Annotated in this window: 51 protein-coding genes (2 of these 51 running past the window's edge); 29 read left to right on the top strand and 22 right to left on the bottom strand. The window is 35.2% G+C overall.

Annotated elements, in window-relative coordinates; all coding sequences use genetic code 11:
* Together N4270_RS10255 and folE are read right to left on the bottom strand one after the other, a co-directional pair.
* Positions 1 to 8 carry the beginning of a hypothetical protein gene (locus N4270_RS10255; RefSeq protein ID WP_260097006.1) on the bottom strand. It extends 277 nt beyond the left edge of the window, so only the first 8 of its 285 coding nucleotides appear in the window; it begins with the start codon at positions 6 to 8; its stop codon lies beyond the left edge, outside the window.
* Positions 9 to 60: 52 nt separating this feature from the next.
* Positions 61 to 657: a GTP cyclohydrolase I FolE gene (gene folE, locus N4270_RS10250; RefSeq protein ID WP_260097005.1), complete on the bottom strand. Its 597-nt coding sequence runs from the start codon at positions 655 to 657 to the stop codon at positions 61 to 63.
* Positions 658 to 869: 212 nt separating this feature from the next.
* Here folE and N4270_RS10245 point away from each other — a divergent pair, with 212 nt between their 5' ends.
* Both N4270_RS10245 and N4270_RS10240 read left to right on the top strand, forming a co-directional pair.
* On the top strand, positions 870 to 3,374 hold the full coding sequence (locus tag N4270_RS10245) for a carbohydrate binding family 9 domain-containing protein (protein WP_260097004.1): 2,505 nt from the start codon (positions 870 to 872) through the stop codon (positions 3,372 to 3,374).
* A 44-nt stretch (positions 3,375 to 3,418) separates the two neighbouring features.
* Positions 3,419 to 4,081 (top strand): ABC transporter ATP-binding protein, encoded by a 663-nt coding sequence (locus tag N4270_RS10240; RefSeq protein ID WP_260097003.1) that lies wholly within the window; start codon positions 3,419 to 3,421, stop codon positions 4,079 to 4,081.
* Between the two features lie 29 nt (positions 4,082 to 4,110).
* Here the strand turns inward: N4270_RS10240 and N4270_RS10235 are convergent, their stop codons facing one another.
* Entirely contained in the window at positions 4,111 to 4,566 is a 456-nt protein-coding gene (locus N4270_RS10235; protein ID WP_260097002.1) for a hypothetical protein, read from the bottom strand.
* A gap of 101 nt (positions 4,567 to 4,667) precedes the next feature.
* On the opposite strand from N4270_RS10235, the gene N4270_RS10230 reads away from it, so the two are divergent.
* Both N4270_RS10230 and N4270_RS10225 read left to right on the top strand, forming a co-directional pair.
* Positions 4,668 to 5,432 carry a TIGR02757 family protein gene (locus N4270_RS10230; RefSeq protein WP_260097001.1) on the top strand — a complete coding sequence of 255 codons (765 nt, stop codon included), beginning with the start codon at positions 4,668 to 4,670 and terminating at the stop codon, positions 5,430 to 5,432.
* Positions 5,433 to 5,491: 59 nt separating this feature from the next.
* Positions 5,492 to 6,727, top strand: coding sequence for a GAF domain-containing sensor histidine kinase (locus N4270_RS10225; protein WP_260097000.1), 1,236 nt, complete (start codon positions 5,492 to 5,494; stop codon positions 6,725 to 6,727).
* A 59-nt stretch (positions 6,728 to 6,786) separates the two neighbouring features.
* On the opposite strand, the gene N4270_RS10220 is transcribed toward N4270_RS10225, so the two are convergent.
* Complete coding sequence (locus N4270_RS10220; protein WP_260096999.1) at positions 6,787 to 8,676, bottom strand: peptidase M61; 1,890 nt, start codon at positions 8,674 to 8,676, stop codon at positions 6,787 to 6,789.
* A 103-nt stretch (positions 8,677 to 8,779) separates the two neighbouring features.
* Between N4270_RS10220 and N4270_RS10215 the strand changes: the two genes are divergently transcribed.
* From N4270_RS10215 to N4270_RS10190, 6 genes are all read left to right on the top strand, one after another.
* Positions 8,780 to 9,787, top strand: a complete 1,008-nt coding sequence (locus tag N4270_RS10215; protein WP_260096998.1) for a glycosyltransferase family 2 protein — start codon at positions 8,780 to 8,782, stop codon at positions 9,785 to 9,787.
* Between the two features lie 87 nt (positions 9,788 to 9,874).
* Positions 9,875 to 11,800, top strand: a complete 1,926-nt coding sequence (locus N4270_RS10210; RefSeq protein ID WP_260096997.1) for a BatA domain-containing protein — start codon at positions 9,875 to 9,877, stop codon at positions 11,798 to 11,800.
* Positions 11,797 to 13,050 carry a dihydroorotase family protein gene (locus N4270_RS10205; RefSeq protein ID WP_260096996.1) on the top strand — a complete coding sequence of 418 codons (1,254 nt, stop codon included), beginning with the start codon at positions 11,797 to 11,799 and terminating at the stop codon, positions 13,048 to 13,050. Before N4270_RS10210 ends, N4270_RS10205 begins: the two co-directional genes overlap by 4 nt.
* 9 nt (positions 13,051 to 13,059) lie before the next feature.
* Positions 13,060 to 13,392 (top strand): hypothetical protein, encoded by a 333-nt coding sequence (locus N4270_RS10200; RefSeq protein ID WP_260096995.1) that lies wholly within the window; start codon positions 13,060 to 13,062, stop codon positions 13,390 to 13,392.
* A 1-nt stretch (position 13,393) separates the two neighbouring features.
* Positions 13,394 to 14,041 (top strand): alpha/beta hydrolase, encoded by a 648-nt coding sequence (locus tag N4270_RS10195; protein ID WP_260096994.1) that lies wholly within the window; start codon positions 13,394 to 13,396, stop codon positions 14,039 to 14,041.
* Between the two features lie 91 nt (positions 14,042 to 14,132).
* Positions 14,133 to 14,666, top strand: a complete 534-nt coding sequence (locus N4270_RS10190; RefSeq protein ID WP_260096993.1) for a GNAT family N-acetyltransferase — start codon at positions 14,133 to 14,135, stop codon at positions 14,664 to 14,666.
* Between the two features lie 125 nt (positions 14,667 to 14,791).
* Here the strand turns inward: N4270_RS10190 and N4270_RS10185 are convergent, their stop codons facing one another.
* A complete protein-coding gene (locus N4270_RS10185; RefSeq protein WP_260096992.1) occupies positions 14,792 to 15,292 on the bottom strand; it encodes a hydrolase in 501 nt (166 codons plus the stop codon).
* Between the two features lies 1 nt (position 15,293).
* Positions 15,294 to 16,055 (bottom strand): MBL fold metallo-hydrolase, encoded by a 762-nt coding sequence (locus N4270_RS10180; RefSeq protein ID WP_260096991.1) that lies wholly within the window; start codon positions 16,053 to 16,055, stop codon positions 15,294 to 15,296.
* Positions 16,056 to 16,150: 95 nt separating this feature from the next.
* On the opposite strand from N4270_RS10180, the gene N4270_RS10175 reads away from it, so the two are divergent.
* The gene (locus tag N4270_RS10175; protein WP_260096990.1) at positions 16,151 to 17,602 is read left to right on the top strand and encodes a TonB-dependent receptor; all 1,452 of its coding nucleotides are present in this window, start codon (positions 16,151 to 16,153) and stop codon (positions 17,600 to 17,602) included.
* Positions 17,603 to 17,749: 147 nt separating this feature from the next.
* Here the strand turns inward: N4270_RS10175 and bcp are convergent, their stop codons facing one another.
* Positions 17,750 to 18,205 (bottom strand): thioredoxin-dependent thiol peroxidase, encoded by a 456-nt coding sequence (gene bcp / locus N4270_RS10170; RefSeq protein WP_260096989.1) that lies wholly within the window; start codon positions 18,203 to 18,205, stop codon positions 17,750 to 17,752.
* A 44-nt stretch (positions 18,206 to 18,249) separates the two neighbouring features.
* Between bcp and nth the strand changes: the two genes are divergently transcribed.
* Positions 18,250 to 18,906, top strand: coding sequence for an endonuclease III (gene nth / locus N4270_RS10165; RefSeq protein ID WP_260096988.1), 657 nt, complete (start codon positions 18,250 to 18,252; stop codon positions 18,904 to 18,906).
* Positions 18,907 to 19,148: 242 nt separating this feature from the next.
* On the opposite strand, the gene N4270_RS10160 is transcribed toward nth, so the two are convergent.
* Positions 19,149 to 19,733, bottom strand: a complete 585-nt coding sequence (locus N4270_RS10160; RefSeq protein ID WP_260096987.1) for an RNA polymerase sigma factor — start codon at positions 19,731 to 19,733, stop codon at positions 19,149 to 19,151.
* Positions 19,734 to 19,964: 231 nt separating this feature from the next.
* Between N4270_RS10160 and uvrA the strand changes: the two genes are divergently transcribed.
* Complete coding sequence (gene uvrA / locus N4270_RS10155) at positions 19,965 to 22,748, top strand: excinuclease ABC subunit UvrA (protein WP_260096986.1); 2,784 nt, start codon at positions 19,965 to 19,967, stop codon at positions 22,746 to 22,748.
* Here uvrA and N4270_RS10150 read toward each other — a convergent pair.
* Positions 22,745 to 23,845, bottom strand: coding sequence for a DUF3667 domain-containing protein (locus tag N4270_RS10150; RefSeq protein ID WP_260096985.1), 1,101 nt, complete (start codon positions 23,843 to 23,845; stop codon positions 22,745 to 22,747). The genes uvrA and N4270_RS10150 overlap by 4 nt on opposite strands.
* Before the next feature lie 221 nt (positions 23,846 to 24,066).
* On the opposite strand from N4270_RS10150, the gene N4270_RS10145 reads away from it, so the two are divergent.
* Complete coding sequence (locus N4270_RS10145; protein WP_260096984.1) at positions 24,067 to 24,750, top strand: hypothetical protein; 684 nt, start codon at positions 24,067 to 24,069, stop codon at positions 24,748 to 24,750.
* A gap of 81 nt (positions 24,751 to 24,831) precedes the next feature.
* On the opposite strand, the gene N4270_RS10140 is transcribed toward N4270_RS10145, so the two are convergent.
* Positions 24,832 to 25,425: an aspartyl/asparaginyl beta-hydroxylase domain-containing protein gene (locus N4270_RS10140; protein WP_260096983.1), complete on the bottom strand. Its 594-nt coding sequence runs from the start codon at positions 25,423 to 25,425 to the stop codon at positions 24,832 to 24,834.
* A 169-nt stretch (positions 25,426 to 25,594) separates the two neighbouring features.
* On the opposite strand from N4270_RS10140, the gene N4270_RS10135 reads away from it, so the two are divergent.
* A complete protein-coding gene (locus N4270_RS10135; RefSeq protein WP_260096982.1) occupies positions 25,595 to 26,758 on the top strand; it encodes a hypothetical protein in 1,164 nt (387 codons plus the stop codon).
* Between the two features lie 95 nt (positions 26,759 to 26,853).
* Here the strand turns inward: N4270_RS10135 and N4270_RS10130 are convergent, their stop codons facing one another.
* The 4 genes from N4270_RS10130 to N4270_RS10115 form a co-directional block, all read right to left on the bottom strand.
* On the bottom strand, positions 26,854 to 28,314 hold the full coding sequence (locus N4270_RS10130) for a polysaccharide biosynthesis C-terminal domain-containing protein (protein ID WP_260096981.1): 1,461 nt from the start codon (positions 28,312 to 28,314) through the stop codon (positions 26,854 to 26,856).
* A complete protein-coding gene (locus N4270_RS10125) occupies positions 28,314 to 29,594 on the bottom strand; it encodes a glycosyltransferase family 4 protein (RefSeq protein WP_260096980.1) in 1,281 nt (426 codons plus the stop codon). Before N4270_RS10125 ends, N4270_RS10130 begins: the two co-directional genes overlap by 1 nt.
* A 76-nt stretch (positions 29,595 to 29,670) precedes the next feature.
* The gene (locus N4270_RS10120) at positions 29,671 to 32,100 is read right to left on the bottom strand and encodes a YfhO family protein (RefSeq protein ID WP_260096979.1); all 2,430 of its coding nucleotides are present in this window, start codon (positions 32,098 to 32,100) and stop codon (positions 29,671 to 29,673) included.
* A gap of 30 nt (positions 32,101 to 32,130) precedes the next feature.
* Positions 32,131 to 32,412: a DUF4834 family protein gene (locus tag N4270_RS10115; protein ID WP_260097109.1), complete on the bottom strand. Its 282-nt coding sequence runs from the start codon at positions 32,410 to 32,412 to the stop codon at positions 32,131 to 32,133.
* A 133-nt stretch (positions 32,413 to 32,545) separates the two neighbouring features.
* Here N4270_RS10115 and N4270_RS10110 point away from each other — a divergent pair, with 133 nt between their 5' ends.
* Both N4270_RS10110 and N4270_RS10105 read left to right on the top strand, forming a co-directional pair.
* A complete protein-coding gene (locus N4270_RS10110; protein WP_260096978.1) occupies positions 32,546 to 33,523 on the top strand; it encodes a transporter in 978 nt (325 codons plus the stop codon).
* A gap of 12 nt (positions 33,524 to 33,535) precedes the next feature.
* Entirely contained in the window at positions 33,536 to 34,657 is a 1,122-nt protein-coding gene (locus tag N4270_RS10105) for a GTP cyclohydrolase (RefSeq protein ID WP_260096977.1), read from the top strand.
* Positions 34,658 to 34,714: 57 nt separating this feature from the next.
* Here N4270_RS10105 and N4270_RS10100 read toward each other — a convergent pair whose 3' ends face one another.
* The 3 genes from N4270_RS10100 to N4270_RS10090 all read right to left on the bottom strand — a co-directional run bounded on the left by N4270_RS10100 (position 34,715) and on the right by N4270_RS10090 (position 39,338).
* Positions 34,715 to 35,974, bottom strand: coding sequence for an aminotransferase class I/II-fold pyridoxal phosphate-dependent enzyme (locus tag N4270_RS10100; RefSeq protein WP_260096976.1), 1,260 nt, complete (start codon positions 35,972 to 35,974; stop codon positions 34,715 to 34,717).
* Positions 35,975 to 36,165: 191 nt separating this feature from the next.
* On the bottom strand, positions 36,166 to 37,203 hold the full coding sequence (locus tag N4270_RS10095; RefSeq protein WP_260096975.1) for a PLP-dependent cysteine synthase family protein: 1,038 nt from the start codon (positions 37,201 to 37,203) through the stop codon (positions 36,166 to 36,168).
* A 74-nt stretch (positions 37,204 to 37,277) separates the two neighbouring features.
* Positions 37,278 to 39,338 (bottom strand): S9 family peptidase, encoded by a 2,061-nt coding sequence (locus N4270_RS10090; protein ID WP_260096974.1) that lies wholly within the window; start codon positions 39,336 to 39,338, stop codon positions 37,278 to 37,280.
* Between the two features lie 63 nt (positions 39,339 to 39,401).
* Here N4270_RS10090 and N4270_RS10085 point away from each other — a divergent pair, with 63 nt between their 5' ends.
* Positions 39,402 to 39,725, top strand: a complete 324-nt coding sequence (locus N4270_RS10085; RefSeq protein WP_260096973.1) for a YbaB/EbfC family nucleoid-associated protein — start codon at positions 39,402 to 39,404, stop codon at positions 39,723 to 39,725.
* A gap of 11 nt (positions 39,726 to 39,736) precedes the next feature.
* On the opposite strand, the gene N4270_RS10080 is transcribed toward N4270_RS10085, so the two are convergent.
* Together N4270_RS10080 and N4270_RS10075 are read right to left on the bottom strand one after the other, a co-directional pair.
* Positions 39,737 to 40,756: a low specificity L-threonine aldolase gene (locus N4270_RS10080; protein WP_260096972.1), complete on the bottom strand. Its 1,020-nt coding sequence runs from the start codon at positions 40,754 to 40,756 to the stop codon at positions 39,737 to 39,739.
* 1 nt (position 40,757) lies between these two features.
* A complete protein-coding gene (locus N4270_RS10075; RefSeq protein WP_260096971.1) occupies positions 40,758 to 43,166 on the bottom strand; it encodes a zinc-dependent metalloprotease in 2,409 nt (802 codons plus the stop codon).
* Positions 43,167 to 43,286: 120 nt separating this feature from the next.
* Here N4270_RS10075 and N4270_RS10070 point away from each other — a divergent pair, with 120 nt between their 5' ends.
* The 6 genes from N4270_RS10070 to N4270_RS10045 all read left to right on the top strand — a co-directional run bounded on the left by N4270_RS10070 (position 43,287) and on the right by N4270_RS10045 (position 49,211).
* A complete protein-coding gene (locus N4270_RS10070; RefSeq protein WP_260096970.1) occupies positions 43,287 to 43,808 on the top strand; it encodes a hypothetical protein in 522 nt (173 codons plus the stop codon).
* Positions 43,809 to 44,461: 653 nt separating this feature from the next.
* A complete protein-coding gene (locus N4270_RS10065) occupies positions 44,462 to 44,680 on the top strand; it encodes a hypothetical protein (protein WP_260096969.1) in 219 nt (72 codons plus the stop codon).
* Between the two features lie 74 nt (positions 44,681 to 44,754).
* Positions 44,755 to 45,865, top strand: a protein-coding gene (gene prfB, locus N4270_RS10060; RefSeq protein ID WP_260096968.1) for a peptide chain release factor 2 whose coding sequence is annotated in 2 segments (ribosomal slippage) — positions 44,755 to 44,817 and positions 44,819 to 45,865 — 1,110 coding nt in all. Because the reading frame shifts where the segments join, the coding sequence is not laid out codon by codon here.
* Between the two features lie 10 nt (positions 45,866 to 45,875).
* Positions 45,876 to 46,217 carry an arsenate reductase (glutaredoxin) gene (arsC, locus tag N4270_RS10055; protein ID WP_260096967.1) on the top strand — a complete coding sequence of 114 codons (342 nt, stop codon included), beginning with the start codon at positions 45,876 to 45,878 and terminating at the stop codon, positions 46,215 to 46,217.
* A gap of 1 nt (position 46,218) precedes the next feature.
* The gene (locus N4270_RS10050) at positions 46,219 to 46,662 is read left to right on the top strand and encodes a hypothetical protein (protein WP_260096966.1); all 444 of its coding nucleotides are present in this window, start codon (positions 46,219 to 46,221) and stop codon (positions 46,660 to 46,662) included.
* A 122-nt stretch (positions 46,663 to 46,784) separates the two neighbouring features.
* A complete protein-coding gene (locus N4270_RS10045; RefSeq protein ID WP_260096965.1) occupies positions 46,785 to 49,211 on the top strand; it encodes a TonB-dependent receptor in 2,427 nt (808 codons plus the stop codon).
* A 139-nt stretch (positions 49,212 to 49,350) separates the two neighbouring features.
* Here the strand turns inward: N4270_RS10045 and N4270_RS10040 are convergent, their stop codons facing one another.
* Positions 49,351 to 49,533 (bottom strand): hypothetical protein, encoded by a 183-nt coding sequence (locus N4270_RS10040; protein ID WP_260096964.1) that lies wholly within the window; start codon positions 49,531 to 49,533, stop codon positions 49,351 to 49,353.
* 174 nt (positions 49,534 to 49,707) lie between these two features.
* Positions 49,708 to 51,039 carry a metallophosphoesterase gene (locus tag N4270_RS10035; RefSeq protein ID WP_260096963.1) on the bottom strand — a complete coding sequence of 444 codons (1,332 nt, stop codon included), beginning with the start codon at positions 51,037 to 51,039 and terminating at the stop codon, positions 49,708 to 49,710.
* A gap of 204 nt (positions 51,040 to 51,243) precedes the next feature.
* Between N4270_RS10035 and fumC the strand changes: the two genes are divergently transcribed.
* The 5 genes from fumC to N4270_RS10010 all read left to right on the top strand — a co-directional run bounded on the left by fumC (position 51,244) and on the right by N4270_RS10010 (position 57,456).
* Positions 51,244 to 52,641: a class II fumarate hydratase gene (fumC, locus tag N4270_RS10030; protein ID WP_260096962.1), complete on the top strand. Its 1,398-nt coding sequence runs from the start codon at positions 51,244 to 51,246 to the stop codon at positions 52,639 to 52,641.
* A gap of 80 nt (positions 52,642 to 52,721) precedes the next feature.
* Positions 52,722 to 54,137: a T9SS type A sorting domain-containing protein gene (locus N4270_RS10025; RefSeq protein WP_260096961.1), complete on the top strand. Its 1,416-nt coding sequence runs from the start codon at positions 52,722 to 52,724 to the stop codon at positions 54,135 to 54,137.
* 127 nt (positions 54,138 to 54,264) lie between these two features.
* Positions 54,265 to 55,620: a T9SS type A sorting domain-containing protein gene (locus N4270_RS10020; RefSeq protein WP_260096960.1), complete on the top strand. Its 1,356-nt coding sequence runs from the start codon at positions 54,265 to 54,267 to the stop codon at positions 55,618 to 55,620.
* Between the two features lie 53 nt (positions 55,621 to 55,673).
* The gene (gene hutI, locus N4270_RS10015) at positions 55,674 to 56,909 is read left to right on the top strand and encodes an imidazolonepropionase (RefSeq protein WP_260096959.1); all 1,236 of its coding nucleotides are present in this window, start codon (positions 55,674 to 55,676) and stop codon (positions 56,907 to 56,909) included.
* A complete protein-coding gene (locus N4270_RS10010; RefSeq protein WP_260096958.1) occupies positions 56,893 to 57,456 on the top strand; it encodes a hypothetical protein in 564 nt (187 codons plus the stop codon). Before hutI ends, N4270_RS10010 begins: the two co-directional genes overlap by 17 nt.
* Positions 57,457 to 57,522: 66 nt before the next feature.
* On the opposite strand, the gene N4270_RS10005 is transcribed toward N4270_RS10010, so the two are convergent.
* Positions 57,523 to 57,671, bottom strand: partial view of a chromosome partitioning protein ParA gene (locus N4270_RS10005; protein ID WP_260096957.1) — the 3' end only. The gene runs 733 nt beyond the window's last position; only the last 149 of its 882 coding nucleotides appear in the window; its start codon lies beyond the right edge, outside the window; its stop codon occupies positions 57,523 to 57,525.

Below are 57,671 nucleotides of genomic sequence, written 5' to 3'. Positions count from 1 at the left end.
AATGTCATAGTATGTATTTAATTTACTTATTATAAAGCAAATAGCATTCCAAAACCTAAGCTATGACAATTTTTCACTGATAAGTTTCAAAAATTCAGTACGGGTCTCAATATTTTTAAACGCGCCTCTAAATCCTGATGTGGTTGTCGTCGAGTTTTGCTTCTGTACACCACGCATCATCATACACATATGAGAGGCTTCAATCACCACGGCGACACCTTCGGGTTTAAGTGTATCATTAATACAATTCAAAATCTGTTCTGTTAAACGCTCTTGCACTTGCAAGCGTCTCGAAAAAATATCTACAATTCTAGGTATTTTACTTAGACCAACAATATGACCATTAGGAATATAGGCAATATGAGCTTTGCCAAAAAAAGGTAAAATATGATGCTCACACAACGAATACAGTTCAATATCCTTGACAATTACCATTTCATTATAAGATTCTTTAAACATGGCACTTTTTAAAACATCGGCAGCATCTTGCGAATAGCCTTGCGTTAAAAACTGCATGGCTTTAGAAGCGCGTTCAGGCGTTTTTAATAAGCCATCACGATTGGTATCTTCACCTAAATCTTCAATAATTTTCTTGTAACGCTGTTTTACGTCATCGGTTACCTTTATATTATATTCCTCAAATTTTTGGTAAGGCATTCTATATAAGTATTAAATTTTAATAAATGTAAGTAAAAAAATTCAGACAAAACCCCCTAGTATGAACAGCAATTAGTTATCATAAACAACACTTTTAACGTTTACTTGGGAAAATTCAGGGCTACGGACATTAGATTTGTAATATAACTGTAACTAACTAAAATTTTTAGTGTCTTTACAATGACTAGACACTAATCATCAATCATTATCAAATGACTTTTCGCTTAATTCTAATAACCCTATTATTACTTTTTAGTTTTTTTGCCAATGCCCAGGAAAAAAAACAACTACAAATTGAACGCACAAACACACCTCCAAAAATTGATGGAATATTAGACGATGCGGTTTGGCAAACAGCTAAGGAAGCCAAAGGTTTTACGCAATTTAGACCCGATGCAGGCGTCAAAGATTCTACAGAAAACCGAACGATCGTTAAAATGACTTATGACGATAAGGCTATCTATGTCGCAGCCTACTTATATGACGATCCCTCAAAAATTATGCGTCAGTTAACCAGTCGCGATAATTTTGGTCAAGCCGATTTTTTCGGACTCATTTTAAACCCTAATAACGACGCTCAAAATGATACCGAATTTTTCGTATTTAGTTCTGGAACCCAAGCTGATGCTGTTGCAACACCAAGTAATGGTGAAGATTTTGGCTGGAATGCCGTTTGGGATAGTGCTGTGAAAATTAATGATGATGGTTGGACTGTAGAAATGGAAATCCCCTATCGAGCACTCCGTTTTTCTAATCAAGAAGTGCAAACTTGGGGCGTTCAGTTTCATAGACAATTTAGACGCTATCGCTCACAATACACCTGGAATGCTATTGATATCACAAAAGGAAACATCGGTTTGTATCATGGTGAAATTACCGGACTTAAAAACATCGAACCTCCTACGCGATTAGCTTTTTATCCGTTTTCTACCGGAATCGTTAATAGTTTTGATGGCGACACAGAAACCGATTTAAAGTTTGGTTTAGATGTTAAATATGGTATCACAGAAAATTTCACATTAGACATGACTTTAGTCCCAGATTTTAGTCAGGCTGGCTTTGATAACCTTTCGCTAAATCTCGGTCCGTTTGAACAAACCTTTTCTGAACAACGCCAGTTTTTTACTGAAGGTGTCGATTTATTTAACAAAGGAAACCTCTTTTTCTCAAGACGTGTTGGAAGTCGTCCTACGGGTCAAATAACGGTTAATGACAATGAAGTGATTACAGATAGACCAAATACGGTAAAGGTTCTCAATGCTGCAAAAGTTTCCGGAAGAACAAAAAAAGGCTTAGGTATTGGCTTCTTTAATGCCATTACTGAAAAAACATACGCCACCACAAGAGATACAATCACTGGCGAATACAGAGATCAACTTGTTGAGCCGCTATCCAACTATAATATTTTAGTATTAGATCAGCAGTTCAATCAAAATTCTTCGGTTAGCTTAGTTAATACCAACGTTACTAGAAACGGTCATTTTAGAGACGGAAACGTAACCGCATTACTAGCCGACATTACTAATAAAAGAAATACTTATAATCTTTTAGGTGAAGTAAAAATGAGTAATATTAATGATATAGATGACAATTCGACTGGGTTTAGCACCTTTTTTATGGCCAGAAAAATACATGGTAATTACCGCTATAGTTTTGATCATAGTTATGCTGATACTAAATACGACATCAATGATTTAGGGCTTATTTTTAGAAATAACTACAATAATTTTGGGGTTGATTTTGGTCATAGAATATTTGAGCCGACTAAAAATTTTATCAGTAGAAACTGGAACACTTATATTAATTACACAAGACTGGCAGATCCCAGCGTGTTTACCGGTTTTGGTTTTGGAGGAAATATTAATTTTCAGCTTAAAGATAAACTGCATGGTTTTGGTGGAAACATAAATATGCTCGCTGGCAAACAGTATGATTATTTTGAAGCCAGAGTAAATAATCGGTTTTTTATATATGAAAACAGGGTTAACGGAAACGTTTACTTTTCATCAAATTACAACAAAGTGTTTGCTTATGATATAAATACTGGAGGTGTTTTGTTTTTTGAAAACGGAAGAGACACCAAAGAATTCTGGATTGGCTTAAGTCCGAGAGCCCGAATAAGCGATAAATTTTCACTCATCTATTCTTTTGATATCAACAGAGTTTTTAAAGACAGAGGGTATGCAAATAACTCTAATAGTTTGGATGATGAGATTGTTTTTGGGCAACGCGACCAAAGTACCATCGTAAATAGATTAACAGGAACCTATAGTTTTAATCCTTTTCATTCCCTCGGATTAACCTTTAGGAATTATTGGTCGGTAGTCGATTATGAAGACGACGTTTACTTTTTACAAGAAAACGGACGCTTATTCAACACCAATACTACTTACGCCGACTTAGGCTTAGAGACGTCTGATGTAAATTTTAGCACCTGGAATTTAGATCTCAATTACACCTGGCAATTTGCGCCTGGAAGCTTCTTAACAGCTTTGTATAGAAATCAATTGTTTAACAGTGACCGTGAGGCGTCTAAAACCTACAGCGAAAGTGTCAACACGCTTTTTGAACAACCGATACTCCACTCCTTTTCATTGAGAGTCCAGTATTTTATTGATTATAATAATATCAAAAGAATCTTCAAAAAGAAAAACAACGAAAGCAATCAGCTAAGCAGTGTATCTAAAAAAATAAATTCTCAGTTTTATAAATCTTAGATAATTCATATTAAAGTAGTATTTTCGAATCTCATTTTAATGTGATGGTTAAAGCAAAAAACATACATAAATATTATGGTGATTTACACGTTTTAAAAGGTGTAGATTTAGACATAAAAAAAGGAGAAATCGTTTCTATTGTTGGTGCTTCAGGAGCAGGAAAAACAACCTTACTTCAAATTCTTGGAACCTTAGATCAAATAGACCGCAAGACGGCAAGTGAACTTACTATAAATGGAATATCCATAGCACAATTGGGCGATAAGGCTTTAGCAAAATTTAGAAATGAGCATATCGGATTTATTTTTCAGTTTCATCAATTGCTTCCAGAGTTTACAGCTTTAGAAAATGTATGTATTCCTGCTTTTATCTTCGGAAAAACAAAGGCAGAAGCCGAAAAACGTGCCAAAGAATTATTAGACTTTCTAGGGTTATCGCATCGTCACCATCACAAACCTAATGAGCTTTCAGGAGGTGAACAACAACGTGTTGCAGTAGCCAGAGCACTGATTAATAATCCGAGTTTAATTTTTGCCGATGAACCTTCTGGAAATTTAGATAGTGAATCTGCCGAAAATCTACACCAACTCTTTTTTAAACTACGTGATGAATTTGGTCAAACCTTTATCATAGTAACTCACAATGAAGAATTAGCCGATATGGCCGACCGCAAATTAACGATGGTTGATGGGAAAATTCTTGGGTAATTTTATTCGATTGTCAGTTCAGTAATAAGCTATTCAATAACAATCAAACTTCGGTATTCAATTTCGGTACGCTCATTAAAGGTAAAGTCAAAATAATTAGCGTCACCTTTAGCGCCTTTCACTTCTAGTTTAGCGCGTCCGGTTTCCAGACCGTTTTTATCAAAGACCTTAACAAACATAATATCATCATAATCCTTGTCAAAAATGATATATAAAGTGAGCATATTATCATTTCCGCCCTGAGGATTATCTGCAATGGTAAACTTTCCCGTTTTCACCCCTTTTTTCTGAAGTTCTGGAGACAGCTTGAGTTTGGCTTCTAAGGTTTTATCTATACCTTCGGAAACACCTTCAACAAATTCGGTTGCCGATTTACCTACTACTTCTCCGCCAGCATTGATGGTTTCCTGCGTTTTTGTCTTGACACGCTCACAAGATACAAGTGTAAATAATGCCAAAACGACGATATAGATTGATGTTTTCATGGTATGATAATTTAAAGACAAAAATAACAGATTTTTTGTTAGAATGAAACCTTGTAACAACGCGATAAGAAGTGTAAATTTACAAGAGTAAAACAACCCTCTTGAACCACAAAGAACTTAAAAAATTTCTAGACACAAAAGTCGAGCAATACAATCATCCAAGATTTATTGAAAGTGACCCTATACAGGTGCCTCATGAATTCACAAAAAAAGAAGACATCGAAATCGCTGGTTTTTTAACCGCCACAATTGCTTGGGGAAATCGCAAAAGCATTATCAAAAATGCTTATAAAATGATGAATTTACTTCAGCAATCACCGCACGATTTCATCATAAACCATCAAGAATCTGACTTGAAAGATTTAACTTCATTTGTCCATAGAACCTTTAATGGTGATGATTTTATTCAGTTTGTAAAAAGCTTAAAACACATTTACACGACACATAACGGTTTAGAGGCTCTGTTTTCAAAATACACAGCGAATAAGAACCTTCAACAATCTATTCATCAGTTTAAGCAACATTTTTTTGAAATCGAACATCTAGAACGTACAAAGAAACATGTTAGTGATCCCTTAAAAAATTCAGCAGCTAAGCGTATCAATATGTATTTACGTTGGATGGTTAGACAGGATCAAAATGGTGTTGACTTTGGGATTTGGAACAGTATCTCTCCTGCTTTATTATCCTGCCCTTTAGATGTACACTCTGGAAATGTCGCCCGAAAATTAAAGCTTCTAAAGCGCAAACAAAACGACGGAAAAGCCTTACTAGAGCTCGACACTGCCTTACGTAAATTAGATTCGCAGGATCCTGTAAAATATGATTTTGCACTCTTTGGGCTCGGTGTTTTTGAAGGCTTTTAAAGAATCGGAAACCGTTAATTAAATTTTTTCGTATCTATTTTACCCCAAATCATTGAATTATGCAAAGCCCAAAATTCCCAAAAAACGAGTTGCAGCGTTTAAATGCTGTCAAATCCTATGCGATATTAGACAGTCTTCCAGAAAAGGATTACGATAAAATCACCAAACTCATAGCAACTATTTGTGAAGTTCCTATTGCACTAATAACTGTTTTAGATCAGGATCGTAATTATTTCAAATCACATTATGGTATCCCGTTTAATGAATCACCCAGAGATATTTCGTTCTGTGGTCATGCCATTTTGGAAGACGACCTTTTAATTGTGCCAGATGCACGACAAGACAGCCGTTTTAAAGGCAATCCGTTAATTACTAGTCTGCAAGCTATTTTCTACGCAGGAGTGCCTTTAATTAATCCCGAAGGATACTCCTTAGGAACCATTTGTGTTTTTGATCACAAGCCAAGACAACTTAATAATACACAGATAGAGGCTTTAAAAACCTTAGGAGAGCAGGTTGTGAATCTATTCGAATTACGTAAGAAAAATGCGGTTTTAGAAAAGGCAACTTTAGAATTAGAAAAACGAAACCAACAGTTAAAAACATTTGCAAGTCATGTATCACATGATTTAAAATCACCTCTAGCAAATATTATTTCACTAACCAATTTATTACGTGATGATAATACAGAACAGCTTTCGGAAGATTCAAATGAATATTTAAATTATATCGAAGAATCTACAACAGTCTTAAAAGATTATATCGACGGAATTTTATTGTACTACAAATCTGATGAATTATTAAAATCGAATTATGAAGATGTTAGTCTGGACGAGCTTTCCGAAGATTTAAAACAAATCCTTATCGGTAAAAACGACCGCTTTATATTCCCAGAAAACACCGTCATAAAAAGCATAAACAAATCGGCTTTATCACAAATATTAATTAATTTAATTGATAATGCCCTGAAATACAACGACAAACCTGAGCGCTTAGTGACCTTAACTTACGATTCTGATTTGTTTAATCATATATTTAGTGTGAGTGATAATGGCATTGGTATTCCGCAGGACAAACAGCAGTACATTTTTGAAATCTTTAAAACAATAAAGAATGACTACGGAAAGTCAAGTACAGGTATTGGATTAAGTACCGTTAAAAATCTTGTAGAAAAACTAGGAGGCGAAATTTCGGTGTCCTCAAAAACAGGACAAGGAAGTACCTTTCATTTTACTTTAGCTAAAACGAGTGAGTTTTATAAATCGGAGTCTATGACAACTTGTGAATTGGTATAAAAAAACCTGTCATAAATTAATTATAACAGGTTTTATAAATTTTATTAATTGGTTATTGCTTAGCCTTTCAACCAAGCTTTTCTTGTCCCTATTTGTTTTGCTGTCGCATTTTCATGCTCCATTAAGGTATTAGCAGTTGTAAATGTTGGTGTTAAAGTAGTTTCAATAATTACTTCTTTTCCGTCGCGTTCCAGAACCACATTAATAGCCTCTCCTTCTTTCCACTGGTACATTTTGCCTAACATCGCTTGCGCATTTTGCATGGTTAATGCTTCGCCATTTACAGTTTTAATCACATCATTTGGCAAAACACCTTGCTCTACCCAAAAGCTATTACCGTTAACACCTTCAGAAAAGAAAATCTGACCTTTTTCTTGATTTGCTCCAAAAATAAAACCAGAACCATTCTGAATATAACTTGTTGGCACTCTTTTATCTCCAATAGTTAAGCCTACTTTTTCAAAAAACTTGTTGTAGTCAATTGGTGTACCACCAACAACATGAGTATTTAAAAACTCGCCTACTGAAGGATACGTCATTGCAGTAATTTCAGCAATAAGGTTATCATCAACAAAAGGTTTTTCTTTACCATATTTAGCCGATAATTCTTTCATAAGTGACAACATACTTCTGTTACCATCGCTTTCTTCTCGCATTAAAATATCAATACACATTCCGATTAATGCACCTTTCATATACACATTATAATAGTTTGATGCATACGGCTCTTCTAAAACATTCTCACTCATAACCGTAAAACTCATTGCGTCATCCATATTTTTTGACACTTGAATTTGCTGATTGATCGTATTATAATAAGTATCTGCATCAACCAAACCTTTATAAACTTGAAAATGCTGTGCGAAATATTCGGTCACACCTTCGTACATCCATAAATGCTTAGAAAATGTTGGATCGTTATAATCAAAGTAGTGTACATCTTCTGAATGTACCGATAATGGCGTTACAATATGAAAAAACTCATGAGCAACAACATCAATTACTGAAGCTGCTAATTGTTCTTTAGAAGACTGTTCTCTTAATACAACGACAGTAGATGTATGGTGTTCTAAAGCGCCAAACCCTTTTGGAGAACCTTCGCTTCCGTCAGATAAATACAAGTAAATATCATAACGTGGCGTAGAATCAATATCGCCTAAGTAGGCTTTTTGAGCTTCCATCATTTTAAAAACGGTCTCTTTCATACTTGCTGCAGAATGCACTTTATTTGGCGAATAAACACTCAAAACTATTTTAATATCGCCAACCATAAATTCTTCGACATCCAGCTTTCCATACATCATCGGATTATCTGTGATATCAAAATAACGTGGTGCAAAATAAGAGCTTGTAATTTGTGTGCCATCTGCACTTGATTTGGTATTCGTATTCTGTAATGCAGACGTGCGTTCAAAATTTGCTGGAGCTGTCACATCTAAAGTATACTGCGCATCTTTTAACGAATCAAAATAACCAATAAAACCATGTAAGTTTAATACATAGTTATCAGGTTCTATATTAGTTCCAGATGGAGAAAAAGGTACTTCTCCTCCAATGCCACCAGAAGCTTCTTGGTCAAAAGTATCATTAACTAAATATTCAATTTTATCTAATTCTTTAGCATTGGCAATCGTCCAGGTATTGACATCGGCTTTTACAACTGGCATTTCATTACCACTATAGTCAAAAGCTTTAAAATCATCAATATATTTTCCAAAATCACTAACCGAATAAGTCCCTTGCACAACTTTTGGCAATCTGTAAGTTACAGTCTCTTGTGTAAAACGTCCAGGATTTATAGTTACCGGAGCTTTGTCATCGGTCACTGCCGACAAATTGATAGACGTTGAAATTGGATTAGCAGTCGCTAAATCGTTTACTGTGGGTTTAGAAGAACCACAAGCCACAAGCAAAGCACTTAGGGCAAAAGTTGATAGAATTCTTTTCATTTTATGATGTTAATTATTTTCAGATTTTTTCATCTGACGCACAAAACTACAATCTGTTACCAGTAATTTAGCTAAGGTTTTGTTAAAATGGTACTTTTGTAACATGCAAAACCCTTTGATAAGTATCCTAATTCCTTTTAAAAATACGGAGCAATTTCTTCCCGAATGCTTAGATTCTATTCGAGACCAAAGTTATGAGCACTGGGAGTTAATTATTGTAAATGATCATTCTACAGACTCCAGTTTTAATATTGTTAGTGCTTACGCGGAAAAAGATAAACGCATCAAACTTTTTACAAATCTAGGACAAGGCATCATCAATGCTTTGCAATTGGCGTTTATTGAAAGTAAAGGCGACTATATCACTAGAATGGATAGTGATGATATTATGCATCCAGAAAAGCTACATACCATGCTTTACGATTTAATATCCCACGGAAAAAAGCATATCGCACTGGGCTTAGTAAGCTATTTTAGCAAAGATGGAATTGGTGATGGTTTTGCAAAGTACGAGTCCTGGCTAAACGGCTTAACACAACAAGGCCAAAACTATACTGAAATTTATAAAGAATGTGTTATTCCGTCGCCTTGCTGGATGATACATCGTGACGATTTTATTACTTGTGAGGCATTTACGCCCAACCGCTATCCCGAAGATTATGATTTAGCCTTTCGGTTTTATCAAAATAAGATGACATGTATTCCAAGTCATACTATATTACATTACTGGAGAGATTACAGCTCCCGAACCTCAAGAACTCATGAACATTATGCCGAAAATCATTTTTTGGAACTTAAGCTCAACTATTTCTTAAAGCTCAACTATAATGCCTCAAGACCTTTAACGGTTTGGGGTGCCGGACAAAAAGGAAAGAAAGTCGCACGTCTTTTAAAGGCCAAACAGGTGTCTTTTTATTGGATTTGTGATAACCCTAAAAAAATAGGAAAGCATATCTATGATGAACTTCTTTTAAGTTTCGAATATCTTAAAGTTTTAGAGAATCCGCAAAGTATTGTAACGGTTGCTAATCCAGATGCACAAGTAGAAATTAAAGCCTATTTTAAAACACAAGATATGAAAGCCATGACCGATTATTTTTTCTTTTGCTAAAACGTTAAAATTCTCAAAAGCAAAAGCAACAAATCCCATATCATTTTCTATATTTGATTTTTAACAAAAACAATCCCAAAAACAGGAATGCAGTTTAAACACCCAGAACTTCTATACGCTTTACTTCTGCTCGCTATTCCTATTATTGTTCACTTATTTCAACTTCGGAAATTTAAAAGTGTGCCTTTTACCAATGTGCAATTTTTAAAAGAATTGACCATTCAAACACGTAAGAGTTCGCAGCTCAAAAAATGGCTAACCTTAATCACTCGACTACTGCTTTTAGCTTGTGTGATTTTTGCATTTGCACAACCTTATTTATCAAATTCTGATAGTTTTAATACCAAGAGTGAAACGGTTATTTATTTAGACAATTCGTTTAGTATGCAAGCGCCTAGTAACAACGGAAGTCTACTCAATACAGCCATTCAAGATATAATCGAACATATTGATGAAAATGAATCGGTTTCAATTTTTACAAATGATGCTACGTTTAATAACACGTCGATAAAGGCTATTAAAAATGATTTAATTCAGATAAAACATTCGCCTAATCAACTCGCTTACGATGCTGCAGTACTAAAAGGAAAACAGCTATTTTCTGATGATGCTAGTTCTATTAAAAATTTAGTACTGGTCTCAGATTTTCAACAAAAAAACGATGCTCTAACCGCTACAACAGACAGCCTTATCTCCTTAAAACTGGTGCAGTTAAAACCGTCCAATCAAAGCAATGTTGCTGTTGATAGTGTTTATGTTTCTAAAACTACAGTAGAAAACATCGAACTGACTGTAACCCTGAAAAATCAAGGAGAACCCATTGAAACCTTACCTGTTTCATTATATAATGACAATAAGTTAATGGCGAAGACTGCGGTTACTATTACAGATGACGCTACTACAAATTTTACCATTCCTGCCAATGCTGTTTTTAACGGAAAACTTCTCGTAGAAGACAGCAATCTTCAATATGACAATACCTTGTATTTTAATATTGACCGACGAGAGAAAATAAATGTATTAGCGATTAATGAAACTGATGATAGCTTCCTTAAAAAAATATATACTAGTGATGAATTTGAATATACATCTGTAGATTTTAATGCTTTGAATTATAACAGTATAGACCAGCAAAATTTAATTGTTTTAAATGAACTGAATACGGTTCCAAACTCGCTAATTACTGCTTTAAAATCATTTACTGACAACGGCGGAAACCTATTAATTATTCCTTCAAGTAATATTAGAATAGATACTTACAATCAGTTGTTTGCAACCTATAATTTATCTAATTTCAGTTCATTAAATCCTGTAGAAAAGAAAATTACAACAATTAATTTTTCCCATCCATTATTAACCAATGTTTTTGATAAGCGTGTTACTAATTTTCAGTATCCAAAAGTAAATTCATTCTATAGTAACAGTTATAATTTAGTCGCCTCGATTTTAAGTTTTGAAGATGGAAGTTCATTCCTTTCCCAATCTGGAAATGCCTACCGTTTTTCCGCAGCATTATACACCGAAAACTCTAATTTTAAAAACTCGCCTCTTATTGTTCCGATTCTGTATAATATTGGAAAACAAAGTTTAAAAACGGGTGATTTGTTTTATACCATAGGAAAAGAAAACACCATCGATATTGCAACGCAACTACAACAAGATGACATTCTTACTTTGGTGAATGGCGAAAATTCGGTTATTCCATTACAACAAACCTATGATAATAAGGTAGAACTCATTACGAATATCTATCCTGATGCCGCTGGAATCATTGCGGTTCAAAATAAAGATGCCTTTTTGAAAAATCTGAGTTTTAATTTTGACAGAAATGAAAGCCTTCTTAAGTATTTTGATATACAAAGCATTAGCAATACAAGTATTAATAATTCGCTTTCATCTGCAATAAGTGACATCAAAAGTGCAACAAATGTTAACGAACTATGGAAATGGTTTGTTATTTTTGCAGTGATTTTCTTAATCATTGAAATGCTCATCTTAAAATTTCTGAAATGAACGTACTTGTAAAATCTGCCACAATAGTTGACCCTAAAAGCGATTTTCACAATCAAACCGTAGATATTTTAATTGAAAAAGGAACCATCTCTCAGATTTCAAAACGCATTCAAAATCCGAAAAACTATAAAGAAATCAGACAAGACAACCTCCATGTATCGCAAGGCTGGTTTGATTCTAGTGTGAGTTTTGGTGAACCTGGATTTGAAGAACGTGAGACTATTGAAAACGGACTCACTACAGCGTCAAAATCTGGTTTCACTTCAGTTGCAGTTAATGCAAACACCAATCCTGTTATTGATTCGTATGCCGATATTTCATTATTAAAATCGAAAGCAGAAAAGCATGCTGTAAGCCTCTCTCCTATTGGTGCTTTAACTAAAAATAGTAAGGGTCAAGAATTGGCCGAATTATACGACATGACTTCTGCTGGAGCTGTTGCTTTTTACGATTATCAGCATCCTATAGCAAACCCTAACTTGATGAAGCTCGCCTTACAGTATGCTAGTAATTTTGATGGTTTGGTATGCTCGTTTCCGCAGGAATCAAAAATTAGCGGATTAGGTGTGATGAACGAACATGTCATGAGTACCTCATTAGGTTTAAAAGGCAATCCTGCTTTAGCCGAAGAACTACAAATCGCCAGAGATCTGTTTATTTTAGAATATACTGAAGGTAAACTTCATATTCCAACCATTTCAACCGCCAAATCTGTGGAATTAATTAAAGCGGCAAAACAGAAAAATTTAGATGTTACCTGTAGTGTAGCTATTCACAATTTGATATTTACCGATCAACATGTGAACACCTTTGATACAAATTTCAAGGTCTTACCACCACTACGAACACAAAATGATATTGAAGCTTTAATTAACGGCTTAAAAGACGGAACCATTGATATGGTAACGAGTGATCACAATCCGATTGATATCGAAGGAAAAAAAATAGAGTTTGATCATGCCAAGTATGGTACTATCGGGTTAGAAAGTGCATTTGGCGCATTGAATTCAATATTTACCATAAAGAAAACCATAGAATTACTAACCAAAGGTAAAGCGCGTTTCGGATTTAAAAACTCGCCTATTGCAGTAGGAAATTCTGCTGATTTATCACTTTTCAATCCAAATACAGCCTATACATTTTCCAAAGAAAACATCCTTTCTACTTCTAAAAACTCAATGTTTGAAGGTCGGGAACTTAAAGGACAGGTTTATGGAATTATAGCCAATAACCAATTGATTTTAAACTAAAATATTCGCATGCAAAATACACCAGACTCTAATAATGACAGTCTAGCAATTGTCGCCTATATCACACTAATTGGTACTGTTATCGCCTTTTTCTTAAATCGCGATGTTCGAAATCCTTTGGTATCCTTTCATGTTAGGCAAGCCCTGGGCTTATGGTTGTTGCAAATGCTCTTAGGTTATTTTGTAGGTGCCTTTGATAGCTGGATGATTTCAACTTCATTTTGGGTATTCTTTATTGCGCTTTTCCTCTACGGAATTTTTGGTGCTGTCGGAAAAAAAATGAATGAAGTCCCAATTCTTGGTCCGTTTTTTCAAAAATTATTTTCTTCAATAGGTAACTAATATGAATTTAGATTTACATCATATCACCAGACCGTCGTCTTTAAAAGAAAACGCGCCATTACTCATTATGTGCCACGGTTATGGTAGCGACGAAAACGATTTGTTTTCTTTTGCTCAAGAATTACCTGAAGAATTATTTATCATTTCCGTTAGAGCGCCTCACCCGATGCAACCTTACGGAAATGCATGGTATGCCATAAATTTTGATGCCAATCAAAATAAATGGAATGATGTCGATCAAGCGATTGAATCTCGAGATGCTATTGCGCGTTTTATCGATCAGGCTTGTGCCGAATATTCTGTTGACCAATCCAATGTAAATCTTTTAGGCTTTAGTCAAGGGACTATTTTAAGCTATGCAGTGGCACTGACTTATCCTGAAAAAGTAAAGAATATTATTGCCTTAAGTGGTTATGTAAGTGAAGATATGCTTCCTAAAAACTTACAAGACAAAGACTATTCCCATTTAGATTTTTATTGCTCTCATGGAAGCGTCGATCAGGTGATTCCAGTCGATTGGGCCAGAAAAGCACCTCAGTTTTTAAATGCGCTTCATATTAAAAATACCTATTCTGAATTTCCTGTCGGCCATGGTGTTGCACCACAAAATTTTTATGAATTTAGAAGCTGGCTTGAAAAACGGATTTAAAACTATAAAGACTGTAAGTATATCAGCACATTACAAAATAATTGCTTTTATCTTTATTACTTCTGAATAATAACGATTAGATATCAAACTCATGAGCTACCTTCTCACAGGCGAAGAAACCAAACGTTTACACTTTAGAATCGTCTCCAAAGATGATTTTGAATCATGGATGCCATTGTTTAAAGAAGAAAATGTCGCTAAGTTTCTTGGAATGCCAGAAGGCCTAACTCAGGTAGAGCAATGCGAGTTTTGGTTTGATAAAGTATTTCATCGCTACGAGAATAAACTAGGTGGAATGAATGCGCTTATCGATAAACACTCTGGGGCGTTTATTGGTCAGTGCGGACTCCTCATTCAAACCGTTGAGGATGAAGAACGCTTAGAAATTGGATATTCTATCCTTCCTGAATACTGGGGAAAAGGCTACGCACAAGAAGCAGCCATACACTGTAAAGAATTTTGCTTTAAGCATAAACTCTATGACAATCTAATATCTATGATGCACGTCGATAATATTGGTTCTGAAATTGTCGCTATAAAAAACGGAATGACTTTCGAAAAGCAGGTTGACGAATTTAAAGTCTTTAGTATTACGCGATCTACTTGGTTAAAATCAAAATTATGAATCGAGCCTATGCGCTTATGTTCTTTGGTCTGCTGGCTATCATTCGGTGAATTGGATAAATCTTTTTGGATATATAGGTTCAAGTATTGGAACCTTGATAGCTATAACTTTGCTCATCAAAAAGATTAAGGCTGATACAATAAAGAACTCAACTCTTTAAAAGTGACATTTCCGTTATTCATATCATAATTCAGAAGCATTTCTCCCCAATAAGTGCCATCAGTAAAACTGATAATAATCCACTTATGATTTAACATTCTAATCTGATCGATTCGCATTTTGTTTCCAGACATAGACGCAAATGGTACTAAAGGATGGTCTTCAGTTTCATATTCATTAAGACTCATTAATCCGTCTTTGATTAAGGGTACAAATTCTGAAATTCTGAAACCTTTTTTTTCCCAATGGGTCATCGCATCATCATTCGTATCAAAACGAAAGGTATAAATATCTGAAGCTTTATCATCAGCGATCATCCGTATTGAATCTTTAAGTTGCGTATTTTCTTCCATAGAATTGGTCAACTTCTGATCATAGTCTTCTATGATGTTTTTTGAGTTTACAAATTGGAAAATCACTAATAACAGTGTAAAAATAAACAGGTACATAAAAATTCTTTGCTTCATCTTAGAGTTGTATTTGTAAGTTATCGTAAGCTAAATAAACGTTTTCTGGTAATTTTTGTTGCACGTCATCATGAAAACCTAAGTAATGACTTATATGTGTTAAATATGCCGTTTCAGGCTTTACTTCAGAAATAAAATGCAAAGCTTCATCAAGATTAAAATGCGAAATATGTTCTTTTTCCCGTAAAGCATTCACGACTAAAACCTTAACACCATTCAATTTTTTAATTTCATCTTCGGCAATAGTTTTCATATCTGTTAAATAGGCAAAATCGCCAAAACGGAATCCGAAAACCTGCAATTTATGATGGTAGCCATTTATAGGTATGACTTTTAAATTTCCGAGAAAAAAAGGTTCATTCTTAATTTCATGCTGAATCACCGATGGAACCCCAGGATACTTCTCTTCAGTAGTGAAAATATAATTAAAGCGCTTTGATAATTCGCCCAACACACGCTTATGCGCATAAAACGGAATATCACCCTGTCTAAAGTAAAAGGGTCTGATGTCATCCAATCCTGCAGTGTGATCGGCATGCTCATGCGTAAAAACAACGCCATCAAGTTTACGGCAATTGGCACGTAACATTTGCTGTCTAAAATCTGGTCCGCAATCAATCACATAAACATAATCGTCCCATTCAATCAACACCGAAACTCGTAAACGCTTGTCTTTAGGATTGTTACTTAAACACACAGGATGGTCACTTCCAATAACAGGAATGCCTTGAGATGTACCAGTGCCTAAAAAAGTAACTTTCAAAAGTATATTTAGTTTAACGCAAAAATAGAACTTATTTTTTTAGTTTGACCTGCTATTTTAATACCTTTGTATAGTTGACAAACCCAAAATATAAAATGGAAATAACCTTAAAAGGAGATAAAGAGTTTGATGAGATTCCGTCGTTAAGAACGAAATGTTTACGCATCAACTTAAATGAAAACATCTACGGAACATTTGCTGAAATTGGTGCCGGACAAGAAACTGTAAGACAGTTCTTTAGAGCTGGTGGTGCTTCAGGAACCATAGCAAAAGCAATGTCTGCTTATGATAAAGCCTTTAGTGATGCTATTTATGGCATTGAAGACGATAAACGTTACGTCACTGAAGCCCGACTTAGAAAAATGTTAGATCATGAGGTCAATCTGGTTGAAGAGCGAATTTTAAGGGAATCACATCCTAATAAAATGTTCTTTGCGTATGCAAATACCGTTGCAACTATTGACTTTGCAAAAAAATATAAAGGTCATGGTTGGGTCGGAATTAAATATCAAGTCGATCCAACACAAGGTTATAACGAAATTGTACTACACTTACGTTTTAAAGAAAATGACGCAAGATTACAGCAAGAAACACTAGGTATTCTTGGTACAAACTTGATTTATGGTGCCTTCTATAAATATAACGAGCCTAAAAAATTACTGCGCTACTTATATGATCATTTGGATAAAGACCAAGTAGAAATTGATACTATAAATTTTGCCGGACCAGTATTTGAAGATGTAGATAACCGATTAATGAGTCTGCAACTGGTTAAAAATGGAATGACCGATGCGGTCATGTTTGCTCCCGACGGAAACAACGTATTACCAGCTAGAGTTTTATACAAAAAGAATATTCTAGCATTGCGTGGTAGTTTTAGACCTGTGACTAAAGTGAATATGGACATGTATAAGAAATCTTATGAAATGTTCATCAAAGAAAATAAAGTTGATACCGATAAAACTCAAGTTATTTTTGAAATTACACTTTCAAATCTAAGAGCCGAAGGTGAAATTGACGAGCAGGATTTTATGGATCGTGCCCGACTTTTATGTTCGCTTGGGCAAACCGTATTAATCTCAAACTTCCAAGAATATTACAAACTTGTAGAATACTTCTCTCAGTATACAAAAGCCCGTATGGGATTAGCTATGGGAGTTAACAATCTGGTAGATATTTTTGATGAGAAATATTACCGTCACTTAAGTGGTGGGATTTTGGAAGCCTTCGGAAAACTCTTCTTTAAAGATTTAAGAGTCTACTTATACCCAATGCAGAATGAGGATGGAACCATAACCGATAGTGAAAACTTGAAAGTACATCCAAGAATGAAAGAATTATATAAATTCTTTAAGTACAACGGAAAAGTAGTTGATATTACAGATTTTAATGAAACTACACTTTCTGTGTTTTCGAGAACTGTACTAAGAATGATTGCTAATAACGAAGATGGATGGGAAGCCATGTTGCCGGAAGGGGTTTCAAACCTTATTAAAGAGAAAAGCCTTTTTGGCTGTGAAACCGAACAAGTTCATTTAGGAGAATAAAACCTAAAATCACATACAAAAAAGCCGCATCAATTGATGCGGCTTTTTGTTTTATTATTACTGTCTGGTTATTCTTGACTTGGTTTTGAATCTCTCATCTTTTTAATAATGAAATGTTGAAAAATTCCATAAAACGCAAAAGAAGCTTTATTCAGACAAGATTTGTTCGGTATGTATTTTTGCTTTTACTTTATCAATAACACGTTCTACGACACCTTCTTCGTTAACAATAAACGTTATACGATGAATGCCATCAAACTCCCGTCCCATAAATTTCTTTGGTCCCCAAACTCCAAACGCATTAATCACGTCCTTCTCTGTATCTGCGAGTAAAGGATACGGAAACTTAAATTTGGTTTTAAAATTAGATTGACGTTTTTCAGAATCGGCACTAACACCTAATATTTCATAACCTGCTTTTTGTAACGCCTCATAATTTTCTCCTAAATTACAGGCTTCTACCGTACATGTTGGTGTATTCGCTTTCGGATAAAAGAAAACAACTAATTTTTTTCCTTTATAATCTGAAAGTGATACCGGATTACCATCTTGATCATTAACTGTAAAATTTGGTACTTTATCTCCTGCTTGTAATGTATTCATATTGCTTATTTTTGCTTTTAAATGAGTTCATCAAATATACGACAATGACTAAACAAGAGAAAGTAGATTTTGTTATAAGTACGTTAAACGAATTGTATCCTACTATTCCAATTCCCTTAGAACATAAAGATCCCTATACTTTATTAATTGCTGTACTGATGTCTGCACAAAGTACAGATGTTCGTGTTAATCAAATCACACCACTTTTATTTGAAAAAGCTGACAATCCCTATGATATGATTAAGCTTTCAGTAGAAGAGATTCGCGAGATTATCAAACCTGTGGGTTTATCACCAATGAAAAGCAAAGGGATTCATGGATTATCACAAATTTTAATTGATAAACACAACGGAGAAGTCCCAAAAACTTATGAAGCATTAGAAGCGCTTCCTGCTGTTGGACATAAAACGGCTGCTGTGGTCTTGTCGCAAGCATTTGGAATTCCTGCATTTCCTGTTGATACTCACATTCATCGTTTAATGTACCGATGGAATCTCACCAATGGCAAAAATGTGGTTCAAACTGAAAAGGATGCGAAGCGTTTATTTCCGAAGGAACTCTGGAACGACTTACATTTACAAATTATTTGGTACGGACGTGAATACTCACCTGCCAGAGGTTGGGATTTAGAAAAAGACATTATAACCAAAACAATTGGCAGAGCCTCTGTTTTAAAAGATTACTATTCAAAAAAGAAGTAAAAAAAAGTCCCGAAGACTAACGATTCGGGACTTTTTCAAATTTAGTTTTGAAGTGCTTCAAACTTCAAATTATTACAATGTATAACACTTAAAGCCTTGGAATAATTCAAAAGAAAGTCAATAGTTTCTTCTTTTGGATTTAGGTTGTTTTGTTTTTGGGGACATTCTGAGTAAAGTTTTGCCATTTTACGTTTTTTAGTTTGTTATAATTCAATAAACGCAACAAAACCTAACTTATTGTATTAATTCGTTAAAATGATATTATTTTTATCAATTACTTTTCTCAGATTAATGAGAGCGTAACGCATTCGTCCTAATGCAGTATTAATACTTACACCTGTACGCTCCGATATTTCCTTAAAACTCATATCCTTATACATACGCATCACCAGTACTTCTTTTTGGTCTTCTGGTAATTCTTCAATGAGACGTCTTAAATCACATTCGACCTGATCTTTAATTAATCGTTTTTCGGCATTTAAAGCCGTATCCCCTAATACTGAAAAAATACTAAATTCACCAGAATTGTCAAATTTTGGCATTCTGTTATTCTTTCTAAAATGATCGATAACCAAATTATGAGAGATACGCATCACCCAAGGTAAAAACTTACCTTCTTCGTTATATTTACCAAGTTTTAGGTTCTTAATAACTTTAATAAAAGCATCTTGAAAAATGTCTTCTGTGATATCTCTATCGAAAACTTTAGAATAAATAAAACTGTAAATCTTTTGCTTGTGTCGGTGGATAAGGACGGATAGAGCGCTTTCGTCTCCATTCATGTAGTTCTTAACTAAAACAGCGTCCGTGATAAGTTCGTGTCTCATAATTATTACTTTAATGGCAAAGAATTTAATCTTAGCTTGGGGTTAAACTTTTAAAGTAATATTATGATATAGGCAACTCGGTTTTAACTGTTTATGTTCTCAAATATAACAACAATCATTCCGAAATTCCAAAAAAAAGTAACAAACTTTAACATTTTAATGAACAATAATCCATTTTTTAAGCTTCAATAAAAGACCTATCTTTGCACATTCTTATTCTCTAAAACACCCATGAGCAGTAACATCCTAGACCTTAATCCTAAAGAAAACATCATCATTAAAGGTGCTAAATTGCACAACTTAAAAAATATTGATGTTGTCATTCCTCGAAATAAGCTTGTCGTTATTACAGGCTTATCAGGTTCTGGCAAGTCTAGTTTAGCTTTTGACACCTTGTATGCAGAAGGTCAACGTCGCTACGTAGAGAGCTTATCGAGTTATGCACGACAATTTTTAGGACGACTCAACAAGCCTAAGGTTGATATCATCAAAGGTATTGCTCCTGCTATTGCTATCGAACAAAAAGTAAATAGCACCAATCCGCGTTCGACCGTAGGAACTACTACTGAAATTTATGATTATTTAAAACTTTTATTCGCACGAATAGGAAAAACCTATTCACCTGTCTCTGGAAATTTAGTCAAAAAACACCGTACTAAAGATGTCTTAGATTTAGTGAAATCGTTTGAAGAGCGTGAAAAACTACTCCTCCTCGCTCCTATTATTTTGGAAGAAGGACGTACTATGGAAGACAAGCTAAAAGTCTTAAAGCAGCAAGGTTACGCAAGGGTTCAGCACCAAGAAGAGGTTTTACGAATTGATGATGCGATGGAAAAAAACAGCAAAAACAATTTATTTTTAGTTGTCGACAGAATTGTTGTCAAACACGAAGAAGATTTCTATAACCGACTTGCAGATGCGATAGAAACAGCATTTTTTGAAGGCAAAGGCACTTGCTTTATTGAAGCACTCTCTAATCAGAAACGTACCGAATTTAATAACCGCTTCGAATTAGACGGCATGACGTTTTTAGAACCAAATCCGCATTTATTCAGCTTTAACAATCCGTATGGCGCTTGCCCAAAATGTGAAGGCTACGGAGATGTTATTGGTATTGACGATGATTTAGTGATCCCAAATACAGCGTTATCGGTTTATGATAATGCTATTTTTCCTTGGCGTGGCGAAAGTATGAGTTGGTATCGTGACCAACTGGTCAATCATTCGCATAAGTTTGATTTTCCAATTCATAAACCTTATTTTGAGTTAACAGCAGCTCAAAAACAATTAATCTGGGATGGCAATCAATACTTTGAAGGCTTAAATTCGTTCTTTGCTGAATTAGAATCGAAAGCTTATAAAATTCAGAATCGGGTGATGCTATCACGTTATCGCGGAAAAACAAAATGCAGCGTTTGTAAAGGCAAACGGCTTCGAGAAGAAGCCAATTACGTAAAAATAGCTGGCGTTACCATTACAGATTTAGTAGAGATGCCGCTAGATGAATTATCTCGATTTTTCAAACAGTTAGAATTAGACGATTATGACACAACCATTGCCAAGCGTCTGCTTAAGGAGATTAATAACCGTTTGTCTTTTTTAAGCAATGTAGGTTTAGACTACCTCACTTTAAATCGGAAATCTAATACCCTTTCCGGAGGTGAAAGTCAGCGTATTAATCTCGCCACTTCCTTAGGAAGTAGCTTAGTAGGTTCGATGTATATTCTTGACGAACCCAGTATTGGCCTGCACCCTAAAGACACTGAAAAACTCATTAAAGTATTGCAAGCCTTACGTGATTTAGGTAATACAGTGATTGTTGTTGAGCATGATGAAGACATTATGAAAGCTGCCGACGAAATCATAGATATTGGTCCAGAAGCTGGTACCTTTGGTGGTGAAGTGGTGGCTACAGGAACCTTTGAAACCATCTTAAAATCTAATTCATTAACAGCTCAATACCTTAATGAAACGCTCGAAATAGAGCTGCCTAAACAACGAAGAACATCAAAATACCAAATTGAAGTCATTGGAGCCCGAGCTCATAACCTTCAAAATATTGATGTGGTTTTTCCTCTGGAGATGCTAACTGTGGTAACTGGTGTTTCAGGTAGCGGAAAAAGTACCTTGGTTAAAAAGATTCTCTTTCCTGCAGTACAAAAGCAACTAACTGGTTTTGGAGATAAGCCAGGTCAATTCACAGAACTTAAAGGGAATTATAAAAACATCAAACATATTGAGTTTGTAGATCAAAATCCGATTGGGCGTTCCTCTCGTTCTAATCCTGTGACCTATATTAAAGCTTATGATGATATTAGAGCTCTGTTTGCCAATCAGAAATTAAGCAAAATCAGAAATTACCAAGCCAAGCATTTTAGTTTCAATGTTGATGGCGGACGCTGTGAAACGTGTAAAGGTGATGGTGAAGTAACTATCGAAATGCAGTTTATGGCCGATGTGCATTTAACCTGTGAAACCTGTAATGGAAAACGCTTTAAAAAGGATGTTCTAGAAGTCACTTTTGAAGGTAAAAACATTGATGATATTTTAACGATGACTATCGATGATGCTATTGTATTTTTTGAGCAACACAAAGTCACCAAGATTAAAAATAAATTACAACCACTTCAAGACGTAGGATTGGGTTATGTCGCTTTAGGACAAAGTTCTTCTACCCTTTCAGGAGGTGAAGCGCAACGTATTAAGTTAGCATCTTTCCTCGGAAAAGGGAGCAAAAGTGATAACGCGCTCTTTATTTTTGATGAACCAACCACAGGTTTGCATTTCCACGATATTAAGAAATTACTGAAATCGTTTCAGGCCTTAATTGCAAAAGGACATTCTATTATCGTTATTGAACATAATCTCGATTTAATAAAATGTGCCGATTATGTTATCGATTTAGGTCCGGAAGGCGGAAATCGTGGCGGACAATTGATTGCACAAGGTACACCTGAAGAGTTGGTAAAAAATAAAGCCTCAATTACAGGACAATATCTTAAGGAAAAACTCTAATAAAACATAAACGCAAAGAGTATCAAAATGATGGTTGCTGTTGGTATCACCACCATTAAAAACGAAAATGAAGCTACACAAGCTTTAAAGAAACTCCAGAACCAGTTTTGTCGGTAAAAACGTATTAGTGCTATTAGTAGATAAAAGAATGTCGACATTGCAATTAACCAATCGATCCAATCTGGAATATCCCAAAATAAATTGATTCCGAAGATAAAACTAAAGACAGTAAACAAAAACGAAAAGTAATAAAAGCTAAACACCAAGTGGTGAGCATAACGTCCGCGATTATAATAAAGTATTTTTAATATCAAGGCAAATAATGGCAACAAAAAGAATAAGGCAATTGGTATCGTGTCGTAAAAAGCTTGTAAAATATTGCCACCATCTCTAGATTTATAAAATTTAAGAGCTTGTGCGTAAAACTTTTTAGTAATCCATCCGTCATCGTCTTCCATTCCCATGGCTTTATAAATTTCAGCATCATCGGCTCCTGCATCAAGTAGCGAATCAATTTTTTTCTCGTTGTAACCAAAATTTAAATCTGCGTCCTTCATATTAACATTATTAACCAAGGAATCTATCTGCTTTTCAGAAAATCCTGTGATGAATTTGTTTTTTTCCAGCGCATTTCGCAATTCTGCCTTTGAGATAGAATCTGCTTTAACCTGTTTTAAAGAATCTACAACTCGTATAGAATCTGTTTCTTTTTTACTAACCGAATCTAAGACCGTTACCTTTTTATCGTTTAAGGTTTTACGTAGTTCTCTATTGAGACTTTCGGTTTGCTGTCTTGCCGTAAATGAAAAAATAAAAAAGAAAATAAAGGCGACAAATAAATACATCTGTCCTGGATGTAAATACAATAAGCGCTTACCTTCAACAAATTTTTTAGGTAAAAATCCAGGCTTAAACATTAAGGGTACAAACCCTTTGAGGAAACGAGCATCAAATGAAAAATAATTGCTAATGGTGTTATAGAATAAGACGCCTAAGGTTAAATCTTCATCTGATTTTTGTCCGCAATTTGGACAAAATTTATACTGCTCTTTTGATTCAGATTCGCAGTTAAGACACTTAAACTTTTGATCTTCCATAAACGGATGGGTTGGTCATATAAAAGTAGTAAAAATATTGATTTAACCTTATAAAAAATTAATTCGAAAACTCGTAGACCTCAAACAATTAAATTGTAACATTCTAATAATCAAGTTTTTGAAAGTTTGGCACGCAAGTTGGTTTATTCTAAACAAATAGCGTAAGCCGATAAGTTTCTAAACGAGTTAGAGACAAAGGCAAATCTAAAAACCTATAAATTATGAAAAAGCAAGTACTTTTTTTAGCAATGATGTTACTAGGATTTACATCAGCTACAGCGACAACAGCAGGAGATGCTGTTTCTAATGGGGAAGATTTCAACAATGCACGCTATCGTTTTGCAGAACCAATTGTGTTCATTGAGCGTGGTGTAGAATTTTTAATCTTTCCAGACGGAAGTTTCGACTTCAATACTGAAATTGATCAAACGGTTTCTGAAACCTATTACAGAAATTCAAGAACACGCCGAAGCTCAGTTAACACCACTTATGGTGCTCCTGGAACAGTTAGTAGAGTTCATTATTCTGCACCTAGACCTCGAGGTGTGATCATCACGCATGATAGCGATGGTAAAGTTAGAAGAATTGGTAATGTTTTTATCAATTATGATAGACAAGGCCGAATCAAACGTGCTGGCTCTGTTTACATGAGTTACCAGCGAGGAAACGGTTTACTTCGTCAAGTTGGCGGACTCAAAGTAAACTACAACCGTTGGGGAGAAATTGTCCACATTAGCGGCATTGTAAATCATAGTAATGCTGAATTAAACTGTGGTGTTGGCTCCGGATATGGAGGAACCCAATATCAGGATTATGATGGCGATTTTGATGACGATTATTATTACTACCGAAAAAACGGAAAAATCAAAAAACACAAAAAACAAAGTATAGGTAAAATCAAATAAACTTAATTTTTTTAGTTGGTTGTTCACTATGAAGTGAACAAATATAAAATCCCGAAGCGCTCCCCCAAGCCTCCGGGATTTTTAATGACTATTTTGTATGAGTGTTCTCAGGTTTTTATTAGGAATCATGTCTATGGTAAGATTGACTCGTTCTGTGTCTCCATGATTCACAACACTATGCGTATCGGTAAGTTTCAAATACCAACACTCGCCTAATTGCATATTTACAGGCTTAGAATTTAAATAAAATGTAGTATGATCATTATCAATAATAGGAATGGTTAATCTAATTACAGATTTTTCAACTTCTAAACCTAGAGTCGGATCTTGATGAGCTTTGACTTCAGAATGTGGTGCCAATCGCAATAATCGCACTAAAGTCACTGTTGTGATTTCTTTAAAAGAATCAATGATACTTTTTAAATACGGAGAAGATTCTAATTCTTTAGAATCTAACCAATCTGTCCAAGAACCATCAGCATAATCTGTTACTGGAGGCGGAAAAGGCAATGTCGTATCAATTAAATGGGCTGGAGCTCGTAATTGTATGACATTGTAATATTCAAAATTTTTAGGCTGTAATGCGCAATATTCCTTGTACATCCTTTCTGCATCAAAACTAATTGGAAGTTTCACACGATCCTTTGTGGTTTTGGTTTTTTGTAATACATCCATATTGTAAGCAACTAAATTTATGTATCAGCAAAATAGCTATCGCTTTCCATATAGAGATAGGTAGATTTACCTGATTTATTTATTACTGAATATCAATCAGTTAACATGGACTCTTTTTTTTTGGCACGCTAATTGTTTTATAGTTAGCGTAATCAAAAAACTTACAATTATGAACAGATTATTTTCAATTTTCACAGCGTTGCTCCTCATTGGAACAACAGCTCAAGCGACAACCACCAACACAGTAGAAACAAACACATCAAACAACTATGTTAGAGGTTATGGTAATTCTTTCATATTTGTAGAAGGTGGCATTGAGTTTTCAGTGTTTCCAGATGGTCAATTTGATTTTTTTATGCAAAATTATGGTCCAGATGTTAATGTAGCAATTAATACACCTGGCGTATCTATAAGTTTTAATTCAGGATACGATTACAATCCATATGTGCAGTATGATGATTTTGGAGCCATCATTCAAATCGAAAACACTCCTATATATTATGATTACTATGGTCGTGTGACCCAAATTGGTAATATTAATATTAATTATAATTCTTTCGGGCGCATTACACGTTTAGGTGGATTATATGTTTACTATAACAGTCATAGAAGATTCTCTCACTATACAGGTTATATCAATATTTATAATAGAGCTTATGTATATAGACCATGGCACACATACTATGTAGTTCCTCCTGTAAATTATTGTGTTGTTTATACAAGACCTTACAGACAATTCTACACACCTGTTAGGCATACTTATTACAGACCTTACAGAAACAATGTTAGACAAGCTGTTAGAGTGAACAGTCGACGAGGAACCGTAGCAACTACTGGTCGTAGAGGAAGCTCGATTAATGAGCGTTACAGACAAGATGCAACGTCAGCGCGTTCTACTGGTAGAAATGTATCGACTACAACAAGAGACTCACGAACTAGAGCAACAAGTACCAGAACAAATACATCAAATAGCAGAGTTACAGGTCGTTCAAATTCTAACGCTTCTACATCTCGAAATACCAGAGCTACAAACCGCTCAACGCAGAATGTACAGGTTAGACCAAGAGCAAATAGCACAAGAAATGTGACCAAAACACCTAGAACTGTGTCTAATAATAAAACGACGACACGATCTGTTAGAAAAAATACAAGTATAAAAAAACCAAAAGCATCTAATACTCGTATATCTAATAGCAAACAAAGTAGTCGATCTTCTAGAAACGCAACACAATCTAGAAGCCGAACACAATCTCAAGCTAAAAAAGCCAGCTCGAGAAGTACTACTAAAAGTAGAAGCACAAAAACAACAAAAAGTACAAGATCTAGATCTTAAAACTATAATAATTTTGGTTGGTTAGTAGAATGTCCCGTAAGCCGTATGCCTCAAAGCACCTTATGGGACTTTCTCATTTTATAGCCCTGTGAAAACTAACTTTTTATCTTCAAATACTTTTTAATCATTTCTGAAATATCTTCGGAAATATGAAGCTTGTAAATCATAACTCCGTAAACAATAGCAATGGCCATTGATTTCAGTATAATATTCACATAAGGATTAAAAGGAAACTCCCAAAAATAAAAGCCAATTACCAGAACGATTAACAGGACTGAAACCTTAAAAGTTTCCGAAGTAAAGGGTTGCATTTTAAATTTCAGTTTTACAAAATAAACCTTAATCGTATTATAAACCACAATAGCAATAAACGTGGCCATAGCAGAACCATTTATGCCGTACATTGGAATCAATATCATATTAAGAATAATAGCCAAAACTGCTAAAACGACACCAAATACCAGTACCATTCTATAATAATCGCTATTAAATAAAATCGCATTATTATTTCCTAAAAGATTATCGTAGAGTTTTGCGATACTTATTAAAAACACAACTATCAGTCCGCCACTAAATTCCTGTGGAATAATGTCATACAGCGCATTGATGTTTGAAACAATTAATAAGAAAATAAATCCGCTAATTACAAATAGCGTTAATGAACTTCGCTGGTATAAATCTTTGAGTTCTGCTTTGTTATTATCATTTAAAAATTTGGCGGTTAAAGGCAATAAAATTTGATGCATTGCGCGTTGCGGAACCGCAATTACGGTGGCAATAAATACGGCGACACTGTAATATGCTACTTTTTCAATATCTAAATAATTATTGAGCATAAACTTATCTAAATCCAAAATGATAGTTGCCACAGAGCCTGCAAGAATTATCAATGCTGAATATTTCAAAATAGAACCCAGCTTATCTATTTTATTAAATCTAAACACAGGCAGTCGTTTTCCAAAAGCATACAACATCATAATAAATGCTCTTAGCACATAAACACCAACAATAGATTTTAAAAACTGATCAATAGTAATCACTTCAAAAAACACCAGAAACAGTAATATCATGGCGCCAACACGATGAAATACCTCTTTCATAAAGTTGCCAAAAACAGTCTGCATTTGCACTTTGACCCAAGCATAAAAGACTTCAAAATAAGCCATAGAAAATGCTGTAAAAAAGATATACCACAAATAACCTCTAACAATCGTATTTTTTTGTGACAAGATATCAGCAATAAAATCGTGGGCAATATAACCAACAATAGCCACCGGAAATGCCAGCAAAAGCGGCAAAAACAACATAAGTGTTAAAAAACTATTAAGCGAATTCTTGGTTTTAAACGTCGAATAAAATTTCACAATAGTATTATGAACACCAAAAGCCATTAAGGGCATCATGATATTGGCAGCCGATAATATATAAGCTACCAGCCCGTAGTATTCATCAGTAATAAAATTAGTGTATAAAAACAGCGCATTAATGGCTCCAATACCGAAACCTAAATACGTGGTGATGGTGTTTCTTAAGGATTGATGAATAACAATTCCCATTAGATAATTTCAGACAAACGTTTGGTTAGTGATCTTCTACTATACTGCTCTAATCCGATAGCATTTACTGATAACGAATTAGTTTTGTACGCTTCAAAATACGACAAAATTTGCGATTTGATACGCGTCTTATCGTTATAGTAAAAATAGTGACCTGCATTGGTTGTTTTTAAAATCGATTCGACATCAGAATCTTCGGGACCAACAGCAAGTATTGGTGTTCCGGAAGCCATATATTCAAATAGTTTTCCCGGAATAATAACTTTGGTGTCTTCAGAATCAATTTCAACCATCAAAAGCACTCGTGATGCCATTTGTGCTTGTATCGCTTCATCGTGAGACACATAACCTATATTATTAGTGTAAATCTCTAAACCATACGAATTCATTGTTTGTAAAACATCTTCACTAACGACACCTATAAGTTGTAACTGAAAAGCATTTCTAAACGCCTCATTGTCACGAATCAGTTCTTGTAATGCTTCCCATAATTGCTTCGGATTTCTCTCAGACAACAACGAACCAATATGCGCTAAAGTGAATTTAGCATCTTTTTCAGGCCGTTGTATATAATGACTGTCATAACCATTGGTGACAACGGTAATGGGCTGTTCAGTTTTAGACCGAAACTCACGTTTTGTATGTGCACTTGTAACAATAATTTCATCGGCAGTGCGTAAAACTTTCGCTTCTAAATCTTTATGCTTTGCTGCCGAAGCTGTTGTTAATTTTAATGCTTTGTGATAACCTATAGTTGTCCAGGGATCTCTAAAATCGGCAAGCCACTTCACACCCATCTGTGCCTTGAGTTGCAAACCTATTAAATGCAAACTATGTGGTGGTCCAGTCGTAATGATGGTCTCTATTTGATGTGTTTTGATATAATTAGAAAGAAAGCTAACTGAAGGTTTTACCCAGTTTTTTCGCGCATCGGGAATAAAGAAATTTCCACGTATATACAGCATTAGTTTTTGGATAAAAGATTGCTTTTTTTGCTTCGGAATGATGCCAGAACTAATTTGCTTCGAGCTTTTTTTAGACACTAAATTGGCAAAGCGATAGGGTTCGTTAATTGGTTGTTTTATCACCTTGACATCTGCTGGAATCGTTTGTAGTAAACTGTCATCAATAATTGGGTAACTCGGATTTTCAGGGCAATAAACAATAGGTTCAATACCAAATTCGGGTAAATATTTTACAAACTTTAACCATCGTTGAACCCCTGGACCTCCAGCTGGTGGCCAATAGTATGTGATGATAAGCACCTTTGATTTACCCATGATTGTCTGTCTTAGAAAACTAAGATTCTCTTAGTATTTTATAACCTCTGAATTTTTATCTGCACAAGAAAGACCTTTACTTTTCTTCGGACTTAAAGCCAAACCATAAACCGCCAATCAATAATAATCCGAAGAGTATTGAACTTCCCAGTGCAATAGTACTTCCAGTTTTCACTACTTCTGGATCAAATGTAAATTCAATCTCGTGTTCTCCAGCAGGAATTTGGAGTCCGCGAAGCACATAATCGACACGATGAATTGGTGCATCTTTTCCATCGATAGTCGCTGTCCAGCCGTTACCGTAATACATTTCAGAAAATACAGCAAAACCATCATTTGAGTTAACCGATTTATATTTTAAACGATTTGGTTTGTATTCGGTTAGTGTAATTCGTGCCGTAGAATCTACCACAAAACCTTGCGTTTTCAGTTCTGAAACCGTAGTTACTGCTTTAATAGCTGTTTGCAAACTATCTAAGGCTTTAATTTCATCATTAGCCGACGCTTTTTTCTCTAATTCACTAACAAACCAAGCATTACCATTGGCGTCTTCATTAACATAAGGAAATACTTGACCTTGTTCTTCGGCAATAATATACTTGGTGTTAAGCATATTAAGAACGTTCATATTATTTCTAGAAATATGAAAATCGTATAACTCATCAAAACGCTTCAATTTTGCAGCATGATATCCGCTTAGCGAATTATGAAAATAAGCCGCTCTTGCTGGTGCTCTACTTCCTTCTGTAGAAATATCAAACACTCTAAAATGCGTTTCATCTTGCATAATTTCTTTATCTGCAGGATTTGCCTGATAAGGTTTTTCAACTCTAATACCTGCGATAAAATTATCGGTATTTACATAACGACGATCAACACCTACTAAATCAAATAGGATTAAAACAGCGAATATCCCAATAACTAAGGTTTCAGAAAGCTTCTTTTTCAAAAACATAAAAATAGTTCCTGCAGCTAATACAACCAGAATGAGTGTTCGTAGCGTGTCTTGGGTGAAAAAGGCTTGTCGGTCATCACGTAAAGCATCAATATACCCTTGGCCATATTCGCCATAAGCTTGTCTGTAATACCCATCATTAGCGCCTACAAATTCAAATATCGAAGCTCCAAAAAGTAGAAACAGTAAAGCCAAGCCACCTGCAATTGCTGTTGAAATCTTAAGGGCTTTCAGTTTACGTTCATCATGATCAAAATCGTTGAATAGTTTGGATAAACCAAAAATCGCGAGGATAGGGATGCATAATTCTAAAATAACTTGTATCGAACTTACGGCTCTGAATTTATTGTATAAGGGAACGTAATCGATAAAGAAATCGGTTAGAAATCCGAGATGCTTTCCGTACGATAATAACAACGACAAAATTGTTCCGCCTACGAGCCACCATTTGAGTCGGCCTCTCACCAAAAAGAGCGCGAAAATAAATAAGAAAATCACGACGGCTCCAACATAGGCAGGAGCTTCAACGATGGTTTGTTCTCCCCAATATGTTGGTGTATTTTGGGCTTCTTGCAACGCTTGAGTTGGTGTCGCGCCAATTTTTCTAAAAAACTCATAAATATTAGAGTCTTTCCCAACATCTTCACCACTACCGCCACCCATAAATCTTGGGATGTAAAGGTTAAAGGTTTCTGTAAATCCGTAACTGTATTCAGTAATGTATTCTTTGCTTAATCCTGAGGTAATTTCTTTCGGTGAACCGTCAGGGTTTATGGTTAATTCACTTGGGCCACGTGTACTTTCGCTAACATATTCTTGAGTTGCTAAAATATTCGTAGCGTTAAGACCAATGGCTAGTACTAAAGCGACGACCATAATCCCTACAGACTTAAAAAAATGAGGCAACATTTTCTTTTTATAAGCATCTATGAGATAAGCAACACCTAGTACCACCACTAATAGCATCAAATAATAAGTCATTTGAAAGTGGTTAGCGCCAATCTCTAAAGCCAAGGCTATAGCTGTGAGTAAAAAGCCAAGTATGTACTTTTTTCTAAAGGTGAGTACAATACCACTTAACACCAAAGGCATATAAGCAATAGCATGTGCTTTACTGTTGTGGCCAACACCTAGAATTATAATGAGATAAGTAGAAAAACCAAATGCTAATGCACCAAGAGCAGCGAGTTTATAGTCTATTTTTAAGACTAATAGCAATACATAAAACCCTAGAAAATAGATAAATAGATAATCTGCAGGTCGTGGTAAAAACCGCAGCGCAGTATCGAGTTTTTTTACATAATTATGCGGATAACGAGCACCTAACTGATAGGTAGGCATCCCACCAAAAGCACTATTGGTCCAATACGTTTCTTCACCCGTTTCTGCTTTGAAATCTTTTTGTTGTTTTGACATGCCAATATAGTGCATGATATCACTTTGAAAGATTTGCTTTCCTTGTAAAACAGGACTAAAATAAGCTAACGAAATTACCACAAAGCCAACTAAAACGAGAAGATGTGGTAAGAATTTTTTAAATGAAAACGGCATAAATTATAAGACTTTCAATAGACTCGAAAATTAGTCAATTTCTTCGTAATCTATGTACTCTCCTACTTTTTTATTTGAAGCCGAATTATTTTCAGGCATTTTATCGATGACCGTTTCACCTTCTTTTTGTTGTGTTTGTCTTTGATTTTGTTGCTGTTGAAATTGACCTTCAAACTTTTGTTGCACCTTTTTAGACATATACCTTACAAGATAAGGCGCAAAAAAGCGTGACAGAATTTTGATTCCGTAGTATACCAAAAGAATAATAAGAATGGTTCTAAAGAAACCATATACAGATGCTTCCTGTAACATTGCGTGAATTTTTTTCAAAAATACAATTATATGTATTTAAAAAACGGCTTTCGTTACTTAAAAAAATCTTAATACTAATATCTCGATAAATAAATCGTATAAAATATCTATATTTGGCTTAAATCGTTAACCTATGACTCCGATCAAAACACTATTGTTTTTCACCTTATTATTACTATCCCAAATCACTTTTGCTCAATACACCGAAGTGATCAACTCCAACAGACCAGGTGTTTCTAAAAGTGCTTTTTCTGTAGGTACCAACGTTGCACAGATAGAAGTTGGTCCTTATATTATAAAAGAAGAACACACGCCTCTCATGTATGAAGTCTCTGGCTTTGGTGCCGATTTTACGGTTCGTTACGGACTATTATTTGAGCAATTAGAAATTAACTTAGAAGGTGTTTACCAAAATGACACTTTTACAGACTATCGTTCTGCTATTGCTTTAGAAGACAAACGTTCTAACTTTAAAAACTTCACATTAGGTGCTAAATATTTGGTGTATGATCCTTATAAAAATTCTGAAGAAGACGACAAACCCAATTTATATAGTTATCATGCCAATCGTTCGTTTAAATGGAAATCATTAATTCCTGCCGTTGCAGTGTATGCTGGTGCTAATTTTGATTCTAAAAACAATCCGTTTACGCCACCTGGCATCGAAGGTTTTAGCCCTAAAATTATGGTCGCAACGCAAAACAACTTTTCTGGCGGCTGGGTCTTGGTGCTAAACTTAATCAAGGACCGAATTGGGACCGATTATTCAGATTTTCAATACATCATTACCTTAACCCACTCGTTCAATCCGCAATGGGTCGTTTTTGGAGAAACCCAAGGGATTCAAAGTGATTTCTATGCTGATAACCTCTTTCGGTTTGGAGGCGGATATTTATGGAGTAAAGATTTTCAGTTAGATGCTGCAGTCACATTTAATGCAAAAGATACACCTTCGGTTTTTGGAGTTAACTTCGGAATGTCTTACCGTTTCGATTTCCATGTCGATAAAGAAACAGATAACGGAAACTCTCGAGATGATGCCGACAAACGAAAGCCTAAAAAAGACAAAAAGAAGCGAACTGATGATTTTGATGATGACGGAAGTCTTTAAGCCGTATACTGTATGATTGTTGTTAAAGAAATACATTCTAAGAAAGATTTAAAAGCGTTTGTTAAGTTTCCTTTTAAACTTTATAAAGATTCAAAATACTGGGTTCCTCCTATTATTAAACAAGAACTAGAAACTTTTAATAAGGATAAAAATCCTATTTTTAAAGATGCCGAAGCTCGTTTTTTCTTAGCTTATAAAAATAATAATATTGTAGGTCGTATCGCTGCTATTATTAATTGGCTAGAAGTGAACGATCAGAATCAAAAGAAAATGCGTTTTGGATGGTTTGACTTCATTGATGACCAAGAGGTTTCAAAAGCGCTGTTAGCAGAAGTTGAACGTATAGGAAAAGAGCACAATCTGGAATACACTGAAGGCCCTGTAGGCTTTTCAAATTTAGATAAGGTTGGTGTTATGACTGAAGGTTTTGATAGCATCGCACCAATGATTACCTGGTACAATCATCCCTATTACATCAAGCACTATGAATCTTCGGGCTATGCTGTTGAAAAACATTACTCAGAAAGCAAGTTTCCTTTTGAAAACGTAAAACCCGAATTCTTTAAAAAGGCACAAGAACTGATTAAGCGTCGTTATAATTTAACAGCACTTAAATTCACTAAAACCTCTGAAGTAATGCCTTATGCTGATAAGATGTTTGATTTGTTTAACGAAAGTTATGCTTCACTCTCATCATTTGTAGCCATTACAGATATTCAGAAAGAATATTTTAAGAAAAAATTTATCAGTTTTGTCAATCCCGAATATATCAAATTTGTAGTTGATAAAGATGATGAATTAGTTGGGTTTGCCATTGTGATGCCCGCATTTGCTAAAGCCCTTCAAAAAGCTAATGGTAAACTATTTCCCTTCGGAATAAGCCATATCTTAAAAGCCAGAAAACACAGTAAAGATGTTATTTTCTATTTAATTGGTATTCACCCTAAGTACCAGAACAAAGGAGTTCATGCCGTAATTTTTAATGAATATTACGAAACATTTACTGAAAAAGGCATCCAAACCTGTTTTAGAACACCAGAATTAGAAGATAATGAAGCCATTCATAAAATATGGAAGCATTTTGATCCAGAAGTTTATAAGCGTCGTAAGACCTTTAGAAAATCTTTGATATAAAAAAATCCGGTTCAAATGATGAATCGGATTTTTTTTATTGAATTATGTATGTTATACTTACTCTCCCATGGCAGCCATAACTGCGGCAGATAAGCGTTTATAAGTTCCGTTGACTAAGCGTTCTCTAATGGCGTCAAAGGCATCAAGTGTATCAGATACATCTTGTAGCGTATGCGTCGCCGTTGGAATCATTCTTAAAAGAATTAAACCTTTTGGTATGACTGGATACACAACGATAGAACAGAAAATTCCGTAGTTTTCTCGCAAATCACGAACAAGCGCCATCGCTTCAGGAATACTTCCTTTTAAATACACTGGAGTAACACAGCTTTGCGTTGTTCCAATATCGAAACCACGTTCTTTTAATCCAGATTGTAAAGCGTTAACAATCGTCCAGAGATTTTCTTTTAATTCTGGCATTGTTCTCAGCATATCTAAACGCTTCAAAGCCCCTACAACAAGTTGCATTTGTAACGATTTAGCAAACATTTGAGAACGTAAGTTATATTTTAAGTAATCGATAATCTCTTGATCTGCAGCAATAAATGCGCCTGTACTCGCCAATGATTTAGCAAACGTTGCAAAATACACATCAATTTCATCTTGTACACCTTGCTCCTCACCAGCGCCTGCGCCTGTTTTTCCTAAGGTTCCAAAACCGTGAGCATCATCAACAAATAATCTGAAGTTAAATTTCTTTTTAAGCGCAACAATTTCTTTTAAACGTCCTTGTTCACCACGCATTCCGAAGACACCTTCAGAAATCACAAGAATTCCTCCACCTGTCTGTTCGGCCATTTTAGTAGCACGCTCTAAGTTTTTTTCTAAACTTTCAACATCGTTATGCTTATAGGTAAAGCGTTTCCCCATATGAAGACGAACACCGTCAATAATACAAGCGTGTGCATCAACATCATACACGATGATATCATCTTTAGATACCAAAGCATCTACAGTAGACACCATACCTTGATATCCAAAATTTAATAAGTAAGCAGCTTCTTTGCTTACAAATTCGGCAAGTTCTTTTTGTAATTGTTCGTGAAGTTCGGTATGACCTGACATCATACGTGCTCCCATTGGGTACGCAGAACCGTATTGTGCAGCAGCTTCTGCATCTACTTTACGTACTTCAGGGTGATTAGCTAATCCAAGGTAATCATTAATACTCCAAGTAATCACTTCTTTCCCTTGAAATTTCATTCTATTAGAAATCTCTCCTTCCAGCTTAGGAAACACAAAATATCCTTCAGCTTGAGAAGCCCATTTTCCTAATGGTCCTTTGTCTTTATAGATCTTCTCAAATAAATCCTTCATTAAAGCGAGTTTTTAGTCTTATTAGTTAGTTGTATATATCTATAAAAAATCAAGACATACACGACACAAAATTAGTTAATATTATTATGATGGCATAATATTTTTATAAACCAATGTTCATATCCCTTTTAAACATAAAAAACCTACCACGAAAACACGTGATAGGAATCTTATAAACTAATGTTATATGGTTACTTTATATATTGAATTTTTTCAGCAATGGCAGTCTTACTATCAAAGAACCCTTGATCTTCCATCCATTTATCGCTGTATACTTTACTCATGTATCGCGACCCATGATCTGGAAAAATAACAACAACCTTATCGCCTCTTTTAAATTCTCCGCTTTCATTAAGTTGTTTTAAGGCTTGCATCGCTGCTCCACTTGTATAACCAACAAACAAACCTTCGGTTCTAGAAATCTCACGAGCTGTATGCGCACTTTCTTCGTCGGTTACTTTTACAAATTTGTCTATCAAATCAAAATCTGTAGCTGTTGGAATCAAGTTTTTTCCTAAGCCTTCAATTCGGTAAGGATAAATCTCTTTCTCATCAAATTCACGTGTTTCGTGATATTTTTTTAATACCGATCCAAAAGCATCAACACCAATGACTTTAACTTCAGGGTTTTGCTCTTTTAAGTATTTAGAAATTCCAGAAATGGTGCCTCCTGTACCACTACAAGCAATTAAGTGTGTAATTTGACCTTCTGTTTGTTCCCAGATTTCAGGACCTGTACTGTGATAATGAGCATCTAAATTAAGCTCATTAAAATACTGGTTAATATAAATAGAACCTTTAATCTCGTCATGTAAACGCTTAGCGACTTGGTAATATGATCGTGGATCATCTGCGCTCACGTTTGCCGGACACACATATACTTGTGCTCCCATCGACTTAAGCATGTCTATTTTATCTGCAGATGATTTTGAACTTACAGCCAAAATACACTCATAGCCTTTGATAATACTCACCATAGCAATACTAAATCCTGTATTACCAGAAGTCGTTTCTATAATTGTATCTCCGGGAGTTAAGATGCCTCTTCTTTCGGCTTCTTCAATAATATGAAGTGCAATTCTGTCTTTTGACGAATGACCTGGATTAAATGCTTCAACTTTAGCAAAAAAGTCTCCATCAAAATCTTGAGTCATTTTGTTTAATTTGATAAGTGGCGTTTTACCTATTAATTGTAAAACATTATCAAATACTTGTATGTCTTTTTTCATAAATGCTATTTATCAGTTTCCTACTTTTAAAATCTGAAACGTAAAACCTTGCAAAATTAAGGCTTTTTTTTTAATTAGCTAATAATTCCTTCTAAGTCTAGTAAAAATGCAAATTCCTGCGCATCTTCTTTTAGCGCTTCAAATCGCCCGGAAGCTCCGCCATGACCGGCTTCCATGTTAGTCACCAAGTACAACTTGTTAGTATCTTGTTTAAAAGTTCTTAACTTAGATGCCCATTTTGCGGGTTCCCAATACTGAACTTGTGAATCATGTAAACCTGCAGTTATCAGTAAGTTTGGATATGATTGCTTCTTGATATTATCGTAGGGCGAATAGCTTTTAATATAGTCGTAGAAGGTTTTATCGTTAGGATTTCCCCATTCATCATATTCTCCTGTTGTTAACGGAATAGAGTCATCTAACATTGTTGTAACCACATCAACAAAAGGAACTGCTGCAATAACACCATGGTACAATTGAGGTGCTTCATTAATAATCACGCCCATAAGCAAGCCTCCTGCACTTCCGCCCATCGCATATAAATGTTTAGGACTGGTATATTTATGAGCAATAAGATGTTTAGAACAGTCTATAAAATCTGTAAATGTATTTTTCTTTTTCAGAAGCTTTCCGTCTTCATACCAGTGCCTGCCTAGATATTCGCCACCTCTTACATGTGCGATGACATATATAAATCCGCGATCCAAAAGACTCAATCGTATGGTTGAAAAATAAGGGTCAATAGTAGAACCATAACTTCCATAGGCATACTGAAGTAAGGGCGTATTTTCATCAAGCTTAGTGTCTTTTCGTCTCACTAAGGACATGGGGATTTTCGTGCCATCTTGAGCTGTTGCCCATATACGTTCGGATGTGTAATTATTTTTATCAAAATTAGGATCGAGTACTTCCTGTTCTTTTTTGATAACTTTTGTCTTGGTTTTCATATTGAAATCAATAACAGAAGCCGGATGCGTTAGCGAGTTATAACTGTAGCGTAAAATTTCGGTATCAAAATCAACATTAGTTCCTGTATTTACGGTGTAGGTTTCGTTATCGAATGGTAAATAATAATCGGCTGAACCATCCCATCGTTTGATTCTAATTTGGTTTAATCCGTTAGAACGTTCACTAATGACCAGATAATCTTTAAAAATATCTATGTCTTCAAGCAGCACATCATCCCGATGACCGATAACCTCAACCCAATGTTCAATTTCGGTATTGTTTTCGGGTGTTTTCATCAACTTGAAATTGATAGCATCGTTATAATTAGTGAGCATATAAAATGCCTCTTCAAAATGAGAAATACTATATTCTAATCCGCGAATACGTCGTTGAAATAATTTAAAATTAGCGTCAGGTGTATCTGCATCTAGAACATGAAATTCGTTGGTTAATGTGCTGTAACAAGCAATTATAATATACTTTCGAGATTTAGATTTATATACTGCCACGCCAAATGTATCATCGTCTTCTGTATAAATCAGCGTGTCTTGTTCTTCGGAATCACCAATCTTATGCTTGTAAATTTCGTTAGACCGCAACGTTTGTTCGTCCTTTTTGGTATAGAATAATGTAGAATTATCATTCGCCCAAGTAGAAGATCCCGTGGTGTTTTTGATGGCATCAGAAAACACTTGACCTGTAATTAAACTTTTAATTTGCAGTGTGTATTGGCGTCTCCCAACAGTATCAATTCCAAAAGCAATCATCGAATTATCTGGACTGACGCTTAAACCCACTAATCTAAAATAGCTATGCGTTTCAGCCATTTGATTGCAGTCAAAAAGCAATTCCTCTTTAGCTTCTAAACTTTCCTTTTTACGTGTATAAATGGGGTAATCTTTTCCTTTTTCATAGCGTACAATGTACCAATAGCCATTGTATTTGTAAGGCACAGATGCATCATCTTCCTTAATTCTCGCTTTCATTTCTTCAAAAAGAGAAGTTTCAAACTCTTTGGTATGCGCAGTTTCTCTCTGATAGAAGTCGTTTTCGGCATTGAGATAATCCAGAACATTTTGGTCTTCTCGTTGATTTAACCAAAAATAATTATCAATCCTTTTATCGTTGTGAATTTCTAATTCCTTAGGGATTTGTCTTGCGACAGGAGCTTCAATAGTCGTCTTCATTTTTCTTTTTAAAAGTCTGGCAATTTAGTAATTTTGCAACTTATAATATTAATACTTAACAATATGTTTGGAGATATGATGGGAATGATGGGCAAGCTAAAAGAAACCCAGAAAAAAGTTGAAGAAACTAAAGAGCGCTTACACAGTGTTTTAATTGATGAAACCAGTAGTGATGACAAGCTAAAAGTTACAATCACTGCCAACCGTACAATTAAATCTATCGCTATTGATGACGAGTTACTCCAAGACAAAGAGATGCTTGAAGATTATTTAATCTTGACACTCAATAAAGCCATCGAACGCGCCACAACGGTTCATGAAACTGAAGTTGCTGCAGTTGCAAAAGCCGGAATGCCAAATATTCCTGGTATGGATTTGTTTAAGTAAAATCTAGAGGCTTAGAAATCGTTTAAGACTTCTAAAAGTTTGTTGTGCATGTCATTTGTATAATCTAAATGCGTGACCATACGTAGCTTATTACTCCCCATACCAATGATATAAATGTTTTTATCTGATAGCTGTTTTAAAAACTCGGCTTCATCAACGTGAGATTCCAGCTCGAAAATCACAATATTAGTTTCAATTGGCTCTACCTTTTTAATGATTGATAAGCTTTCTAAAACCTTTCCAATGTCTTTAGCCTTATTATGATCTTCGGTTAATCGCTCTAAATGGTGATCTAAGGCATATAATCCTGCTGCTGCCAAATAACCCGCTTGTCGCATACCTCCTCCTAATATTTTTCGTACGCGAATCGCACCTTTCATAAGGTCTTTGTCACCTATCAACACCGAACCAATTGGACATCCTAGCCCTTTACTAAAACACACTGATATGGTATCAAATAATTGTCCGTAATCCTTTGCCGTTTCTTTCGTATTAGCCAAAGCATTCCATAATCGCGCGCCATCCAGATGATAGCCTAAATCATGGGTGTCACAAACGTTTCTAATAGATTTCAACGCTTCAAAATCCCAACAAGCACCACCACCTTTATTGGTCGTGTTTTCTATGGCGACTAAGCGAGTTAGCGGACTGTGATAAAAGTCTGGAGGATTTATAGATTCGGTAACCTGAGCTGCTGTAAACATCCCACGATGACCATCTATTAATTTACAAGAAATACCGCTATTAAAAGAGGCGCCTCCACCTTCATAATTATAAATATGGGCAAATTTATCGCATATGACCTGCTCACCCGGATTTGTATGCAACTTCAGCGCTGCTTGATTTGCCATACTTCCGGAAGGAAAAAACAAGGCTTGATCCTTACCAAACATATCGGCTAAACGGCTTTCTAAAGCATTAACCGAAGGATCTTCCTTATAGACATCATCGCCAACTTGGGCAGACATCATCATATCTAACATGGCTTTAGTTGGTTTAGTAACCGTATCGCTTCTTAAATCTATTATCATTTTAATATTGTGTATAATTACAGTAATCGCTTCCTATTGGAGAACCATCTGGTATTTTTGGAGCGTTTTCTAATTTAAATTGTTCAGGATGTTCTCTAAATTGTTGAATCATTTGGCTATATGCAGCCGCATATGGGGACGGATTTTTTTTATCGGAAAGGTAATCTCTAATGAGCGAATTGATGGCTACATTAACCTTAGCCTTAACTTGAAAAAAAGATTGATCATTTACAGCTAAGTTCATTAAATGTAGTAAAACACGTTCATTAATTAATTGCTGAATTTCATCCTTATAAGTATCTTTATATTGCTTTCCGAAGGACCTATCTAAAAGTTCCTTTAACAACTCATCAAAACTTAATTGATTAGAATCTAAACTTTTCTGCTGAATCATTCGGTTAGCGCGTTGCGGATGTAATAATAATTTTAAAGTCATATCACTCGCTGTTGACGCTGCACTCAGAGGATCAAAGGCAACACCTGTTTTACTTGAAAACGATTCTCTACCTCTCCAGTATCCATAAGCTCTTGGTGGAAAAAGGGCTAACTTGTCTTTAGGAATCGCTAAAGTTTCTGCTGAAATAGTATTTAAAATCATTGTTAACGCTTTGCGTTGCGTATGGCCATCAATTGTCTTTACAATGTCCTGACCATCACCTTTTACAGCATAATTATAATCTAAACCACCAACTAACTTTGTCGCTGCTTCGGTTTGATAGCGATGAAAAAAATATAGCGGAACAAATACATCTTCCAATACAGAATACGGTTCATCTTTACGAATATTATCTTTGGAAAAATTAGAAATCGCTTTATCTCTAATAGCCAAAACATTTTCTAATTCTTCGGAAGCCGACTGACCGTTATCCCAAAGATGTGCCAATGCATGTGCACCTCCCTGAGCTCTTGCATCACTGTCACTTATAAATCTGTGTCCAGCAAAGGTAGCAGCTTTTAAAATAGCATTTAAGGCGTCTTTTTCGTTGGTGTTATCCTCAAATTCTGAATAACTATAAGCGACAGTCACTTTATCCCAGTCACCAATACCTACGGCATAAGCATCACTAAAGTCAATGTCTCCATTGGTCATTTTAATAGATGGGTGTGGGTAATCCATGACCGAAGCTCTGTGATTTGTACTGGCCGCAAAATTATGTGCAAATCCTATCGTATGTCCGACTTCATGGGCACTTAATTGACGAATTCTAGCTAAGGCCATTTCTAACATTTGTTGATGATTATCGTCACGTTCTGCAAAAGGTTGATTCATCAACGCTTGTGCAATCATGAAATCCTGACGGATTCTTAAACTTCCCAGACTCACATGTCCTTTAATGATTTCGCCAGTTCTAGGATCGACGACACTGCCGCCATAACTCCAGCCTCGTGTGGATCGATGTACCCACTGAATCACATTATACCTGCAATCCATAGGATCGGCATCATCGGGTAACATTTTAACCTGAAACGCATCTTTAAAGCCAATAGCTTCATAAGCTTGATTCCACCAGCGTGCACCTTCTAAAAGCGCAGAACGCACAGGTTCTGGTGTACCTGGATCTAAATAATAGACTATAGGCGCTTTTGCTTCGCTAAGTGCTGCAGTTGGATCTTTCTTTTCTAAACGATGACGAATAATATACCGCTTACGTATTGGCTCTTGAATTGGTGTTGCATAATCTAAATAGGACATAGAAATTGCTCCACTTCGCACATCAAACTCTCGTTTTTTATAGCCATCGTCAGGTAATTCAATAAAACTATGATGCTGTATCACACTCACCAAAGATGATGTTGGTGTTACGCTTCTAATCTGTCTTCCTTTTGCCTGTCCTTTAAAAGTAAGTAAGGCTTCAAATTCTACATTTTTTGGAAATGCTTTAGTTCGGTTTAAAGACAAAGCACTTTTGCTAGCATCAATTTTATAAGTTCCTTCAGATTTTAATCGGTTGGCTACACCGTGAGCATCTAACATTAAAAAAGGTGTCAGATCAATGATATAAGATTCGTCTTTTTTTTCTACAATTTTAAATCCGAACAACACAGATTTAGCAAAAGCCTGTTCGATGCTTTTCTTCTCTAATTCGTTATCAGTAATTGCCCTATAATCTAGATTAGGCTGCACTAATAAAAGTTTGTTGCCTGCTTTTTCAAAAGCGACCAGTCGTTCTTGTCCTAATTGACCTCTATCCAAACCAATATCGTTAGAACCCACTCCAGTAGCAAGAGAATTTACATATAGAAACGCTTTATTTAAATCCTTGACCTCTAAGTATATTTTATCGGAAGCTTCTTCATAATGGAAATCAAAAAAACCATTATAACTCTTCAATACTTTTTTACTTAAACCTTGAGAGAATGAAACGGTTACATATAAAAATACAACCGTTTGAAGGATATTTTTTTTCATAGTTATCGAATAAGCTATAAAGCTACATAATTTAGGTGAAATCCTAATTGTGACCTCATAAAAATATATGGGTCTAAATCAATATAAACCCAATGCAATTCTATTGCAGCCTCGCATACAATGATTTCTAAGCACTTCTTAAACGCTTTAAAGCACAGAGCCTACATCGCTTATCAACATTTAAAATCTGGAGACTTTAATAGTATCATAAAAGGGTTCGTTGCTCATATTTATTCTAATGAGACTTCTTACGGACTAGAGTTGTTTCCTGACACTTTAACAGCAAATCAACTAGCAGAAAACAGCCTGAGGATAAGACATTTTAATCTCGAGGATATTAATGCACTCAAAGAAAACATGAGACATATTAGACTTGTTGAAGAAGATATACCAACCTGTTATATTGCTGAAACTAAAAATCACGTTCCGGTTTTTAGACAATGGGTTTTTAAATCTACTGAAAATGAACGTATTCAAAACTATTTCGGACCAATATTTCCAAAGTTAGATAATAATGAAGCATTATTAGAAGGTGGATTTACGCATCCAAATCACAGAGGTCAAAGCATCATGGCTAAGTCGATACTAAATATTATGAATTTGACGCTTATAAAAACACCAAACGTTTTATCACTTTTGTAGATATTAAAAATATAGCGAGTTTAAAAGGACTTAATAAGGCGGGATTTCGGCCTTATGCTATACGAAATGAAAAGTGGTTCCTCTTTAATAGAAAAGTGACATTTACACCTATTTCTTCGGAAGTAAAACAAGACTATTTTAAGCTCATTTCTGTGGCCTAATAAGCAACTTATTATATTTTCTCTATATTGCTTTAAGACAATTTATTTTTTTAAGTTATTCTAAAAGCCTTAAAACATAGAATATATATTGCTTACAAGCATATAATTGCAGGTGATTATACCCGAATCACCTCTGGTATAAATACACGGTTTTTATCAAATACAACGTCTTTTGGCTTAGACTATTATACAGCCTTTTCGCCTAATAACAACCTCGCTGCAAACGACTTAGATATTAGACATTTTGAGGCAACAGATTTAAATAGTCTTCAGGAGAAAACAAGGCATTTAAGACTTGTAGAAGAATACATCCCTACATGCTACATAGCTGTAACTAAAACAAAAAAACAAGTATTCAGACAATGGGTTTTTAAACACGATCAAAATCATCGTATAAAGGCTTACTTCGGCATACTGTTTCCGAAACTAGAACCTCATGAAGCTCTATTAGAAGGCGGTTTTACACATCCTGATTACAGAGGTCAAAGCATCATGGCAAAATCAATTCTAAACATTATCAATTTAGAAGAAAATAAAACTATTAAGCGTTACATCACCTTTGTTGATGAAATGAATAGCGCCAGTATTAAAGGTTTGTATAAAGCTGGTTTTAGACCCTATATATTAAGACATGAATCTTGGTTCTTTTTCAAAAGACAAGTCACCTATACACCTATTCATACAGACATTACTAAACTCGTAATGATTTAAACTTAGTCAAACAAGCCCAGTTTTTGTTTTGTCTAACGACAATTATATCTTAATTTCGCTGAAAATATTCACATATGATTACATCAGATCAAATTAAAGATCTTAATACACGCCTTGATAAACTAAGGCACTATCTTTGACATAGATGCCAAACTAATCGAAATTTCTAACGAAGAAGAACAAACATTCGACCCAGATTTTTGGAACGATTCCAAACAAGCCGAAATTGTCATGAAATCCCTTCGCGAGAAAAAAAGCTGGATTCAAGATTACAATACAGCCAAAACCTTAATTGAAGACCTTGAGGTGATTTACGAATTTTTCAAGGAAGACGAAGCTACTGCAGATAATGTTAAAGATCGATATGATAAAGCCTTACATCGTATAGAAAAACTAGAATTTAAGAACATGTTATCTGAAGAAGGTGACGCATTAAGTGCTGTATTGCAAATTACTGCTGGTGCTGGAGGTACAGAATCTTGTGACTGGGCAAGCATGTTAATGCGCATGTATTTGATGTATGCTGAAAAAAATGGTTTTAAGGTCAAAGAGCTCAACTTTCAGGAAGGCGATGTGGCAGGGATTAAAACAGTTACCTTAGAAATTGAAGGTGATTATGCCTTTGGCTGGCTTAAAGGTGAAAATGGCGTGCATCGTCTGGTAAGAATCTCGCCTTTTGACAGTAATGCCAAACGCCACACAAGTTTTGCTTCGGTTTATGTGTATCCTTTAGTTGATGATACCATAGAAATTGATATTAATCCGGCAGACATAGAAATCACCACAGCGCGTTCAAGTGGTGCTGGAGGTCAAAATGTGAATAAAGTAGAAACCAAGGTGCAGTTAACTCATAAACCTTCTGGAATTCAAATTTCATGTTCTGAAACACGTTCACAACACGACAATAGAACACGTGCCATGCAAATGTTGAAATCTCAACTTTATGAAATTGAGTTGCAAAAACAAATGGCGCAACGTGAAGACATTGAAGCTGGTAAAATGAAAATAGAATGGGGCAGCCAGATTCGTAATTATGTGATGCATCCTTATAAATTAGTAAAAGATGTTCGTACCGCTCACGAAACAGGTAACGTGGATGCGGTTATGGATGGTGATCTAGAACCCTTCTTAAAATCGTATTTAATGATGATGGGACAAAAAGAAGATCAATCTAACCAATTATAACAGTTAAACTATGATTACAATTTATCACAATCCAAGATGTAGCAAATCCAGAGAAGGATTTTCAATATTAGAAGAGTCTGGCAAAGATTTTGAGGTCATTAAATATATGGACGAACCAATTTCCGAAGCACAACTAAAAAAAATCCTATCATTATTAGGTATAAAACCTATTGATTTGGTTCGAAAAGGTGAAGCTATCTGGAAATCTGAATACAAAACTAAAACACTTTCAGATGAGGCCATTATTAAAGCGATGGTAAAGCATCCAAAACTTATAGAACGCCCAATTGTCGTTAATGGCAAACAAGCAGTTATTGGTAGACCTCCAGTTAACATTAAAACTATTATTTGAAATGAAGAAACTATTCTTATCCCTTTTTATTCTGAGTCTGTTTACGAGTTTGTCTAACGCACAAATAAGAAATCAGAGACGCCAAGTTCCTCAAAATGTAAATCAGGAAAAGGAAAAAGAGAAATACGAGGAAAAAGCAGAAAAAGCAAAAAAAGAATACATTTCGGGGTTTGTAGCTACCTTAAAAGTTGATGATTTTCAAAAGGAAATTATTACGCAATCCATGGATTCATATTTTGAAGAAATAAAAAAAATCAATATGCTTGGTCTAAATACTTTTGAACGCAAAGAATACATCGAGAAATTTGATAAGCGCCATTTTAAAGATGTAGAACAAATCGTTTCCGAAGATATTATGAGTAAAATCATGGATGCTGTCAAAGGAAAATGGGATCAGAAAGAAGCTAAAAAGAAAAAAAAGAAACGTAAAAAGAAAGAGAACTAATCTCCTAATGATGGTATAAACTCTAAACTTTAATAGTCACCACATTTTGTTTAACATAAGATTAACCAATTTTAAGACTAAGACATTTTATTTTTGTGGTTTTTAAAGTTAACACCATCATCATGAAACTAAAATTTCATTTACTTATTCTTACATTTTTAATATCTGCCTTGGGTATTGCTCAACAAGACATCACTGTATCTGGTACAGTCATTGACTCTGAAGACAAAATCCCCTTAGAATATGCCACAATTTCATTTTTCAGTATTAAGGAAAATAAAGTGATAACTGGCGGAATTACTAATGAAAAAGGTATTTTTGAAATTTCGGTTCCCTCAGGCACTTACAATGTTTCAGTTGAATATTTATCCTACAAAACCAAAAACTACAATAATAAAACACTTACCAAAGATATTAATCTAGGAACGGTTTCACTAGAACTTAACTTAGAGGCGCTCGATGCTGTGGAAGTTATTGCTGAAAAAACCACAGTAGAAATCAAACTCGATAAAAAAATCTACAATGTAGGTCGTGACCTTACTGTAAGAGGCGGAACCGTTAGTGATGTTCTAGATAATGTTCCTTCTGTTTCTGTTGATGTTGAAGGAACCGTAGCCCTTCGTGGAAATGAAAATGTGACCATTCTTATTAATGGTAAGCCTTCAGGATTAGTTGGCTTAAATTCTACGGATGCTTTAAGACAATTACCAGCCGAATCAATTGAACGTGTTGAAGTTATCACCTCACCTTCTGCGCGTTATGATGCTGAAGGAACCGCTGGTATTTTAAATATCATCCTTAGACGAAGCAAATTACAAGGACTCAACGGTGCCGTTACACTTAATGCCGGAGATCCGACACAAGCAGGTGTTTCAGGAAATGTCAACTATAGAACAGGTGACTTCAACTTCTTTAATACTTCTGGATACCGCTACCGGGAATCTCCAGGAAACGCCACAACACAAACCGAATATTTTAATGGTGATGACCCAAGTACTTTCTTTGATGAATTTAGAGAGTTTGACAGAAAAAGTCAGGGCTTTAATACCAACCTTGGTGTAGAATGGTATATTAACGAAACAACCTCGGTTACAACGTCATTCGTGTATCGTGATAGTGACGAAAATAACGATGCTACAAATATTATTAGAGAGCTTGATAGCAATAGAAACCTTATCAATGAATCTATACGTTTAGATCCTGAAGATGAAACGGATGTCACAAGACAATATGCGATTAACTACGATAAACAATTTAATGGCGACAGCCAACACCGTTTAACTATCGATTTTCAGTTTGAAGACAATGCCGAAGAGGAAAAATCGATTATCGCTCAGGATGGTGATGCTGCAGAACGCGTTAGAACTGTAGAACATCAAGACGAAGTATTGTTACAATTAGACTATACAAGACCTATTGGTGAAAAAAGTAATTTCGAATTTGGTTACCGTGGAAACTTTGAAGAAACCGATACCGATTACACCTTAGAATTTAATGAGGATGGCACCTTTGTATTGGATGAAAACGTAAGTAACAATTTAGTTTTTCGTCAATACGTCAATGCGCTTTATACCCAATTTGGTAGTAAAATCAAAGATAAATTCTCTTACTTACTAGGTTTACGTATGGAACAATCGCGTGTGACTATCAATCAGATTACCAGTAACGATTTCCAACGTAAAAATTATACAGGCCTCTTCCCTACTGTTAATTTAGGTTATGAGATTACCGAAAAACAAAGTTTAACTTTAGGTTATAACCGACGTATTAGACGTCCGCGTTCTCGATTCATCAATCCGTTTCCATCAAGAAGTAGTGCGACAAACATCTTTCAGGGAAATCCTGACATCGATCCAAGTTACTCAAACACCTTTGATTTAGGGTATTTAAATCGCTTCGGAAAAATGACACTTAACTCGTCTATCTATTACCAACGTGCAACAGATGTCTTTACATTTGTGTCTTTAGATACTGGAGAAACAACCATTGTTGGAGGCACTGAAGTACCAATTATTCAACGTACACCAATTAATTTAGCGACTAATGATCGTTATGGATTCGAATTCACATTAACCTATAGACCTAGCAATAAGTGGAATGTTAATGCTAACTTAAACTTATTTAAGTCGATCACTGAAGGTATTTATGAAGGCACCGATTTTGGTGCAGAAAACTTCAGCTGGTTTGCCCGAATTAATAACAAATATACTTTACCAGGAAAAATCGATTGGCAGACACGTATTTTTTACCGTGGACCAAGTGAAGATGCTCAGAATAAAAACAAAGGGATTTTCTCAACAGATTTAGCCTTCAGTAAAGATCTATTCAAAGAGCAAGCGTCAATAGCAGTTAATGTTAGCGATTTATTTAATTCAAGAAAACGCCAGTCTACTGCAACTACAGATACCTTTGTTAACGAAAGTGAGTTTCAATGGAGACAACGTAGTTTTAATGTGACATTTACCTATCGTTTTAATCAGCAAAAACGTCAACAACGAAATAATAATGGAGACTCTGGTGGTGGAGATGACTTCGATTTTGAAGGTTAATCCTTAAATGTATAGTCGAAATCTCAACAACAATACATTTACTCAAATTCTAAGATATAATATTGAATTTGTTTCAATATGACACAAAAAAAAAGGAAACCAAATTGGTTTCCTTTTTTTTATATATAATATACTCAGTTTAGTGAGTTGATGCTTCTCGCTTAGCTTTCTTCTCTTCTTTGATTTCTTTTAAACGTTCAATAAGTGAACCACCAATCCAGTAAGGAATCACGAACGTCAATAAAAAAATCATTAACCAAAATCCGATGGTCAAAATGGTTAAAAATGCTAAAAATCCTAAATATTGGTCAAATTCAAACATGTGGTTTTTTTTTGTTACTGCAAAGATATAATAAAGCGAATTGTTTTGCAATAGCAAATTTAAGATTTATTAACAGGTTGTAAAGAATTAGAGATTATTATTAATTCATTTTTATATAAACTATATGCTATACAAAAACCAGTATTCAATAGTTAAATGCTGTCAGAGTTCTTATTACTGATACAATACATCTAAAGCATGATCATAATGAAATCTTCCAGCTGCAGATGTATCTTTAGATCTTACATAAAGAATGTCTTTCATATAACCATTAATTATGTGCCTGTGTTTTAATTGCTCAATTGCAGAAAAAATACTCATCTTCTCATCCGTAATTTTATAGGTGTTTTTAAAACTATAAGGCTTTGATATGTATTTAAAATCTCTGTCTTTATACGAGCTCGTTGGAAGGCTATCTGTTGGCTCGGCATAATAGGTTGCAAAGTCTGTTAAATCAAAATTACTGGAATTAAATGTAAATGATTTAAATCCGGGATTATTGTTATGATACACAGATATACCTGGTGTAGATATACTTACAGTAATCATGTTTCCGCCATATCGATCTGAAGCATACAAGCGTCTTAAACCGTCTAAATGAGTATGACTGGTAAGTATCCCTCTCAATTTAGGTTTATTGTTTTTTAAAACATCCAAAAATGCATTTTGAACCTTTTTACTTTTATCATTTTTATTTTTCACATACAGCCTTTCATCCCACATATTAGCGCCATAAGTTCCATGACCATCGCGACCTGGAGGAATATGCATCATTACCAACACATGATCGGTCGTAGCATAACTATCTAATTTATTTTCAAACCATGAAAACTGTCGCTGAGCTGCTGTGTCGCGTGTAACGCCATCATATGCTGTATATTTCCTGCTAAAAATCACCGAGTTTAGAGCTATTATTTGTAATCGTTCTCCATCGATAGTAAGTTCTACTGAATAAAAACCAAACTCCTCATTGAAATCTAATGTTCCAACAGTGGTCGTTGTAGAATTACGATTAATAATTGGCCAGGTATTATTATTTAAAGAAAACACAGAAACACCATTGGGATTTGGTGCATTTTGAAACGAATTATAATCACCATTCATAGTGTCGTTATTACCAGGCAAAAACAAAATAGGGTAATCTCCTTTTAGTGCACTTAAGTCCTTAAACACCTTACTAATATTACCGTGAATGTCTTCAGTATAATTGGGCACATCACCAACATACACCATAAACTTTGGCTGAATAGTGTTAGATACTGTATTAATCTGATTAATTGTCCTTTCCCAAATATCGCGTCCTGTACTATGAATAGATCCGTAGGGAACATTCGTTTTAGAGCTATCGAGATGAACATCCGAAAGGGTTAAAAACTTAGCCGTTTTAAAGACTTCAACTTCTAAATCATCTTGTTTATCTATATCCTCAGCGCTTTTTTTAGACTCATTACAACTGAACGCCAAGAAACACACAAAACAAAGCCTTAAATAATAAAATGATTTCATGATTGTACTTTTAAAATGAATGGTTTTTAAAAATAATCTTAATCACTCATTTATTTAAGCGTACAAATACCTGATTTACAATCTAAGTATCTTTTAATTTATAATCATCAATGGATTAATTTCCGAAGGAATAAAACCACAAACGACGCCAAATAAAACACAAAAAGTGTAACTTTGTAACACGTTAAACTCACACCATTAATTATGAATTTCAGAATAGAAAAAGACACCATGGGCAAGGTTAAAGTACCTGCTGATAAACTTTGGGGAGCACAAACTGAACGCTCTCGTAATAACTTTAAAATTGGGGCTCCAGCCTCTATGCCTCTAGAAATTGTTTATGGCTTTGCTTATCTCAAAAAAGCGGCAGCTTTCACCAATGCCGAATTAGGTGTTTTAGATAACGACAAACGTGATTTAATTGCTCAGGTTTGTGATGAAATTTTAGAGGGTCAACATGACGACCAATTTCCATTGGTCATTTGGCAAACAGGTTCTGGAACTCAGAGTAACATGAATGTCAATGAAGTCATTGCTAACAGAGCACACCAAATTGCAGGGAAAGTGATTGGCGAAGGCGAGAAAACGATTCAACCTAACGACGATGTCAACAAATCACAATCGTCTAACGATACCTTTCCAACTGGAATGCATATTGCCATTTATAAAAAGGTCGTTGAAACAACGATTTCTGGAGTGATTCAATTACGAAATACATTACATGAAAAATCGATCGCTTTTAAAGATGTTGTAAAAATTGGTCGTACACACTTAATGGATGCGACGCCTTTAACGCTCGGACAAGAATTTTCGGGCTATGTGTCACAATTAGACCACGGATTAAAAGCTTTACAAAACACCTTACCACATTTAGCAGAATTAGCGCTTGGCGGAACTGCTGTTGGAACAGGACTTAACACACCTAAAGGTTATAGCGAACTCGTTGCTGAATATATTGCCAAGTTCACCGACTTACCATTTGTTACCGCAGATAATAAATTTGAAGCACTTGCCGCTCACGATGCCTTGGTAGAAACTCATGGCGCGTTGAAACAACTTGCTGTGGCTTTAAATAAAATTGCTAATGATATTCGTATGATGGCTTCCGGACCAAGAAGTGGAATTGGTGAAATTATCATTCCTGCAAACGAACCTGGAAGTTCAATTATGCCAGGAAAAGTCAACCCTACGCAATGTGAAGCCTTAACGATGGTTTGTGCGCAAGTGATGGGTAATGATGTCGCTGTAACTGTTGGTGGCACACAAGGTCACTACGAACTCAATGTCTTTAAACCTATGATGGCTGCTAATGTATTACAGTCGGCTCAACTAATTGGTGATGCCTGTGTGAGCTTCGAAGCACATTGTGCTTCTGGTATCGAGCCCAACCACCAAGTTATTAAACAATTACTGAATAATTCCTTGATGCTCGTCACGGCTTTAAATACTAAAATTGGGTATTATAAAGCTGCTGAAATCGCTAATACTGCTCACAAAAATGGAACGACTCTTAAAGAAGAAGCTATTAATTTAGGGTATGTTACTGCCGAAGACTATGATGCTTGGGTAAAACCTGAGGATATGGTAGGCGAATTAAAATAACGATAAAAAGTACAAAAACATCGATAAAATGTAATTTTGTCGGTGTTTTTACATATATTAGCCTTTAAAATGATACGATTATGAAAAAAACTTTACTCAGTCTTTTATGTTTAATTTTCTTTAGCAATAGCTTATTGGCTCAGCCCTTTGCTGCTGTCCAAAACATTGATCCCAGCACAGGAAATGAACCTTACGAATTTGCTTCAGGTGATTTAGATGGTGATGGCGATATCGATCTCGTTATGGCTACTTACGATTATAATGGTGGAACACCTGCTACAGATTATATCAAATGGTATAAAAACGATGGCAGTGGTAATTTCACCATTGAAGCTACTGTATCTTCCACAGTACAATGGGTTGATGGTCTGACCGTTGCTGATGTTGACGGATTGTTTGGCATGGATATCATTGTTACTTCATCTAATGAAGGTTTAACTTATTATCCTAGTAATGCTGCAGGTGGCTTTGATCCTGCAGTAACTATAGATGCTACTATTGTTGGTCCTGGTGAAGTGGTAGCTGGAGATATTAACTTAGATGGTAATACAGATATTGCTACAATTTCATTTAACGATAGCAAAACTGTTTGGTATTCAGGAGATGGTGCTGGTAATTTTACTGCACAACCAGATATTGAAAACGGAACAGGAAACGGCACCCTTTATGTCGATTTAGCCGATTTTGATGGTGATACCGACTTAGATGCTGTGGTGACTTATTACAACACACAATCCATTGAAATTTACTATAATCAATATATTGAAAGCGGATCAACTGCTGTATCATGGATTAAAGATGTGGTTACTGTAGATTCTGGAAACAGTTATTTATTTGATGTTGGCTTTGCCGATGTTAACAATGATGGCACAATGGATGTTATTTCCGTAGATAATGTGAGCGGAGTTGTAGAATGGTTCAATAAAGTAAAAAACGGAACCTCTACTGCCAATACCATTTCCACAAGTTCTATAATTTCAAGACCTGCTGTCACTGTTGTAGCAGATATTAATAATGATGGTTATAACGATGTCATTCTAACCGATGGTGGCACAACTGATGATGCCATTATCTTTTTTCAAGGTGCTAATAATGCAAACCCAAGTGCAACGCCAACGCTTATAGCAAATAACAATTATCAAATGTATGATTTTACAGTTGATGATTATGATGCTGATGGTGATAAAGACATTGCTTCTATTGGTAATTCTGTAGATACTGTATTCTGGTATGAAAATGAATTAATTACACTCAGTGTTTCTGAATTTAATGCGGAAAACTTAATCATACATCCTAATCCGGCAACAGACCAGTTAACCTTTTCAGGAAACTTCAATGAAGCTATTGATATTTCAGTGTATGATGCGCTTGGACATGTCGTTTTATCACACAAAATCACGTCTGGAGAACGTCTAGATGTATCGCAGCTAAGTGATGGTGTTTACATCATAAAAGATGATAACTCTGATATGACGAAAAAGTTTATTAAACAATAATATAAATTCATCTTATTCTAATAACAAGCAGGTGAATTCATTTACTTGCTTGTTTTGTTTTTAGTTCCTAATTACCATGCGCAACTGTTTCTTTTTTAGTGTTTTTTTACTATTGACCAGCTTTAATATGTTGGCTCAAACAACATTTAATAAATCGCAATCGATCGCATTACCTTTACCTGGCGGAAATGCACCTTATAACATTGCCTCAGGTTTAATCAATAATGATGCTTTTCCCGATATCGTCATTAGTACCACCATCGGAAATACGGTCTATTGGTTAGAAAATGATGGAACCGGACATTTTACGTTACAAACCACGCCAATAGGCATATTGAACAATGCTGGAGGTGTTGCTATTGCCGACCTAAATAATGACGGTTACAATGACGTCGTATCGACCTCTTCTGCTGATGGAAAATTAGTCTGGTTTGCCAATGATGGCTTAGGAAATTTTGGTGCCGAACAAATTATCTCTTCCACCATCAATGGTCCAGGACAAGTATACGTGAGAACCATCGATAATGACACCACACCTGATGTTGCTGTGGCTGCTTATAATGGGAATGAAGTAATCTGGTTTGCGAATAATGGCTCTGGAACTTTTGGTCCTAAAAATATTATTGACAATACCATTCCTAATCCTGGTGCTTTTGCGATGAAAGATATTGACTTTGATGGTGATATTGATAGTGTCATTGCTAATGCGGTTGGGTTTGGAACACCAAACGATTGCCGAATTGAAGTTTTTTACAATGATGGTGATGGTAATTTTACTGCAGACACCAATATTGTATCGCTAAATACTAAAGATTATATTTTTAGTGTGATGGCCGAAGATGTTGACAACGATTCCAGCTTAGATATATTGGTTACCGATTTAACTGGAAATGCTTCCTGGTTTAAAAGAACTCAAATTGCGCCCGGAACCGCAACCTATACCGAAACTGTAATAAGTACCAGCATTGCCAATCCTGCATGTTTAGATTTACGAGATTTAGACAATGATAATTTAAGAGACTTTGTACTTACTAGTGCAACTTCAGGTAGCGGAAACGACATCGTTTGGTTTAAAAGTGATGGCGTTGGCGGTTTTGGCCCAGAACAAGTAATCGATGCTACACAAAGTCAAGCCTATACCATTACGTTTGCCGATTTTGAAAATGATGGGGATTTAGACATGTCAACCATTGCTTATAATGATGATAGAGTTAATATGTTTGAAAATGAAACCATAGTGCTTTCTGTTTCTGATGTTGAATTATCAAATCTTACCGTATTTCCAAACCCATCGGAAGATATTCTTCATTTTAAAGGACTTTCAGAAGCGGTTCATATTTCAATTATAGATAACCTTGGTAAAATTGTAAAAACCCAAACTATTCAATTGCAGGAGTCTCTGGATATTTCTGATTTAGAACAGGGAATGTATCTATTAAAAATTAATGATTCCGATATCAGATTGAAATTTATTAAAAGATAAGGGCTATTTCTTATTTTTGATTAATTAACACATTTATACGCAATATTATCAGTATGTCTATTCTCATTACCAACATCAAAGAATTATTACAAGTAAGAGACACCAACGTGACAATCGTAAAAGGTAAGGATATGAAAGTCTTACCTGTTATCAAAAATGCCTATGTACTTATCGAACACGATACCATTGTAGAATATGGGCACATGGACGATTTTCAAGACACTGATGCTGATGAAATAATAGATGCTACAGGGAAAATCGTATTGCCAACCTGGTGTGATTCGCACACACATATCGTTTACGCTGGAGATAGAACTCAAGAGTTTGTAGATCGTATAAACGGACTTTCTTATGAAGCAATTGCCAATCGTGGTGGTGGGATATTAAATTCTGCTGAACAATTGCAAAACACTTCAGAGGATGATCTCTATAATCAAGCGGCCAAACGCTTAACAGAAGTTATCAAATTAGGATCGGGTGCTGTAGAAATCAAATCTGGGTATGGCTTAACTGTTGAAGCCGAATTAAAGATGCTTCGTGTTATTAAACGTTTAAAGCATGATTTTCCAGTAAAAATTAAACCAACATTATTAGCCGCTCATGCTATTCCGAAGGAATTTAAAAACAATAAAAAAGGCTTTATCGATCTCGTTGTTAATGAACTAATTCCTGCTGTAGCAGAAGAACAACTTGCCGAATACATTGATGTTTTCTGCGAAAAAGGCTATTTTGATTTAGACGATACGGCTCGGGTTTTAGAGGCCGGGAAAAAGCATCGTCTCATTCCAAAAATACACGTCAACCAGTTTAATGCCTTTGGAGGTGTGGCGCTTGGTGTGAATCATAAGGCACTTTCTATAGATCACCTGGAAGTCCTTAATCCGGAAGATATTTCAGCATTAAAAGACTCAAACACAATGCCTGTAGCCTTGCCGTCGTGTTCCTATTTTTTAAGCATTCCGTACACACCAGGACGCGCCATTATTGATGCTGGTTTGCCTCTTGCGTTGGCAACCGATTATAATCCGGGTTCTACACCTAGCGGAAACATGAATTTTGTAATATCGACTGCTTGTATCAAAATGAAACTCACGCCTGAGGAAGCGATCAATGCCGCTACAATTAATGGCGCCTATGCCATGGGGATTTCTAATCAATACGGAAGTATTTGTAGAGGAAAAAAAGCAAATTTGATTATTACCAAAGCGATTCCGAATTATTATCACTTACCTTATGCTTTTGGAGATAATTTAATAGATACCGTGATTATTAATGGTCAGAAATTTTAAATTATCTAAACACAAACTGCTTTCCAAAGCTTGTATCTCCCGTGAATTAACCGATTTTAGTTCGGTATACAACCATATCAAATCCTTGCCGTATGGCAGAACGACCAACCGAAGTGATTATGCCTCCGTTTTAAGTGAACATAAAGGCACTTGTTCTACAAAACATGCGTTTTTAAAAGCCATTGCAATTGAAAATGATGTTGAAGATTTAAAATTGTTTTTAGGCATTTTTAAAATGAATGCTCTAAATACGCCTAAGCTTAAATCGATTTTAGAATCCTATAATTTGAATTACATTCCGGAAGCGCACTGCTATTTAAAATATCATCATCAAATTTTAGATCTTACCTTCGGAACAGATACTCATCCTGCATTTGTTGCTACTTTAATGTATGAAACCTCTATTATTCCGGAGCAAATTGGTGACTATAAAGTTGAATTACATCAATCCTATCTAAAATCATGGCTTGACAACGAAGAACTCGACATGAGTTTTGATGAACTTTGGTCGATACGAGAAGCTTGTATTGCGGAAATTTCAGAATAAAAAATAAAAAACCCGAAAGCGCAAAACACTTCCGGATTTTTTACAATCAATCATCAATCGTTATTTTTACTTCAGTGTAAATTCTGAAGAAGAAATTAATTCTTTTGCATTAAAAACATTCACTACGTAACGTCCTTTTTCAAACTCATCATTTGGAGCAACAAACTCACAAATATTTAAGTTTCTGTTTTCATAGTTAAACTTGCTTATTAAGC

Origin of the sequence: Psychroserpens sp. SPM9, assembly GCF_025153525.1 — a bacterium.
Lineage (GTDB): Bacteria > Bacteroidota > Bacteroidia > Flavobacteriales > Flavobacteriaceae > Psychroserpens.
The sequence above is the reverse complement of the archived record's forward strand: the minus strand, read 5'-3'. Positions and strand labels throughout refer to the sequence as shown.

Coding starts and splice junctions, on each gene's coding strand:
- folE (WP_260097005.1), bottom strand. CDS start 657: ATGCCTTACCAAAAATTTGAGGAATATAATATAAAGGTAACCGATGAC.
- N4270_RS10245 (WP_260097004.1), top strand. CDS start 870: ATGACTTTTCGCTTAATTCTAATAACCCTATTATTACTTTTTAGTTTT.
- N4270_RS10240 (WP_260097003.1), top strand. CDS start 3,419: ATGGTTAAAGCAAAAAACATACATAAATATTATGGTGATTTACACGTT.
- N4270_RS10235 (WP_260097002.1), bottom strand. CDS start 4,566: ATGAAAACATCAATCTATATCGTCGTTTTGGCATTATTTACACTTGTA.
- N4270_RS10225 (WP_260097000.1), top strand. CDS start 5,492: ATGCAAAGCCCAAAATTCCCAAAAAACGAGTTGCAGCGTTTAAATGCT.
- N4270_RS10220 (WP_260096999.1), bottom strand. CDS start 8,676: ATGAAAAGAATTCTATCAACTTTTGCCCTAAGTGCTTTGCTTGTGGCT.
- N4270_RS10215 (WP_260096998.1), top strand. CDS start 8,780: ATGCAAAACCCTTTGATAAGTATCCTAATTCCTTTTAAAAATACGGAG.
- N4270_RS10210 (WP_260096997.1), top strand. CDS start 9,875: ATGCAGTTTAAACACCCAGAACTTCTATACGCTTTACTTCTGCTCGCT.
- N4270_RS10205 (WP_260096996.1), top strand. CDS start 11,797: ATGAACGTACTTGTAAAATCTGCCACAATAGTTGACCCTAAAAGCGAT.
- N4270_RS10200 (WP_260096995.1), top strand. CDS start 13,060: ATGCAAAATACACCAGACTCTAATAATGACAGTCTAGCAATTGTCGCC.
- N4270_RS10195 (WP_260096994.1), top strand. CDS start 13,394: ATGAATTTAGATTTACATCATATCACCAGACCGTCGTCTTTAAAAGAA.
- N4270_RS10190 (WP_260096993.1), top strand. CDS start 14,133: ATGAGCTACCTTCTCACAGGCGAAGAAACCAAACGTTTACACTTTAGA.
- N4270_RS10185 (WP_260096992.1), bottom strand. CDS start 15,292: ATGAAGCAAAGAATTTTTATGTACCTGTTTATTTTTACACTGTTATTA.
- N4270_RS10175 (WP_260096990.1), top strand. CDS start 16,151: ATGGAAATAACCTTAAAAGGAGATAAAGAGTTTGATGAGATTCCGTCG.
- bcp (WP_260096989.1), bottom strand. CDS start 18,205: ATGAATACATTACAAGCAGGAGATAAAGTACCAAATTTTACAGTTAAT.
- nth (WP_260096988.1), top strand. CDS start 18,250: ATGACTAAACAAGAGAAAGTAGATTTTGTTATAAGTACGTTAAACGAA.
- N4270_RS10160 (WP_260096987.1), bottom strand. CDS start 19,733: ATGAGACACGAACTTATCACGGACGCTGTTTTAGTTAAGAACTACATG.
- uvrA (WP_260096986.1), top strand. CDS start 19,965: ATGAGCAGTAACATCCTAGACCTTAATCCTAAAGAAAACATCATCATT.
- N4270_RS10150 (WP_260096985.1), bottom strand. CDS start 23,845: ATGGAAGATCAAAAGTTTAAGTGTCTTAACTGCGAATCTGAATCAAAA.
- N4270_RS10145 (WP_260096984.1), top strand. CDS start 24,067: ATGAAAAAGCAAGTACTTTTTTTAGCAATGATGTTACTAGGATTTACA.
- N4270_RS10140 (WP_260096983.1), bottom strand. CDS start 25,425: ATGGATGTATTACAAAAAACCAAAACCACAAAGGATCGTGTGAAACTT.
- N4270_RS10135 (WP_260096982.1), top strand. CDS start 25,595: ATGAACAGATTATTTTCAATTTTCACAGCGTTGCTCCTCATTGGAACA.
- N4270_RS10130 (WP_260096981.1), bottom strand. CDS start 28,314: ATGGGAATTGTTATTCATCAATCCTTAAGAAACACCATCACCACGTAT.
- N4270_RS10125 (WP_260096980.1), bottom strand. CDS start 29,594: ATGGGTAAATCAAAGGTGCTTATCATCACATACTATTGGCCACCAGCT.
- N4270_RS10120 (WP_260096979.1), bottom strand. CDS start 32,100: ATGCCGTTTTCATTTAAAAAATTCTTACCACATCTTCTCGTTTTAGTT.
- N4270_RS10115 (WP_260097109.1), bottom strand. CDS start 32,412: ATGTTACAGGAAGCATCTGTATATGGTTTCTTTAGAACCATTCTTATT.
- N4270_RS10110 (WP_260096978.1), top strand. CDS start 32,546: ATGACTCCGATCAAAACACTATTGTTTTTCACCTTATTATTACTATCC.
- N4270_RS10105 (WP_260096977.1), top strand. CDS start 33,536: ATGATTGTTGTTAAAGAAATACATTCTAAGAAAGATTTAAAAGCGTTT.
- N4270_RS10100 (WP_260096976.1), bottom strand. CDS start 35,974: ATGAAGGATTTATTTGAGAAGATCTATAAAGACAAAGGACCATTAGGA.
- N4270_RS10095 (WP_260096975.1), bottom strand. CDS start 37,203: ATGAAAAAAGACATACAAGTATTTGATAATGTTTTACAATTAATAGGT.
- N4270_RS10090 (WP_260096974.1), bottom strand. CDS start 39,338: ATGAAGACGACTATTGAAGCTCCTGTCGCAAGACAAATCCCTAAGGAA.
- N4270_RS10085 (WP_260096973.1), top strand. CDS start 39,402: ATGTTTGGAGATATGATGGGAATGATGGGCAAGCTAAAAGAAACCCAG.
- N4270_RS10080 (WP_260096972.1), bottom strand. CDS start 40,756: ATGATAATAGATTTAAGAAGCGATACGGTTACTAAACCAACTAAAGCC.
- N4270_RS10075 (WP_260096971.1), bottom strand. CDS start 43,166: ATGAAAAAAAATATCCTTCAAACGGTTGTATTTTTATATGTAACCGTT.
- N4270_RS10070 (WP_260096970.1), top strand. CDS start 43,287: ATGATTTCTAAGCACTTCTTAAACGCTTTAAAGCACAGAGCCTACATC.
- N4270_RS10065 (WP_260096969.1), top strand. CDS start 44,462: ATGGCAAAATCAATTCTAAACATTATCAATTTAGAAGAAAATAAAACT.
- arsC (WP_260096967.1), top strand. CDS start 45,876: ATGATTACAATTTATCACAATCCAAGATGTAGCAAATCCAGAGAAGGA.
- N4270_RS10050 (WP_260096966.1), top strand. CDS start 46,219: ATGAAGAAACTATTCTTATCCCTTTTTATTCTGAGTCTGTTTACGAGT.
- N4270_RS10045 (WP_260096965.1), top strand. CDS start 46,785: ATGAAACTAAAATTTCATTTACTTATTCTTACATTTTTAATATCTGCC.
- N4270_RS10040 (WP_260096964.1), bottom strand. CDS start 49,533: ATGTTTGAATTTGACCAATATTTAGGATTTTTAGCATTTTTAACCATT.
- N4270_RS10035 (WP_260096963.1), bottom strand. CDS start 51,039: ATGAAATCATTTTATTATTTAAGGCTTTGTTTTGTGTGTTTCTTGGCG.
- fumC (WP_260096962.1), top strand. CDS start 51,244: ATGAATTTCAGAATAGAAAAAGACACCATGGGCAAGGTTAAAGTACCT.
- N4270_RS10025 (WP_260096961.1), top strand. CDS start 52,722: ATGAAAAAAACTTTACTCAGTCTTTTATGTTTAATTTTCTTTAGCAAT.
- N4270_RS10020 (WP_260096960.1), top strand. CDS start 54,265: ATGTTGGCTCAAACAACATTTAATAAATCGCAATCGATCGCATTACCT.
- hutI (WP_260096959.1), top strand. CDS start 55,674: ATGTCTATTCTCATTACCAACATCAAAGAATTATTACAAGTAAGAGAC.
- N4270_RS10010 (WP_260096958.1), top strand. CDS start 56,893: ATGGTCAGAAATTTTAAATTATCTAAACACAAACTGCTTTCCAAAGCT.